General features: G+C 68.0%; 50 protein-coding genes and 2 pseudogenes (2 of these 52 only partly in view). 31 read left to right on the top strand and 21 right to left on the bottom strand.

The features are described from left to right. The 3 genes from ACYVLP_RS12975 to ACYVLP_RS12965 form a co-directional block, all read right to left on the bottom strand. Positions 1–332 carry the 5' portion of a CHAT domain-containing protein gene (locus ACYVLP_RS12975; RefSeq protein WP_460627761.1) on the bottom strand. 58 nt of this gene lie to the left of the window's left edge, so the window shows 332 of its 390 coding nt (coding positions 1–332); it begins with the start codon at positions 330–332; its stop codon lies beyond the left edge, outside the window. 1,206 nt (positions 333–1,538) lie between these two features. After that, positions 1,539–2,120, bottom strand: coding sequence for a hypothetical protein (locus ACYVLP_RS12970; RefSeq protein WP_460627760.1), 582 nt, complete (start codon positions 2,118–2,120; stop codon positions 1,539–1,541). Positions 2,121–2,479: 359 nt separating this feature from the next. Further along, the gene (locus ACYVLP_RS12965) at positions 2,480–3,199 is read right to left on the bottom strand and encodes a M12 family metallopeptidase (RefSeq protein WP_460627759.1); all 720 of its coding nucleotides are present in this window, start codon (positions 3,197–3,199) and stop codon (positions 2,480–2,482) included. A 243-nt stretch (positions 3,200–3,442) separates the two neighbouring features. Between ACYVLP_RS12965 and ACYVLP_RS12960 the strand changes: the two genes are divergently transcribed. Next, on the top strand, positions 3,443–5,293 hold the full coding sequence (locus tag ACYVLP_RS12960) for a hypothetical protein (RefSeq protein ID WP_460627758.1): 1,851 nt from the start codon (positions 3,443–3,445) through the stop codon (positions 5,291–5,293). A gap of 64 nt (positions 5,294–5,357) precedes the next feature. On the opposite strand, the gene ACYVLP_RS12955 is transcribed toward ACYVLP_RS12960, so the two are convergent. The 4 genes from ACYVLP_RS12955 to ACYVLP_RS12940 form a co-directional block, all read right to left on the bottom strand. Next, positions 5,358–8,771 carry a hypothetical protein gene (locus ACYVLP_RS12955; RefSeq protein ID WP_460627757.1) on the bottom strand — a complete coding sequence of 1,138 codons (3,414 nt, stop codon included), beginning with the start codon at positions 8,769–8,771 and terminating at the stop codon, positions 5,358–5,360. A gap of 848 nt (positions 8,772–9,619) precedes the next feature. Next, on the bottom strand, positions 9,620–9,883 hold the full coding sequence (locus ACYVLP_RS12950; protein ID WP_460627756.1) for a hypothetical protein: 264 nt from the start codon (positions 9,881–9,883) through the stop codon (positions 9,620–9,622). 842 nt (positions 9,884–10,725) lie between these two features. Further along, positions 10,726–11,109 carry a hypothetical protein gene (locus tag ACYVLP_RS12945; RefSeq protein ID WP_460627755.1) on the bottom strand — a complete coding sequence of 128 codons (384 nt, stop codon included), beginning with the start codon at positions 11,107–11,109 and terminating at the stop codon, positions 10,726–10,728. Between the two features lie 523 nt (positions 11,110–11,632). After that, on the bottom strand, positions 11,633–12,994 hold the full coding sequence (locus ACYVLP_RS12940) for a TRAP transporter substrate-binding protein (protein ID WP_460627754.1): 1,362 nt from the start codon (positions 12,992–12,994) through the stop codon (positions 11,633–11,635). 294 nt (positions 12,995–13,288) lie between these two features. Between ACYVLP_RS12940 and ACYVLP_RS12935 the strand changes: the two genes are divergently transcribed. Both ACYVLP_RS12935 and ACYVLP_RS12930 read left to right on the top strand, forming a co-directional pair. Then, positions 13,289–13,471, top strand: coding sequence for a hypothetical protein (locus ACYVLP_RS12935; protein ID WP_460627753.1), 183 nt, complete (start codon positions 13,289–13,291; stop codon positions 13,469–13,471). A 1-nt stretch (position 13,472) separates the two neighbouring features. Continuing rightward, positions 13,473–13,847, top strand: a complete 375-nt coding sequence (locus tag ACYVLP_RS12930; protein WP_460627752.1) for a hypothetical protein — start codon at positions 13,473–13,475, stop codon at positions 13,845–13,847. Between the two features lie 148 nt (positions 13,848–13,995). Here ACYVLP_RS12930 and ACYVLP_RS12925 read toward each other — a convergent pair whose 3' ends face one another. Both ACYVLP_RS12925 and ACYVLP_RS12920 read right to left on the bottom strand, forming a co-directional pair. Further along, a complete protein-coding gene (locus ACYVLP_RS12925) occupies positions 13,996–14,295 on the bottom strand; it encodes a hypothetical protein (RefSeq protein WP_460627751.1) in 300 nt (99 codons plus the stop codon). Positions 14,296–14,344: 49 nt separating this feature from the next. After that, positions 14,345–14,608 (bottom strand): annotated as a pseudogene (locus ACYVLP_RS12920) (IS110 family transposase); the annotation flags it as partial. Positions 14,609–16,552: 1,944 nt separating this feature from the next. Between ACYVLP_RS12920 and ACYVLP_RS12915 the strand changes: the two are divergent. From ACYVLP_RS12915 to ACYVLP_RS12870, 10 genes are all read left to right on the top strand, one after another. Further along, on the top strand, positions 16,553–18,967 hold the full coding sequence (locus ACYVLP_RS12915) for a LuxR C-terminal-related transcriptional regulator (RefSeq protein ID WP_460627787.1): 2,415 nt from the start codon (positions 16,553–16,555) through the stop codon (positions 18,965–18,967). A gap of 290 nt (positions 18,968–19,257) precedes the next feature. Next, positions 19,258–19,629 carry a 2Fe-2S iron-sulfur cluster-binding protein gene (locus ACYVLP_RS12910; RefSeq protein WP_452267215.1) on the top strand — a complete coding sequence of 124 codons (372 nt, stop codon included), beginning with the start codon at positions 19,258–19,260 and terminating at the stop codon, positions 19,627–19,629. A 2-nt stretch (positions 19,630–19,631) separates the two neighbouring features. Beyond that, positions 19,632–20,549 carry a catechol 2,3-dioxygenase gene (locus tag ACYVLP_RS12905; RefSeq protein WP_460627750.1) on the top strand — a complete coding sequence of 306 codons (918 nt, stop codon included), beginning with the start codon at positions 19,632–19,634 and terminating at the stop codon, positions 20,547–20,549. Beyond that, on the top strand, positions 20,546–20,992 hold the full coding sequence (locus ACYVLP_RS12900; RefSeq protein WP_460627749.1) for a GlcG/HbpS family heme-binding protein: 447 nt from the start codon (positions 20,546–20,548) through the stop codon (positions 20,990–20,992). Before ACYVLP_RS12905 ends, ACYVLP_RS12900 begins: the two co-directional genes overlap by 4 nt. A 70-nt stretch (positions 20,993–21,062) precedes the next feature. Next, positions 21,063–21,506, top strand: coding sequence for a hypothetical protein (locus ACYVLP_RS12895; RefSeq protein ID WP_460627748.1), 444 nt, complete (start codon positions 21,063–21,065; stop codon positions 21,504–21,506). Positions 21,507–21,675: 169 nt separating this feature from the next. Next, the gene (locus tag ACYVLP_RS12890; RefSeq protein WP_460627747.1) at positions 21,676–22,683 is read left to right on the top strand and encodes a ferritin family protein; all 1,008 of its coding nucleotides are present in this window, start codon (positions 21,676–21,678) and stop codon (positions 22,681–22,683) included. A gap of 1 nt (position 22,684) precedes the next feature. Next, the gene (locus tag ACYVLP_RS12885; RefSeq protein ID WP_460627746.1) at positions 22,685–23,023 is read left to right on the top strand and encodes an MmoB/DmpM family protein; all 339 of its coding nucleotides are present in this window, start codon (positions 22,685–22,687) and stop codon (positions 23,021–23,023) included. Between the two features lie 26 nt (positions 23,024–23,049). After that, on the top strand, positions 23,050–24,597 hold the full coding sequence (locus tag ACYVLP_RS12880; RefSeq protein WP_460627745.1) for a YHS domain-containing protein: 1,548 nt from the start codon (positions 23,050–23,052) through the stop codon (positions 24,595–24,597). 12 nt (positions 24,598–24,609) lie between these two features. Continuing rightward, positions 24,610–24,936, top strand: coding sequence for a phenol hydroxylase subunit P4 (locus tag ACYVLP_RS12875; RefSeq protein ID WP_460627744.1), 327 nt, complete (start codon positions 24,610–24,612; stop codon positions 24,934–24,936). A 123-nt stretch (positions 24,937–25,059) separates the two neighbouring features. Beyond that, the gene (locus ACYVLP_RS12870; RefSeq protein WP_460627743.1) at positions 25,060–26,139 is read left to right on the top strand and encodes a 2Fe-2S iron-sulfur cluster-binding protein; all 1,080 of its coding nucleotides are present in this window, start codon (positions 25,060–25,062) and stop codon (positions 26,137–26,139) included. Positions 26,140–26,289: 150 nt separating this feature from the next. On the opposite strand, the gene ACYVLP_RS12865 is transcribed toward ACYVLP_RS12870, so the two are convergent. Further along, positions 26,290–27,078, bottom strand: coding sequence for an IclR family transcriptional regulator (locus ACYVLP_RS12865; protein ID WP_460627742.1), 789 nt, complete (start codon positions 27,076–27,078; stop codon positions 26,290–26,292). Between the two features lie 64 nt (positions 27,079–27,142). Here ACYVLP_RS12865 and ACYVLP_RS12860 point away from each other — a divergent pair, with 64 nt between their 5' ends. The 9 genes from ACYVLP_RS12860 to ACYVLP_RS12820 all read left to right on the top strand — a co-directional run bounded on the left by ACYVLP_RS12860 (position 27,143) and on the right by ACYVLP_RS12820 (position 35,591). Beyond that, positions 27,143–27,952, top strand: a complete 810-nt coding sequence (locus ACYVLP_RS12860) for an IclR family transcriptional regulator (protein WP_460627741.1) — start codon at positions 27,143–27,145, stop codon at positions 27,950–27,952. 153 nt (positions 27,953–28,105) lie between these two features. After that, the gene (locus ACYVLP_RS12855; protein ID WP_460627740.1) at positions 28,106–28,909 is read left to right on the top strand and encodes a 2-keto-4-pentenoate hydratase; all 804 of its coding nucleotides are present in this window, start codon (positions 28,106–28,108) and stop codon (positions 28,907–28,909) included. Between the two features lie 4 nt (positions 28,910–28,913). Further along, entirely contained in the window at positions 28,914–29,936 is a 1,023-nt protein-coding gene (locus ACYVLP_RS12850; RefSeq protein WP_460627739.1) for an acetaldehyde dehydrogenase (acetylating), read from the top strand. 3 nt (positions 29,937–29,939) lie between these two features. Further along, the gene (dmpG, locus tag ACYVLP_RS12845; RefSeq protein WP_460627738.1) at positions 29,940–31,088 is read left to right on the top strand and encodes a 4-hydroxy-2-oxovalerate aldolase; all 1,149 of its coding nucleotides are present in this window, start codon (positions 29,940–29,942) and stop codon (positions 31,086–31,088) included. Continuing rightward, a complete protein-coding gene (locus ACYVLP_RS12840) occupies positions 31,088–31,894 on the top strand; it encodes a 2-keto-4-pentenoate hydratase (protein WP_460627737.1) in 807 nt (268 codons plus the stop codon). Before dmpG ends, ACYVLP_RS12840 begins: the two co-directional genes overlap by 1 nt. A 2-nt stretch (positions 31,895–31,896) precedes the next feature. Next, on the top strand, positions 31,897–32,112 hold the full coding sequence (locus tag ACYVLP_RS12835) for a 2-hydroxymuconate tautomerase (protein ID WP_460627736.1): 216 nt from the start codon (positions 31,897–31,899) through the stop codon (positions 32,110–32,112). Positions 32,113–32,139: 27 nt separating this feature from the next. Beyond that, positions 32,140–33,594 carry an aldehyde dehydrogenase gene (locus ACYVLP_RS12830; RefSeq protein WP_460627735.1) on the top strand — a complete coding sequence of 485 codons (1,455 nt, stop codon included), beginning with the start codon at positions 32,140–32,142 and terminating at the stop codon, positions 33,592–33,594. Further along, positions 33,591–34,412, top strand: a complete 822-nt coding sequence (locus ACYVLP_RS12825; RefSeq protein WP_460627734.1) for an alpha/beta fold hydrolase — start codon at positions 33,591–33,593, stop codon at positions 34,410–34,412. Before ACYVLP_RS12830 ends, ACYVLP_RS12825 begins: the two co-directional genes overlap by 4 nt. A gap of 327 nt (positions 34,413–34,739) precedes the next feature. After that, positions 34,740–35,591, top strand: a complete 852-nt coding sequence (locus tag ACYVLP_RS12820) for an arylamine N-acetyltransferase family protein (RefSeq protein WP_460627733.1) — start codon at positions 34,740–34,742, stop codon at positions 35,589–35,591. A 180-nt stretch (positions 35,592–35,771) separates the two neighbouring features. On the opposite strand, the gene ACYVLP_RS12815 is transcribed toward ACYVLP_RS12820, so the two are convergent. The 5 genes from ACYVLP_RS12815 to ACYVLP_RS12795 all read right to left on the bottom strand — a co-directional run bounded on the left by ACYVLP_RS12815 (position 35,772) and on the right by ACYVLP_RS12795 (position 40,991). Further along, positions 35,772–36,827, bottom strand: coding sequence for an alcohol dehydrogenase catalytic domain-containing protein (locus tag ACYVLP_RS12815; protein WP_460627732.1), 1,056 nt, complete (start codon positions 36,825–36,827; stop codon positions 35,772–35,774). Between the two features lie 503 nt (positions 36,828–37,330). Continuing rightward, on the bottom strand, positions 37,331–38,281 hold the full coding sequence (locus ACYVLP_RS12810) for an alpha/beta fold hydrolase (RefSeq protein ID WP_460627731.1): 951 nt from the start codon (positions 38,279–38,281) through the stop codon (positions 37,331–37,333). A gap of 51 nt (positions 38,282–38,332) precedes the next feature. Continuing rightward, the gene (locus tag ACYVLP_RS12805) at positions 38,333–39,400 is read right to left on the bottom strand and encodes an NADPH:quinone reductase (protein ID WP_460627730.1); all 1,068 of its coding nucleotides are present in this window, start codon (positions 39,398–39,400) and stop codon (positions 38,333–38,335) included. Positions 39,401–39,429: 29 nt separating this feature from the next. Further along, positions 39,430–40,269, bottom strand: a complete 840-nt coding sequence (locus tag ACYVLP_RS12800; RefSeq protein ID WP_460627729.1) for an alpha/beta fold hydrolase — start codon at positions 40,267–40,269, stop codon at positions 39,430–39,432. Beyond that, the gene (locus tag ACYVLP_RS12795) at positions 40,266–40,991 is read right to left on the bottom strand and encodes a hypothetical protein (RefSeq protein WP_460627728.1); all 726 of its coding nucleotides are present in this window, start codon (positions 40,989–40,991) and stop codon (positions 40,266–40,268) included. Before ACYVLP_RS12795 ends, ACYVLP_RS12800 begins: the two co-directional genes overlap by 4 nt. A 281-nt stretch (positions 40,992–41,272) precedes the next feature. On the opposite strand from ACYVLP_RS12795, the gene ACYVLP_RS12790 reads away from it, so the two are divergent. Continuing rightward, complete coding sequence (locus ACYVLP_RS12790; protein ID WP_460627727.1) at positions 41,273–41,989, top strand: alpha/beta fold hydrolase; 717 nt, start codon at positions 41,273–41,275, stop codon at positions 41,987–41,989. 216 nt (positions 41,990–42,205) lie between these two features. Here the strand turns inward: ACYVLP_RS12790 and ACYVLP_RS12785 are convergent, their stop codons facing one another. Further along, positions 42,206–44,986, bottom strand: coding sequence for an ATP-binding protein (locus ACYVLP_RS12785; RefSeq protein WP_460627726.1), 2,781 nt, complete (start codon positions 44,984–44,986; stop codon positions 42,206–42,208). 117 nt (positions 44,987–45,103) lie between these two features. Here ACYVLP_RS12785 and ACYVLP_RS12780 point away from each other — a divergent pair, with 117 nt between their 5' ends. The 7 genes from ACYVLP_RS12780 (at position 45,104) to ACYVLP_RS12750 (ending at position 52,857) form a co-directional block, all read left to right on the top strand. Beyond that, the gene (locus ACYVLP_RS12780; protein ID WP_460627725.1) at positions 45,104–46,498 is read left to right on the top strand and encodes a dihydrolipoyl dehydrogenase family protein; all 1,395 of its coding nucleotides are present in this window, start codon (positions 45,104–45,106) and stop codon (positions 46,496–46,498) included. A gap of 234 nt (positions 46,499–46,732) precedes the next feature. Beyond that, the gene (locus ACYVLP_RS12775) at positions 46,733–48,352 is read left to right on the top strand and encodes a carboxylesterase/lipase family protein (RefSeq protein ID WP_460627724.1); all 1,620 of its coding nucleotides are present in this window, start codon (positions 46,733–46,735) and stop codon (positions 48,350–48,352) included. A 289-nt stretch (positions 48,353–48,641) separates the two neighbouring features. Next, on the top strand, positions 48,642–49,523 hold the full coding sequence (locus ACYVLP_RS12770; RefSeq protein ID WP_460627723.1) for an alpha/beta fold hydrolase: 882 nt from the start codon (positions 48,642–48,644) through the stop codon (positions 49,521–49,523). A 433-nt stretch (positions 49,524–49,956) separates the two neighbouring features. Next, on the top strand, positions 49,957–50,448 hold the full coding sequence (locus ACYVLP_RS12765; RefSeq protein ID WP_460627722.1) for a sigma-70 family RNA polymerase sigma factor: 492 nt from the start codon (positions 49,957–49,959) through the stop codon (positions 50,446–50,448). Beyond that, the gene (locus ACYVLP_RS12760) at positions 50,445–51,041 is read left to right on the top strand and encodes a hypothetical protein (protein WP_460627721.1); all 597 of its coding nucleotides are present in this window, start codon (positions 50,445–50,447) and stop codon (positions 51,039–51,041) included. The genes ACYVLP_RS12765 and ACYVLP_RS12760 overlap by 4 nt, the downstream gene beginning before the upstream one ends. An 83-nt stretch (positions 51,042–51,124) precedes the next feature. Further along, the gene (locus ACYVLP_RS12755) at positions 51,125–51,373 is read left to right on the top strand and encodes a hypothetical protein (RefSeq protein ID WP_460627720.1); all 249 of its coding nucleotides are present in this window, start codon (positions 51,125–51,127) and stop codon (positions 51,371–51,373) included. Between the two features lie 92 nt (positions 51,374–51,465). Continuing rightward, positions 51,466–52,857: an IS110 family RNA-guided transposase gene (locus tag ACYVLP_RS12750; RefSeq protein WP_460627719.1), complete on the top strand. Its 1,392-nt coding sequence runs from the start codon at positions 51,466–51,468 to the stop codon at positions 52,855–52,857. A 248-nt stretch (positions 52,858–53,105) separates the two neighbouring features. Here the strand turns inward: ACYVLP_RS12750 and ACYVLP_RS12745 are convergent, their stop codons facing one another. From ACYVLP_RS12745 to ACYVLP_RS12725, 5 genes and pseudogenes are all read right to left on the bottom strand, one after another. After that, positions 53,106–53,366 carry a hypothetical protein gene (locus ACYVLP_RS12745; protein ID WP_460627718.1) on the bottom strand — a complete coding sequence of 87 codons (261 nt, stop codon included), beginning with the start codon at positions 53,364–53,366 and terminating at the stop codon, positions 53,106–53,108. Between the two features lie 247 nt (positions 53,367–53,613). After that, complete coding sequence (locus tag ACYVLP_RS12740) at positions 53,614–55,269, bottom strand: hypothetical protein (RefSeq protein ID WP_460627717.1); 1,656 nt, start codon at positions 55,267–55,269, stop codon at positions 53,614–53,616. A 128-nt stretch (positions 55,270–55,397) separates the two neighbouring features. Next, positions 55,398–55,528 (bottom strand): annotated as a pseudogene (locus ACYVLP_RS12735) (IS5/IS1182 family transposase); the annotation flags it as partial. A gap of 1 nt (position 55,529) precedes the next feature. Further along, positions 55,530–55,829 (bottom strand): hypothetical protein, encoded by a 300-nt coding sequence (locus ACYVLP_RS12730; RefSeq protein ID WP_460627716.1) that lies wholly within the window; start codon positions 55,827–55,829, stop codon positions 55,530–55,532. Positions 55,830–56,594: 765 nt separating this feature from the next. Beyond that, complete coding sequence (locus ACYVLP_RS12725; protein ID WP_460627715.1) at positions 56,595–57,146, bottom strand: hypothetical protein; 552 nt, start codon at positions 57,144–57,146, stop codon at positions 56,595–56,597. Between the two features lie 110 nt (positions 57,147–57,256). Between ACYVLP_RS12725 and ACYVLP_RS12720 the strand changes: the two genes are divergently transcribed. Beyond that, on the top strand, positions 57,257–57,671 hold the start of the coding sequence (locus ACYVLP_RS12720; RefSeq protein ID WP_460627714.1) for a M20 family metallopeptidase. The gene runs 674 nt beyond the window's last position; the window shows 415 of its 1,089 coding nt (coding positions 1–415); the start codon lies at positions 57,257–57,259; the stop codon falls past the right edge of the window.

Raw genomic sequence — 57,671 nt, 5'->3', positions numbered from 1 at the left:
TAATCCGGTCGCCTCTGCCGCACCGACTGGCGCGCTTCTTGGAGCGTGGCGTGTGAACGCTCGTCCAGGACCCGGGCCGCGTCAAGTTCATCAACGCGATCCAGCAGCCGGGCGAGATCTCGGCGCGAAGCATTGCGAAGTTCGCGCTGGGCGGCGGCCAGCGCCGAAGCCGGATCCGTCCGCCCCAGGTTCGCGTAATAGGCGGCTATGAGCAGGACGGCTGGGCGCTCGTCAACGGCCCATTGGGTGCTGAGTACCGATAAGCTGCCGGCGAAGAGGAACCCGCTCGCGATGCCGAGGTGCTCATCGACGGCGTCGCGGTAGTCGCTCATGGCCGTTTCACAGCCCGAGAGCACGATGCTCGCGCCTGGCGCAATGGCTACGGCCCGTCGAACATATCCCCCAGGGTTAGATCCCCCGCCTCCAGCTCCATCCGAGAGCCGAGAAGGTCCGCACGCTGGTAGGCGGCGTGCCCGGCGTAGTGGCAGGGTCGGCATAGGCGCCTTCCTCGACCCACTGCCGGACGGTCGCCCGGTCACCGGCAAGTATCCGCTCGGCGCGGGGCAGGTCGAATTGCAAGCGCATCGAGCCGGCTGAATGGCAGATCGGACGTGGGATCGAGGAGGGTCAGCGACCTGCGACGGTCCCTGCTGGCCCGGTTGCTAGCGTCGATCCGTTGTCGGCAGACGTCCAGGAGGGTCAGGCTCGGGGCAAACGAAACGTCGAACGTGTCGCAGACATAGTGACGCCGACGGCCAACCTTGATGAACCATGCACATTGGCAGCAGATGGAGCCCGCGGTGCGGGACGACGAGCAGGTGACGGATGCCCTGATGCTCCAGCCAGGGGGCGCACGGGGGCGAAAAGTGCTGCGTACAGCCATTGCAGAAGGTCATCCGTGACCTCCTGCCAGCTGGCGATGTCGGCGCTGCGGCGCTCGTTCCTTTCATCCAGCCGCCGCCGCCATAGATCTTCCTTTCGACGTCTCGACTTGTCAGCTCCGGGATCTGAAGGCCGTGGGACCGGACCAGTCGTCGTCGTCGATCGCCCCGGCCTTGGTCGGGGCGGCAGCAGTGAATATGGGCAACCCATACTCGGGAACAGCGACGTTGCTGATTACGGTGCCGTATCCGCGGACCGCGCGGACGGGCATTCGGCCGGAGAAGAAGGCGGCGGCCTCTTGCAGGCCTCAATCAGCGGGGTGTTGTCCTGATCCCCGTCAGTGAAGGTGCCCACCCATCGGCGCCACTCCCACAAGGCCGAGCCCGGGCTCGCCTGGTCTGATCAGCTCTTCTGCCGCATTCCAGTAGCGTGCGACCGCCGCTGGACCGATACTTGAGTCTCCTCCTTCGGCCAGCACGCGCAGGCTGGCCAAGGCGGAGTCTAATTCGAGTAGCGCGTTACGTCTGGAATTCTCGACGTCGGGCGCATAGGCCCGTCGGTGACAAGGGCCACGACGGACCAGAGGTCAAGCGCCATCGTCATGGCTCCGGCAGGGTTATGCGCAGCGGCGTCGGCCAGCCGGGCAAGGGTCGTGGTCATGACGTCTTCGCTGCCCGTCGGCGGCTAAGTGCGACGCCCGTCGGCAAGCTCAGTGCGACGTCGTCGAGTTCGAACTCAGTCTCGGAGATGCTGGCTGAGCTGCGGCTGACGATGACTGGGCGCCGTCGGCCGATTGCCCGCCAGAAGTCCTCATCCACTTGAGCGAGCCCCTCTCGAGGCTGAACGTGACGCCTGGCAATCAGGTCCACGAGAAAGCGTGTCTTGCCGCGCTCGAGTGTCTCGAGCGCGTTCGCGGGCCAGCCAAGCCGCAGCCGGCACAGCATCGCCTGATCGTACAAGTGCGCCTTGTCAGCAAAGAAGTGCCGATCGTTCGCGTCGCCGAGCAGTTCGGTCCACATCCGGTCGACAATCCGTTCGACCGCAACGCAGTGCTCCTGCGCCTCTCGCCAGCGCCGAGCCTCGGCGTGGACGTCACCGATCCGTGTCCGTGTCCGCCATTCCAGCTCCACCGCCCCGACCATTGCGGCCTGCTCGGCCGCCTGCGCGTAGAAGCTGATCGCCTTCTGACTGTCTTTGCGCTCGACCAGGCACTCGGCGGCGAGCAACGATAGTGCCATCGCGGCACCCCGGTGCCACTCGCTGTGGCCCAGATCGGTGAGTCAGTTGAGAACGCGGTCGGATGACTGGTCGCCAGCGACGAGGCCGGCCGCGATGGACCTTAGGATCCGGCCGCCCTCGGGAGCTACTGCAACGGCGAGGTCGCTGCGTCCCGCCCTGCGGACCTGGGTCGCGAACGGGCCAGTCACGCTGAGGCCGTCCGGAGACGCCAACCCACCCGTGGCGGCCGCGTGGTGGGCGCCCGAGTCCTGTTGCACGCATGGCCCACACCGACCCTATGGATGTCACCACGGACGGCGTCCCACCTATCGGCCGGGCCAGAAGGTGCTCGTGCCGGTCCGGGTCAGTGGGGTGCGACTCAAAACCGTTCACCCGGTGATCCTGGCCTGGGGTACATGGAGGGGCCTGCGACAAGGGCCCTGTCGAGTTTTGAGAGCACGTCGTTCGCGTCCGCGCCCACGCCGTTGATGGTCCACGAGGCGGGGAAGGCGTAGATCATGATCGACTCTGGGTCGAACATGGTGCCGTTGACATGGTCGAATGCGTACTTGCTGAAGAAATTGTGCCGAACTTGGGCCTCATCCCAGAAGTTCGGCGGCCCGCCCAGCGCGTGGATCACCACTGGCTCGTTCCACTGGACACTGGTCTGCGGGTTCGAATGCTCGTGCGCTAGCCCGATCGCGTGCCCGAACTGGTGCCCCGCCGTGCCCCCATCGAGAAAGCCCAGATTCATCGTCGCCTGGTCCGCCGGGATTACCCGGTTGTCGGTGCCGACGTACGACCAGGCTCCGTCGTCAGGGTCGAAAGAGACCCGGATGTCCGCGTCATGATGGTCGCCGAAGTCGAACATGATGTTGCAGGCCTCTTGCCACCAGCCCGCCTGCTCGCGTGCGGTGGCCCGTTGTGACGGTGTGCCCCCAAGAAACCTCACCCTGAGCAAGGTGCCGTTGACCCAGGTCTTCCCGATTGGCGAGATTGCGCGATCAGCGCCCGAGGGCCCGCGAGTTCGGCGGCGTGGGCGCATCAGGTCCCGCGGCAGGATCTGGTCGAAGCACAGGTGCGGTGCGGCGTCGGTCATGGCGGTCCCCTTGTCCCGGTTGCTGAGTGTTTCCTTCGTCAATCGTCCGCGATCAGTCGCCTCGGCACACGAAAAAACACCACATCGCGTCCCAACAAGGCTGCGGCCTCTGCGGCCGGTGACCGACGACAAGTGAGACGAAACCCGTTCACGGCCCGAGAACCACTCACACCGACGGATGCTCGGCTCCCACGACCCGCCAAACTACATCCGCCGGACTGCGGGCTCTGGGATGCTGGTTTCATGTCCGTTGAAGCGCTGACGAGCCTTGAGCGCGAACTCATCAAGAAGGTGGAGGAGGGCGACTGGCTCGCGGCTCCCGGAGAGCACCGCGACGACCTGGCGACGATGAGGAGCTGGGGTAGTGAACGGGAGATCCGCGCATCGGTGATTCGCGACATCCTCACTGGCCACTACGGCGTAGAGCCCGACCCGCGCGGTGTTCGGATCTATGGCGCACTCATTTCTGGTCGCCTGGATCTCGATGGGGTGACGTCCAAAGTCGGACTCACCTTGCACACGTGCTACCTGAGCAGAGGCATGCAAGCGAAGTCCGCCCAGCTCGACCGTATTACGCTGGATCACTGCGCGTTGAAAGGAGATCGGGCAAGCGCTCTTGACGCGGCCGGGCTCACCGTCCGCAGCAACCTGGAGCTGACGAACGGCTTCGTCGCCGAAAGCACCGGTGGCGATGCCGCCACGGTTGACCTCCAGTTCGCGTCTATCGGGGGCAACCTCGACATGGGTGGCGGAGCCAGGTTACGCAATACGTTGGGCTCGGCTTTGGTCGCCGAGGGACTATCGGCGCGCTCCGCCCTTCTCGACGGCATCACAGCCGAAGGCACTGGCGACCTAGGTACAGTGCGGCTCGCTCGTGCCTCCATCAGAGGCCAGCTCGAAATGAGCTGTGCGTCCTTACGCAACAACGACGGTCCCGCGCTGAACGCCGACGGCCTCACCGTCACCGGACCGGCATACTGGAAGGAGCTCTTCGCCTACGGCACGGGCGGCGACGGAGCCGCACGGCTGCTCCGCGCGTCCGTCGGCGCGGAACTCAGTATGGAAGATGCCATGCTGCTGAGCCCCGACGGGCCCGCTCTGGTCGCAGACGGCCTCACCGTGACCGGCTCGGCCGTCTTTCACGGTGTGACCGTCTGTGGCAAGTCCGAATTCGGCGCCTTGAGGCTCCAGTCCGCATCGATCGGAGACCAGCTCGACCTAGGTCAGGCAACGCTTCGCAACCCTGACGGCCCCGCCCTCAACGGAACTAGTCTCACCGTCAAGGTCGCGGCGTTCCTCGACAAAATCGACGTCAAAGGCTACGAAGGCCAAGACGATCTGGGCAATAGCGATAGCGACAAAGGTGGTAAGGGCAAAGACGAGAGGGCCAAAGACGATGGAGCCAAAGACGGTAGGGACAAGAGCGTGGTCCTGCTGCAGAATGCTTCCTGCGGCCATCTGGTTTGCGATTCTGACACACTCACCAAGGCACGCACATACCGATGGAACGTCGTGGGGCTCCGGCCCAGGGAGTATCCAACGGGCCTGAGTGATAACCTCCAGGACTGGCTGGGGTTCCTGCGCCATGGCACCACGAAGTATGCCGCCGAGCCCTATCAAGACCTCGCAGCCGCCGCTCGTGCCCAGGGCCACGACAAAGACTTCCGCACCGTCGTGACGCGCCAACGCGACCACCAGCTGGCCGATGGCCACACTCGTCTTATGACCCGCGCCTGGGGGAAATTCACCAAGCTCACCCTTGGCTACGGCTACCAGTCCTGGCGAATGCTCATCCTCCTCGCCATAGCAATCGCAACCGCTGTCGCGATCGCAATCGCATCCGGAGATACCGCCCTCGCTCATACCAAGAATGCACCCGCGCCGGGCCCCTGCTCCAGCACGGAGCGCGCCCTGGTCGGGGTTGACGCCGCCCTGCCTCTCATCAGAACGGGCGTGGCGGCCACCTGTGCACCTGCGAGCAACCTCCCGCGCGGGAACACAGCCCTTCTGGCAATTACCGGCTTCCAAGCGGTCGGATGGGTCGCCGCAACACTTTTCGTCGCCGGCTTCACCGGCGCTGTCCGCAAGACCTGACCCGGTGGCTGGGGATGTTCAGCCTGCGGACATTACCCACGTCGAGCATCCGCGCGTTTGCCTTTCATAGGTTGCGCACCAACGGACGTGCGCGCGGCGTTGACCGACGCGCTGGCGATTCGCGACTACCTGCCACCACGAAGGGCGAGGGCAGGGGATGGACAGGGAGCCGCCTACCCTTTCTGACGTCGTCAAGCTGGCGCCAAGCGACGAACGGATTCACAGTGAAGTTCTGTCGTGTTTGTGCCAGCTTGTCGAGTTCACGGCCGCCATCCTCGTCTACGAAGTCTATGAGGCGGTCGACGTCCTCGTCGCTTTCCCCACAAAACAGCTCCATAAGTGTCCGGCAGTAGTAGAGGTAGCCAACAAGTTCGGCACCAAGGCGCAGCAGCTCGCGCCGGTCGGCCGCCTGGTCCACCTGGTCACCCTGGGGGGGGCGCGCTAGAGAACTAAGTTCGCCAAGCGCCTCAAGCCAGCCGTCGTCGAGGAGGCAAGGCATCCCACGCTGTGGGCCGAGGCTGCAGGTGTCAACAGCGAGTGCCCAGCGAATGATTGCTGAAACGTCCGGCTCCACCGTGATGCTTCGCATGGCTGCAGTTACGGCCGCAACCTTAGAGGCCATGTCTGAATGGACGGCCTCTCGTACGACGTCCGGGGGGGTGCGGCCTCGACCATCGCCGATCTCGATGAGTTGCTGCGCGGCGCGTAGCAAGTCCCGTGGGAGGCCACCGGACTGGCAGAAGGCAAGGGCAAGCAGCGGCTCCGGCACGCCCGTCACACGCTGGTTCAGGAGCTGCCGAGCCTCGTCTGCCGTTAAATAGGGCACCCGGACAACCTCGTCGAACGCGCTATCAAAGACGTCGCGGAAGGGAAGGCCACGCCTCTCGAACCGGGCGATGGCGTCTTCAGACATCGAGACAAGGACACAGGTGTTCTGCGCCTCAAATATGCCTTTGATGTCATTGAGGAATCGGCGGGCCTCCTCGACCGACTCGATCTTGTCAAGCTCGTCAATGGCTAGGACGGCTGGTCCCCGGTCCGCCAATAGCGTGGTAATGCCCGACACAATTTCCGGAACGCTCAGCGGGACGTCGGCCTCCGTGATCGAGCCGGTGGCTGCCGCTTCCACCCCTAGGGGCATTAGCCGCGAACCGGCAAGCTTCACCGTGCTCGTCCAGCCCGAGCTTACGGATCGCTGGTAGCGCATCTTGTCGAGGTGCCGCCGTGCTTGATAGCTCGTTGAGTCGCCGGGTGGGGCGGCGCGGGCCTCAAGATAGCGAACAAGTGCGCGATGCCATTGGAGGCCAGGCACCAAGGCTGCGGTGGCGGCGGCCGTCACGACCGCGCCCAACACGAGCCAGCCGTCTATCGGTGCGACGCTGGCATCGCGGAGAACGAGCGCAAGACCCGCTATAAGCGCCGTGCACTGTGCCGCACCAGCCGCAAGGACAGCCGCGCCGTGGCTTGCGATATGCAGGTAGTAATCCAGGGAGTGAAGTCCGGTCACCGCCTCTGGCGCGGACGCTGGGGGCGTCACAGTCGGGGACTCCGGGAACGCAGTGGGCGTGACGTTGCGCTCTCGTGGGCGCTCGATGCGCATTACCGTGATGAGGGGAATGACTATCAGGATGAGGCCCTCAGCGTTGCGGGCCGTGATCAGGCCGCTTGACGTGCCGATGATGATGAGGCCGCCAATGCCGATGGCCACGAGCACGCGTGACGGGCTCGGCAGGCGTAATGCGGACATCGGGCGGACTAGGAGCTGAGTCGGTGGCAAGGCGGTTTCGACGACATCGGTAGCCCCCCGACGGTGGGCAGCAAACAGGTACAGCAAGGATGAGACGGCGACGGAAACGACGAGCGCGACGCCGCCAGCTCGCAGCGCCGACGGCGTTCCGGCTGTCCATACCGTCGAGGCTGCAAAGGCGGCTATCCCGGCGAGAAGCAATAGGGCCGGCGCCAGCGCGAGGCGAAGCAGGCTCGTGGAGCGGAGGCGGGCGGGTGGGACGCTCTCGGCGTTGACTCGGACGCGCAGCTCAGAGTCGGAGTTCAAAACCGCCTCGCACACCTGACTGTACAAGTGCGCGAGGAAGTCCCGGGACGCATACGATGCCGGAGCAGGCACGAAGATCCTCAGGGCATCCGAGCGCTCCGTCCGCTCAAACCACGTGAGCGTGATCTCGCGAAGGAGGGTGCTCTTGCCGCAACCACGTGGGCCGGCAACACCGATGCTGACCTTGGTATGGCGGTTGGGATCTGTAAGCACTTTGAGCCGCTCATGGGCGGCCGTTGGCACAAGTCCTCCCGGTTTCGGCTCGGCTCTCAGGGCCCTTGTGTCCACGTGTTCAAAGTCCCGCAGGAACTCTGCACGCCGCGTTTCGCGGCTCTTGTGCCGCTCGACCTCGAGCTGGTTGTTGATGGTCTGGAGGAGACGGGGGAGTAAGCTCTCCTGCTTAAGGGCCGCCCGGAGGCTGAGCTGTGCCATTTCGCGTTGCTTGGTGAGTTCACGCCAGCGGAGGTCACGCTTGAGAGCCGCTTGGATCTCATGTTCAAGGCGGTTGAGGTTCTTGCGGCTGGGAGGCCGTTGGGCTGCCGCCGCATCTTGGAGAAGAGCGTCGCGCTCTCGTTCCAGCGTCCCTGCAACGATGGCGTTGACGTCGTCCAGTTCACGGTCGATGCTCCGGAGTTGCGCCAGTTCTGTGCGGCAAGGGCGCCAGATCTCTTCCTCAGGCACGTCGAGGGCGGCGCTGAGCGCCGCCCGCGGAACCCCGGCTTTCTCAGCGCTGGCGCTCATCACGTCATCATCGAGGGCCTCCGCTCGAACTTCACTGAGCATCTCGTAATAGGCCCATACACGCTCGATCGCCCGACTAGTGCGCCGGTCGCGGCAGACAAAGGTCAAGTGGGTCAATGACACCCGCGGCACCCTTACCCGGTCGAGCCCATGCAGGGTCGCACGGACGACGGGTACGACCTCAAATGCCACGTCAACAACGGGAAACCCTATGACGCCCGTCCCTAGCAGGGGAAGCCCGAGAGAGACTGCCCGATTATCGACCGCCTCCTCGATCACGGCCACCGTGGCGCGCCGCACCGCGTCGATGCTGGCGGCAGGCTGCGATGTTGCCGCGCTCGACCGCGCTCCATCGCGCGCAGACGCAAGGATCAGGCTCCGCAGTCGCAGTTGGCCGTCGTCCTCCTCGCCTCGGACGGGAACGACAAGCGGCTTCTCTGGCGTCAGCTTCGCCAAGTCCTCCTTGGGCATGTTGATGCCCGGTACTGCCCTCAGCACAGCATAGCCAAGTTCGCCAAGACCACCCCCCGGATAGGCAGACACGGTGAGCATATCAATGGGGAGCAGCCATGGGGCTGTGTCGATCGCAACCTGGACGTCGATAGCCCCGATCGAGCCCAGATGGGTGATTCGTCCAAAGTCTACCTGTGACGTAGTGGTCGGGACTTGGCCTGGGTCAGTCATTGCGGTCGCCCCTTTCACCGCCCGGCGCGCATGGCTGCGTCGTCCATGTCATGAACAAGGATGGCACTCCGGGCACTGGTGAGCTCAAGTTCTCATGAAATTGCCTTGTGTAGCGCATCCAAGAGTTAGATCAGAAGACGAGAACTTCGGCGTCAACTTGTGGAGGAGTGCAGTTGCGATGGCGACTGGACCGGTAGGCCGTGCCATCCGTTCCAGTCCGGCGATACCTGTCGGCCCCAACGCCTGGCCGTGGTCACCGACACACCGAAACAGTCTGCGGCCCGCCGCAACGGCCCCCTGCTTCAACGACACAGCGGGCACCCCGCTGCCCGTGCCGGTGGTTCGCGCCTGGATGCGGCCATTGGGGACCGGACCGACGGGCGCATCCTCCGTCGCCGAGACGGCGAGCCGGTTTCGCGGCGCGGGCCCCCAGCACCTTCGTGGCGACGGTTGCACGACGGGCCCCGATCGAGGGAAGGACCCCTTAGCACGTCCTGCGACACAGACGTCGTCGGGCTGAACTCGACTCGGGTGTGTGATCGAAACGGGTTCGACACCGGCCGTGCGCAACTTGACGGAGCCTGCGATGCCGGGCCTCACCCGGGCCCTGGGCCAGCGCTGGGTGCCCGGGGCCTCGGGGGATCACGTCCGGGGACACCGGGCACCGACCGGGGACCGGCTGGTGGAAGCGCGCCCGTCACGTCGTGGCCCACCCGATACACGCTCGACGACCATGTTGTCACCGCCGACGTGCCTGCGCTGTCTTTGCAAGTGTTGCCCTAGCTCGCACCATTGGCGGCGCACACGCGAGGTCGCGACGACGCCGTGCCGCCGCTGCGAACCTCAGCTCACGACGACATGACTTCACTGCCTTGGCGAATTCGGCTGCTCCGATCGAGGAACGCCTTGAGCTTGGCGTCGACGTCGTCCCCGCCCAAATCGGCCTCCTGGGCGATCACGTCGAAGGCCGAGTTCACAGATTCGTCGAGCTCTCGCATGCAGGCGCGTATTTCCCGACAGGCCAGCCGAATGACAGCCTGGGAACGCGTGCGGTCGAGCGGTGAGTTCGCGTTCGGTGTGCGGATTGAGCAGCACGAGCTGGTCGAACGCATCACCCCAATCGATGTTAGCCCGAACATGCACCAGGTCGCTCACCGCGCCGAAAAGGGGCAGCAGCCGCGCCAGCCCGCCTTCTCGAGCCAACGCGACGGCTTGCGCTGGACCTCGAGCCGCGGCCCATGCTGAGGTTTGGTCCTCGAGACGCGTACTCGAGCCGCTTGCTCCAGAACCACGCGGGACTAGCCATCGACCGCGAATCATCCTCAAGCCACAGCCAGTACGCGCTGCGCAGGCTGTCGGCGACCGCACCGGCCGCGGCCCGCATCTGGCTTCCTTCAGGTAGCCAGCGCACCGCCGTCGCTGCCAGCCAGACTGAGGGGATCGGCTCGGGCGATCCTTGGCACGCCTCGTGCGGGATGTCTCAATCGACAAGACGTCAATACGACACCTGTCCACTGTCTTGCGACAGTCACGGCTGCAGACGATTGCGTGATCTAGTGCGAACCAGACTCGACTGTCGATGACGATCACCAGGGCGTATGTCTGGTGACGGACATCGGCGGCCGGGATGCCAACCCGATCACGAAAGAGGATCCTCGCGTCAGCAGCGCAGAGCGTTGGGAGACGGAACATCATCGCCAGCTCTATGTGGGCGGCCACGGCGCCGGCGGCGCTGAGAGGCGACGTCCCGTGTGTCCGCCGGACACCGGGCGGAGGCGACTGACAGCGACTATCTGTGCGAAATTCGTGGCGAAGTTGGTCCTGGAGATGCGTTTGCGCAGGTCAAACGGCCCGGGAGTGTCGGGCTGTAAATCCGTCGCGAAAGCTACGAAGGTTCGAATCCTTCACCTGCCACCATGTGCTCAGAAGGGCCTCTGACCTGCGGAAACGCCGCTCAGAGGCCCTTCTGTTCGTGTCCGGCCGTGATCGGTCCGGCCGGGCCGTCTACGGGTGTCTGCGGAGAATGCGCGGAGAAATCCGGGCTGCCGTGGACCTCCTGAGCGTGGGGTTCGCCCCATGTAGCTGAGAGCGCCCTGGAGATGCGGAGCTTCGCGGCCTCCTCCTGTCCGACCACGCATTTGGCGTAGACGCGCAGCAGCACGTTGACGCTATGTCCGGCCCACTCAGCCACTTGCGTCGCTGGGACGCCGGCATTGAGCCAGAGCGACACCGCGGCGTGACGGAGGTCGTAGGGGCGCTTCGCGAGGGGCGAGGCGTACTCCTGCTCCGTCAGTACCGACCGGCGAGCGCCGTCCCAGACCCGATACACGATGCCCATGGACTGGGCGGTGGCGAGTGGACCCGCCAAGGGGATACCGGCCCGACCGGTACGGGTGACGAAGAGCCTCCCGTCCGGCCCCGACGGGAAGCTTGCGAGGTGGCGGCGCAGGATGACCACCAGCTCGGGTGGGGCGTGCCGCACTCATGGCATACCGGGGATCGGGGCGTCGAGCAGCGGGGAGCAGTCGACGCACTGGCCGAACTCGTCGACTTCCTACTCGCAGCCCACGCACACTGGTGCTGTTGGGATCTCGTCGTCGTCGTCCACGGCCCGGGGGCATGGCGAGGTGGCTACGGTCTCGCGGTCGTCATCCCTTGCGCGCCCACGGCATCACGGGGCGGTGGGCCCCCGTGAGCACACCGAGAATAACGAAGCCCCACCAGGCAAGCACCACGATCCCAGGATCAAGAGTGCCGTGCCCGTGATCACGTGGCGGCTGCCCTTTGCGATCTTGTCGGGGATGCGCGACGGCTGAGACCTATTGAAAGACTCGGCATGCCGTCCGATGTAACACGACTCGTCATGGCAGTGCCTGGCCCGGGGGTGGGCAGCGCGTGCTGAGGTAGGAGCGGTCGGGCGTCGCCCTGACGCGCCTCAGGGGAGGGTACTGAGAGCCACCCGACAGGAGGGTCAGCATCAGTTCGTCCTTGTAGACCTTCCATGAGTAGAGGAAGTCGTCTCCCGGCTTGTTCATGGAGTTGGTGGGTGCCTCGCCACCGCCGTCGGTGAAGAACCACTCGACCCGGTTGCCCTTGACGGTGAAGGTGCCGTACTGCCAAGTGCAGGCTGGGCCGTTCTCTTGTGTGAAGGCGAAGCGCCCCCTGTCGAACACAAAGTGGTAGGTGCCGCAGTTCTCCGGGGCAGGGTCACAGCTCGCGGGAAGAAGCGTCAGATAGGTGCCATCGACGGGGGTCCGAGCCAATGGCGGGTCCGGCGGCTGCGCCGGGCCGGGGTAGCCCACGCAGCTGGGGGTCTCGTCAGTGTAGGGCGTCACCCCAGAGCGCAGTTGCTCGATGCGATCCAGGTATTGTGCAGTCTCGGCATCCTCACGCAGGGACGCCATGAGAGGGCGCACCTTCTCGTGCATGGCGGCGACCGCGTCGGGCTTCGCGTCGTCGATGCGGAACCACGCATTGCGACACAGCGCCGAGAGAGCGTCTCGGACCTCGTTGCGCAGCAGGGTGGTCGCAGGTCCGGTCGAGTCGCGGACCGCAGAGCGAAGCCATTCGCGTTGCTCGGCGGACAGCTTTTCGTCAGCCTGCTTGCTTGCGACGATGACAATCGGACGTGGGTATAGCGGCACGTTGCCGGTGATGCTGCGCACGCTGTCCGCGTACTGCGTGGTCCCGGCGACCTGGATGCTGATGCCGTCGAGCCCCTGGACTGATGTGGCGTTCCCGATGAACCTCACCGGCTTCGCCCCGAGGGACCGCAGCGTCATCTCCTCGACGAATGAGGGAGCATGGCCGATCCGGGCGTCCTTGAAGTCATCGAGGGTTGTGAAAGCCCGGGTGAGGCCTACCGGGTACCGGATGGAACCTGGCAGTATCCCGATGCCTTTCAGTCCCAGCCTCTCGACGGCCGGCAGCATGGCGTCGGGAAGGTCGCTCGACATGACCTTTTGCTCGAGCGCGAGGCTGTCGATGGTGAAGGGCGCGATCAGCGCATCGAACGCTGTGACTCCCGTTTCGTGCCAGGGTCGTGCCGAGACGACGGCGATGTCGGCCTTGCCCGCCTGGAGGGCGTGGATCGCGTCGATCTCCTGGGAGGTGTTCCGCGGTTCCCAGTAGTCCTGGACGTCGAGCCTCAGCTTGCCGCCAGAGAGCTCGGCGAGCCGGTCGATGACGGGCTGGAGCTCCTGGCCCGAGCGGGTGTTAACCACTTGGAGCGTCGTGACCGACACCGGCGTGTGGCCGCCGGCCCTGTCAACGGATGAGCATCCTGAGATCGCCAGGACGACAGCGATCGCGACAACAGCGGCCCGTATGCCGGTTGGCCTCATCTCTACCTCCTTAGGTGCGTTCGACGCTAGACGGCGCTCAGTGGGCCACGCATCGGTGGAACCCCCAGTTCGCCTGAGGGTGAGCGCGTAGAGCCGGCGAGCGACGTGTGTCATCACAGGGACTCCTCCCTCGGCCCTTCGCGACGCGGAGCCACCAGTCCCCTGCTCTCCTGGTTGCGGGACGTTCGCCTCGAGCCGCGTCCCACGCCGCGGCCGGCTCGCCACGACCAGCCGACCGCCCATCGTCTCGATGCGCTCGGCGAGGCCGCGCAGTTCGGAGCCCGACGGGTCCGCTCCACCGACCCCGTCGTCCTCGACGACTGCCGTGACCAGGCCGGCTTCGGTTGGGACTGCTGATGTGGGTCAGGGCAAGGGCCGCCTGTTTGGCGTCGAGGTGATGCAACTCGAGGTCATCCACGATCAGCGTGGCGATGCCGAGGGAGCGCGCTCCGAGGGGTTGAACCACGCCTGCTTTCTCGATCGAGGCCAGTGGCCGGACCAGGCGCCTTCCCGTGCGCAGGCTCCGTCGTTCGGCGTGGAGCGCCCCCTCGGTGACATCGCAACGCACCTGCCGACCCGCCCGAACGACGGTCGTGACCAGAAGGACGAAGGGGATAGACACAACGAGGACCACACCTACAGCGTCGAGACCGATACGCCACCCGACGGGCAGGTCACTCAGTACCAGCTGCTGGACACCGGGCACGGCCACGAGGATCCCGAGAGCCGCTAGGCCCGTGGGCCTGGCCAGGCATCGCCGCACGAACCTTCCCGTGTTCGAGGACTGCCCGCCGCTCAGCTGCCGCAGGTCTGCCAGGGCTGCCATGCATAATGCTCTCGCTCAGCCGTCCGCGACGGGCGCGATTGCGCAGGTTGCGGGTTCAGCCGTCACCAGCGGTGGGCCGCACGCGCATCTTTCCCTTGGCGAGGTCGGCCAGCACCTGCTGGTCCGCCTCGCCGGCGATCAGCGCGGCCAGCATCCAGCGCACCGACACGGTAGTCACGCTGGAGGCGACCGCGGACACCTTGATAGATGCGTCCTCGAGCATCTGCTCGAGCCGGCCGCCGTCGCGGGTCCGGTCCCCGGTCAGCTGGGTCCGGTACCGGGTCAGCAGCCGCAGCCGGCGGATCGCCGGTGGCGGCACGAACGAGGGCCGGACCAGGCCGTGCTCGACCAGCATCGCAATCCACTCGCGTCACGCACGTCGGTCTTGCGCCCGGGCAGCGCCTTGATATGCGCGGCTTGATCAGCCAGCAGTCCATCTGCTGCTCCAGCGCGTAGAACACCGGCTTCCAGTAGGTGCTGGTCGACTCCATCCCGGCCAGGGTGACGCCGGACTCGAGCAGCCAGCCGGTCAGCACCGCCAGCGAACGGGTCATCGTCGGGAACGTGCGGGTCTCGCTGTGGCGCCGGCCGCGCGGGCCCGGGGTGCGCACGCACACGGTGACCGTCTTCTTGCCGATGTCCAGTCCTTGGGCCCGTTTTTGGCCCAACGCACTGCACGCCGTGCGTGCTCAGGTGTGCGAGACGGCGTCCGGTCGCGGCGGCGCAGACATAACTGACAGATCCCGCTGACCTGGGGGTCAAGGGGATTGGTCGCGGCCCGCAACCGTGGCGACCATGCTGCGGCCCAAGGCTGCGTGGGAACAAAGTGGGCACAGGAGTTCTCAGACCAAATGTCCACGGCCGGGTCGAGTTGGCGCGGTTCGTGCGGCCGGCGCCCCAGGCACGACGGCACAAGCAGCGTGCAAACCGCTCGTAAAGAATAAGTCGAGTTGAGCCCGACAAAGCTTCGCCGTGAGATCTCGGGCCTAGGACCTGGCCCTTCTGACTGCCGATCGGCCACCGACTGAACTCCGCGGGGGCACAAAGTGGGCACACGATTGCCTCCGCGAAACGCAGCCACGACCGGGTCGAGGTGGTCCCAGGTCTCCGCCATCCCGTCGACCTCATCCTTGTCCTGCCGTACCTGCTCACCGTCATGGCGGTGTGGGTCGTCGGCCGGGGCCAGCGTGGCTTGCCTGGCATGTAACCAGACCCGAAGACAGGGCGACGGCTCCGGACACGGCGTGTCGGCTGGAGCCGTGGCCCAACACCACGCATCGATGCATGTCGTCAGCAGGGAGTACCGGCATGCCCAAACGCAGGTCCGCCGGTGGAGGTCGCCGTCGTCGGAAGCGTCAACGTTGACCTGGTCACCACAGTTCGGCCGGCAGCGGGTGAAGGCGAGTGGCTGCGAGTGTCTGCGCGGAATTCGTGGAGAAATTCGGTCTGAAGCCGTGTTTGCGCAGGTCAGCGGCCCGGGAGTGTCGGGCTGTAAATCCGTCGCGAAAGCTACGAAGGCTCGAATCCTTCACCTGCCACCATGTGCTCCCAAGGGCCTCTGACCAGCGCAAACGCCGGTCAGAGGCCCTTCTGCTCGTGTCCGGCCGTCGTCGGGCCGGCCGGGCCGGCTACGGGTGTCTGTGGCAAATACGTGGAAGAGTTTGGCCGGTGACATCGTCAGTCGGAGCTGCCGCGCAGGGCGCTGTCGATGCGTCGGCGCGCAAGCTCGTCCTGTCCAACAACGCACTTGGCGTAGACCCTAAGCAGGACATTGACGCTGTGTACGGCCCACGCGGCCACCTGGGTGGCAGGCACGCCCGCGTTGAGCCAGGTAGAGACGCACGCGTGGCGTAGGTCGTAAGGGCGCTTGGCCAGAGGGGAGGCGAGTTCGTGGGCGTGAGAACTTCGCTGCGCGCCTGGCTCCATGCTTGGTAGACGGTGCCCATCGACAATGGCTTGGAGAAGTGGCGAGGCAGTGGTCTGCCTATGAGTCGAGTCCATAGCGTTGGTGTACGACGACGTTGGTGAGCGTGTCCCTACGAACGTAGGTGCGGTCACCGCGTGATCCTTCGAGTGAACCTTCCACAGCACTCTCGAATGGAGCATCGCGATGACCGCGACCCCAAGTATCGACCCTGCCGCTGTCGGGAAGACCCCGCTGGCCGCACAGGTGGACGAGATCGGTCCCGGGTTGGTCGATGGTGCGTTCCTGGTGGCATCGCAGACTTGACGGATGCTGCGCTGGCGGGTCACACGGTTGTCGGTGCTTTGGGTCTGCCCGTGTGGCACGGAGTGGAACGCGGCGGCACTGACGGACTTCCTGCGCGATCGGCGGGTGCTGTGGCTGGACAACTGTGAGCATCTCGTCTGGTCGGTGGCGCCGTTGGTCGTGGACCTGGTTGCCCAGTGTCCTGGGCTGGTGTGCTTGCCACGAGCCGGATGCCGTTGGGGCTCGCGGGTGAGGTGGTGTACGGCCTGCCGCAGTGCCGGTGGTGCCGCTCTCGGCGCCCCCGCGTCCGAGGGAGCGAACGGATGTTTCGCCCGTTCGGGCTTGAATTCAAGCGTTTGGGGTCGAATCCGCTCATTCGCCTGTCTACGATTGTCCGGTGGGGATGGGCTCGGTCTTCGGGACCCGGTTCGTGGGCAGGGAGCGGGAGCTCGGGGTTGTTCGTGACCTGGTTTCGGTGAACCGGGTGGTGACGCTGGCCGGGTTCGGCGGTGTCGGGAAGACCCGGCTGGCGGCGCGGGTCGTGGACGAGCTGGGTCCGGGGTTCGCCGATGGGGCGTTCCTGGTGGCGTTGGCGGACCTGACGGATACGGGACTGTTGGGTCACACCGTGGCCGGCGCGTTGGGGCTGCAGGTGCCCGGGTCGGGGTGGGATCCTGCCGTGTTGACCGACTTCCTGCGTGAGCGGCAGGTGCTTCTTTGGCTGGACAACTGCGAGCATCTGGTCGATGACGTGGCGCCGCTGGTCGCGCGGCTGGTGCGGGAGTGTCCTGGGGTGGCGGTTCTCGCGACGAGCCGTATGCCGTTGGGGCTCGCGGGCGAGGCCGTGTACGAGGTTCCGCCGATGACGGTGCCGCCGATGGACCTTCCGCCGGCAGGCGTCCCCGAGGGGTCCGAACTGTCGCCCGAGGTTCTGGCGGGTTTCGATGCGGTCGAGCTGTTCGTGGACCGGGCCCGCGCGGCGTCGGCGTCGTTCCGGCTGGTCCGGGAGAATGCGGCCGCGGTGGCCGAGCTGGTCGGGGTGCTGGACGGGGTCCCGCTGGCGGTCGAGCTGGCCGCGGCCAGGGTGCGGGTGGCGGCACCGGAGGTGATGGTGCGCCGGGCGCACGAGCTGAGGCTGCTGGACGGACGGCGGGTGGATGCCCCGGCTCGGCATCGGTCGATGGTGGCGTCGGTGGAGTGGAGCTACCGGCTGTGCCCGCCGCAGGAGCAGGCGGTGTGGCGCCGGCTGAGTGTGTTCGTCGGCGGCTTCGACATCGAAGCGGCCGAGGCCGTCTGCGCGACGCCCGACCTGAGGTCCGAGGACGTGCTGGGACTGCTCATGGCGCTGTCAGACAAGTCCGTGATCGCGCCCGACCCCGACCATGCGGGTCGGTACCGAATGCTGGAGCCAGTGCGTCAGTACGGGGCTGGCCAGGCCGAGGATGCCCGCGAGCTGGCACCGGCAAGGGACGCTCACCTCGCCTGGTTCGAGGAGCTGACGACCGACATGTGGTCGCACTGGTCCGGCCCCGACCAGGCCTCCTGGCTAGCTCGGGTGCGTCGCGAACACGCCAACCTGCGTGCTGCGCTCGAGCACGCCGTGGCCGATCCGGACACCTCGCCGGCTGCGCTTCGGATCTGCCGCAACCTCGAGCCGTACTGGAACTGCGAGGGCCGCTTCAACGAGGCCCGGCACTGGATGGACCTGGGCCTGGCCCAGCCGTCCGGTAGCCCGCCAGAGCGGAGCCGGGCCGCCGCCATGGCTGCCTGGTTTGCCGCGCCCCAGCTCGACCATACGTACGCCCGTGCCCGGCTCGACGAGTCCCTGGCCCTTCTCGACACCGCGCTGGCATCCTCCGACGAGGACTCCCGCGAGCACATCCACCCCGCCGACAAGTGGAAGCCGGATTGTTACGCGCCCAGCGACGCCATGATCGCGTCTGCGCTCGTCTCTCTGTACGACGGCCGGCTGGACGACGCCGTTGAGCAGCTCACGACCGCCGCCGCCGAGCTTCAGCGGACGGGTCACGCCGGCGGACACAGCTACCTACAGACGAGATATGTCGTTGGGCTGATCCGCGCGCTGCAGGGCGACCACGTCGAAGCCACGCGACTGTGCTCGGAGTCGCTGGCACTCAGTGAGGCCCGGGGCGAGAAGTACATGCGGTGCACAAATCTTTGGGTCCTCGGGCTCATCGCCTTCCGAACCGGGCAGGCGGCCACGGCCGAGGGGCACCAGCGGCAGGCCGTACGGATCGCCTCGGAGCTGCAGGACAAGTTCCAGATGGCAATGGGTCTCGAGGCGCTCGGATGGACCGAGGCCGCGCTAGGACGCGGTATTCCCGCCGCAGCCCTACTCGGGGCCGCCAAGACTCATTGGCAGCTCATCAACATGCCCGCCGTCGCCGCCCCATTCCTCGCCATCCGGACCACCGCCACGACCCAGGCCGAGACCGCGGTCGGGCCCGAGGCCTATGGCACCGCGTTCGCGCGCGGCCAAGCTATGGACACATCCACCGCGGTTGCCTTCGCCGTCGAGCCAGCCGCGCACGTCCCACAGCAAGACCACTCGGCGTTCGCCCCGCTCACCCCCCGCGAGGCCGACATCGCCCAGCTCGTCGCCGACGGGCTGAGCAACCGCCAGATCGCCCAGAAGCTGGTCATCTCCGAACGCACCGTCCACGGCCACATCCGCAACATCCTGACCAAGCTCGACGCCACATCCCGCGCCAAGATCGCCAGCTGGTACATCCAACACACCAAACCCCACCCAGCACCACCCGCCGACCAGCCCAACGGAAGCTCACCACAGCACTGAAGCGTCCTGAGTCTCCCGGAGGCTGGGTTGTTACGCGACCTCCGGGATGGGGGCCACGGTCGTGCCGAACGCCGGAGCGTCGACCGAAGCGTCGGTATCGCGGCGGGCACGGTGACTTCTCCGTCGAGCCCAGCCGCGATCAGTGCGCTCGCGCCTCCACATCGGATGCCACAGGGGTGGTCGGGCGTTCCGGAGTGAGGAACGCCGCTGCCGTCGGGGCCTGCCGGAGGTGACTCTCGTATCCAGGCGGCATCAGCAGTGCCGCACGGACTGTCCGCAAAGGAGCGCCGGTGCCGACATTGACGATCAACCCGACGGGCGAGGTCATCCACCTCGAGCCGGGCGAGACCGTGCTCGGCGGGCTCTTCAACGCGGGATACGCGTACACCGTGGGCTGCAAGCGCGGTGGCTGTGCCATCTGCAAGGTGGACGTCCACGAGGGGTCCTTCACCTACAACCGGCCCGTCGCCGACTCCGTCATCTCGGTGTCTGAGCGCAGCGACGGCACCTGTCTGAGCTGCCGGGCGGTTCCGGAGTCAGATCTCACCATCGAGCTGCGCGCCGAGTGTGTGCGCCTCGTCAACCCGTTCCTGCGCCAGATCAACGAGAAGGCCCGGCTCCGCGCCGAGGCCCTGGCAGCCGGCACCATCACGAAGGAGTAGCAGTGGGAATCTTGAGGATGGGCTACGCCCATGTGCGGGTCACGGACCTCGCCGAGGCGAAGCACCACTACGCCAATACGCTCGGCCTCTACGAGACCCTGGAGCAGGACGGTCGGGTCTACTACAAGGGCTGGGACGAGTGGGACCACCACTCGCTCGTCATCGAGGAAGGCGGGGTCGGCCTCGTCAAGTTCGGGTTCAAGGTCGAGAGGCCGGAGGACCTCGACGCGATCGAGATGAAGGGGAAGGCCTTCGGACTGACGATGGAGCGGATGTCCGCCGGTGAGAACCCCGAGGTCAGCGACGGCATACGGTTCACGGCACCGTCCGACCACGTGTTCGAGGTCTACCACTCGCAGACCCTCATCGGCACCGAGGTCGGCACCCACAACCCGGAGGCGTTCCCGCGTCACCTCGTCGGCGTCGGTGTGCCGGGCCTCGACCACTCGCTGATCCTGGCCGACGACGTGCGCCTGATGGAGAACATGCTGCGCGAGGTCTTCGGCTTCTACGCGACCGAGCGCGTGCAGACCGACCTCGACGACAAGGACGCCCACTACATCGCGACGTGGATGACGAGCAACAACCAGATCCACCAGCTCGCCGTCCTGGAGGGCCCGAAGGGCAAGCTGCACCACGTGGCGTTCAAGCTCCAGGACTGGTCCGAGGTCGGCCACGCCGGTGACCTCTTCGCGATGGACGACGTGCCGATCGACATCGGCCCGACGCGCCACGGCATCACCCGCGGCCAGACGATCTACTTCTTCGACCCCTCGGGCAACCGCAACGAGGTCTTCGCGGGCGGCTACCTCGCCTACCCCGACCGGCCCACCGTCAAGTGGACCCCGGACCAGATCGCCAAGGGCATCTTCTACCACGCGCGCGAGCTCAACGAGCGCTTCACCACCGTCTCGACATGACCACCGTCGCGTCCGCCGCGCGAGTGCGCGTCCAGCAGACGATGACGTATGCCGGAGCGCGTGCGACTCTCGACGCCGCCCTCGACCGCGCGGCGGCGCTCGAGGTGCCGGTGAACGTCGCTGTCACCGACCCGGCGGGAGCACTGCTCGCTTTCGCCCGCATGGACGGGGCGGCCCTGCTCTCCGCCGGGATCGCGCAGGACAAGGCGTGGACGGTTGCGGCGTTCAACGGCGTGGCCACCCATGACTTCTTCACGCTCATAGAGCACGAGCCCGCGTTGCGCGAGGGCATCGTCCATCGGGACCGCCTCGTCGTCTTCGGCGGCGGCGTCCCCGTCACCGTCGACGGGGTCCTGGTCGGCGCGGTAGGCGTCTCCGGAGGCACCGCAGAGCAGGACCGCGAGATCGCCGAAGCCGGCGCAACGGCCCTCGCCTCCGACTAGCCCTGTCCCACAGGCCCATCGAACGGCCCAAGCAGATCCACACCAGAACCACACGAGACAAGGAACGCCGATGACGCCGTTCATGCTCCAGGTCGCCGAGCTCGCCGGCGCGCGCGAGGCCGACGTCGAGCCCGTCGCGCCGATGCCGGCCACCCGCATCAGCCAGCGCATCGCGACGAGCACGGGGGCCGACCGCCAGGTCGCCATCCGCTCACTCGCCGAGCAGCTGGTCTGCGAGGCCAACGCCGTACTGTCCTCGACACTCGCACCGCGCGACGACCACCTCACCTTGTTCGATGAGACGCTGCCCAGCGAGCTCGCCTTCAACGTCACCTACCGCGGCCGCGCCGTCCGGGTGTCGACGACGTTCGAGGACGGGACGGCATACGCACGGCTCGTCGGGGACGGCTTCGAGTCAGAGGTTCCCCGGGAGCTGGATGGCCCCGACGCACTGCCCGATCTGCTCGTTCGGCTCCTCGTGGAGTCGGACGTCACCCACCACCCCGCGGCCTGAGCGCCGCCCGCTCACCCGAGCGCCGCCCGCTCACCCGAGCGGTCACCACCTCAGGGGAGGTCATCGGCGGCGGCGCCGGACCTCCATGCCGGCCTGCCCCTGAACGCGGACCGGAACCAGCCGGCGCGCCCGCGCCCGACTCGTCAAACACCGAGCAAAGGAGACCGACGTGCAGTACGAGCTGCGCACGCAGGTCATCGAACCGCAGCGCAAGACCTTCGACCACCTCATCGCGCGGTACGGCGACCGACCCGCCTCGCGCTACGAGGAGGGGACGATCGACATCCAGGCGAAGGAGAACTTCCATTACCGGCCGTTGTGGAAGCCGTCCGTGGAGATCTACGACGAGGCGTTCACCGTGCTGCGCCTCATGGACCCGTACTCGTTCACCGACCCGCGCCAGTTCTACTACGCGCCCTACGTCACCTCCCGCGCGGCGATGTCCGAGGCCTTCGGCGCGACGCTCGGCTACATCGAGAGCCGGGGCCTGTTGGATCGGTTGCCCGAGGCCTGGCGGGAGCTCATGACCGAGCTCGTCATCCCGCTGCGCCACTACGAGTCGGGCGCGCAGCTCGTGTCGACGGCGGCGGCGCGCTTCGGGTTCGGCACATCGATCACGCAATGTGCGGCGTACGCCGCCTTCGACCGGATCGGGAACGCCCAGCTCATCAGCCGGCTCGGCATCGCGCTCGACGGCGGCACGGCCGGCCTTCTCGAGGACGCGAAGCGGCTGTGGCTCGACAGCGAGACCCTCCAAGAGCTGCGCCGACTGGTCGAGGAGACCATCGTCGAGCAGGACTGGGGTCTGGCACTGGTCGCTCTCGACGTCACCGACACGTTCCTGTACCGGACGCTCTTCGCCCACCTCGACGACGTGGCGATCACCGGTGGAGCGCCGGCCTTCAGCCTGGTCGCGCAGCACCTCACGGAGTGGTTCGCCGACCAGCGCCGGTGGATCGACGCGCTGTACCGGGCCTGGACGAGCGATCCCGAGCACGGTGCGGACAACGCCCGCGTGCTGGCCGCGACGGTCTCGAACGCGGTCGACCGCGCCGTGACCGCTCTGCGCCCGCTTGCTGCTCGCGCCGACCTGCTGGTCGGGGGCAGCTGCTCGAGCACGCTGGCGCGGCTCGGCGACGAGGTCCGAGCCGCCCACCCCGCACCCACGGAGGCCTGAGATGACCGAGACCAGCATCCCCACGAGCACAGGGACGTCCGCCGTTCCCCCGACGACGCCGGCCACCCGGCGCCCAGTCGGGGTGGACATCCAGGAGTCGGAGGCCAACCGCGCGGTCGTCGAGGCGATCGAGGCGGACAACCCGGACTGCGCCGTGCAGCACATGCCCGGCCTCGTTCGGATCACCGCGCCCGGGCGCCTCGTCGTCAACCGGACGACGGTCGAGGGCCGCCTCGGGCGGGACTGGGAGACGCACGAGTTCCAGATGGCGATCGTCTCCTACTTCGGCCACATCAAGGACTGGGACGACGACGAGATCGTCATCGCCTGGGACCACTGAGCAGAGCCTCGACAAAGGAGACGACCATGACCATCGCCCCCAAGGCGCCGCGCAAGCTGTCGATGAAGCAGCGGTATGAGGCGCTCACCCGTGATCTCGACTGGGAGCCGAGCTACGTCTCCAGCGAGGAGATGTTCCCGTACCTCACGTTCGAGGGGATCACCATCCACGACTGGAGCAAGTGGGAGGACCCGTTCCGGCTCACCGTCGACGCGTACTGCAAGTACCAGGCGGAGAAGGACAAGCGGCTGTATGCCGTGCTCGACGGCTTCGCCCAGGGCCAGGGCCACCTGTCCCTGACGGACGCGTCGTACCTCAACGCGATGAAGCTCTTCCTCCAGGGCGTCGCGCCGCTGGAGTACCAGGCCCACCGCAACTTCGCCTATCTGGCCCGCCACCTGGCCGGCCCCGGGCCGCGCTTCGCGGCGCTCTGCCAGTCGATCGACGAGATCCGGCACCTGCAAACCGAGGTCCACACGCTGTCGAACTACAACAAGTACTACAGCGGGTTCCACAACTACCTGCAGATGCACGACCGGGTCTGGTACCTCTCGGTGCCGAAGTCGTTCTTCGACGACGCGTTGTCGGCCGGCCCGTTCGAGTTCCTCATCGCCATCGGGTTCTCCTTCGAGTACCTGCTGACGAACCTGCTGTTCGTGCCGTTCATGTCGGGCGCGAGCTTCAACGGCGACCTGCCGACCATGACGTTCGGGTTCTCCGCCCAGTCCGACGAGTCGCGGCACATGACTCTCGGGCTCGAGGCGATCAAGTTCCTGCTCGAGCAGGACGAGAAGAACGTTCCGATCGTGCAGGCGTGGATCGACAAGTGGTTCTGGCGGGGCTACCGGGTGACCGGCCTCGTGGCGCAGATGCTCGACTACATGCTGCCGCGCAAGGTCATGTCCTGGAAGGAGGCCTTCGAGCTCTACTTCGAGCAGCAGATGATGCAGGGCCTGTTCGAGGACCTTGCCTTCTACGGCATCCGCCCGCCCAAGCACGTTGACGACGCCATCGCGGAGAAGGAGATCCTGTCGCACCAGGTCTACTGGATCCTCTACCAGTTCTCGCACGCCGCCTCGTTCACGACGAGCGTGCCGGACGACGAGCACCTGCACTGGCTCTCCAGCACCTACCCCGACACTTTCGACCGCTACTACCGGCCGTTGTGGGACAAGGAGAAGCGGAACAACGTCGCAGGCGGACGCCATTTCGTCCGCGGCCTGCCGCAGCTGTGCCAGGTCTGCCAGATCCCCATGGGCTTCACCGAACCGGGCGACCCGACGACCATCTGCCAACGCGAGAGCGAGTACCGGGGCGAGAAGTTCCAGATGTGCTCCGACGGCTGCCAGTGGATCTTCGAGCGCGAGCCGGAGAAGTACGTCCAGGCGTGGCTGCCCGTGCACCAGATCTACCAGGGCAACTGCGGAGGCCCGACGGTCCCCGACGTGCTGGCCTGGTACGGCATCGAGGAGGGCGACGGAGGCGAGCACTACGGCTCCCGCGACGACGCCAACTGGCACCGATGGCACGTGGCAGCAGACCGCGCCGAGGACCGCCTCGGCTCCGAGGCCTGAGAGGAGAAGGACATGGCAGTCAAGAGCATCGGCACGTACGACTTCCCGTCGCGGTCCCGGCAGGAGCTGTACGGCGACGACCAGCTGGTCCACGTGTGGTTTCAAGACAACCCGTGGTTCTGCGCCGCGGCGTGCTTCCGCGCGCCGACGTCGATGAGGTGGGGTGACTTCTGGTCCCAGCTCGTCGTCCCCTTCGCCGAGGAGGACCCCGACTTCGACCCGGCGGCGGCGCGCGCCTGGACCCTGCACGGCGCCGAGGTGAAGCCACGCCACGAGCAGACTCTCGCGGAGATCGGCGTCGTCCACAAGGACGTCATCGGCACGAGGGTTCTCGCCTAGCCACGTCTGCGGAGGGGGTATGCCGGGTGGCCCGCCACACGGCATACCCCTGGCCGTGCCTCGCGACCTCGGTCGCTCGCATCCACCCTGCCCACCGACCCAACCCGCTCGAGGAGCCCGGCCATGGATACCTTCACGATCACCGTGGAGCCGCTCGGTCGCGAGATCGCGTGCCGCGAGGACCAGACGATCCTCGACGCCTGTCTGCGCAACGGAGTCTGGCTCCCGCACTCGTGCACCCACGGCACGTGTGCGACCTGCAAGTGCGACATCGTCGAGGGCGACGTCGACCACGGCGACGCCAGCTCGTTCGCTCTCATGGACTTCGAGCGCGACGAGGGGCGGATGCTCGCCTGCTGCGCCAAGCCCCGATCGGACGTCACCATCGAGGCCGACATCGACGTCGACGAGGACATCGAGGTGCACCCGGTCCAGGACTTCACGGGCACCGTCGTCGCGCTCGACGAGATCGCTAAGGACACGCGCCGCCTGCTCGTCCGGCTCGACCGGCCGATGGCGTTCAATGCCGGCCAGTACCTGAAGTTCGAGGTGCCGGGCACCGGCGCCGACCGCACGTACTCGATCGCCAGCCCGCCGACGGAGCAGTGCGTGCTCGAGTTCCACATCAGACGGACCCCGGGGGGTCTCGCGTCCGACGGGTGGGTGTTCTCGACGATGAGCGTGGGCGACACGATCCGGCTGTCGGGGCCGTACGGCCGTTTCGTCCTCAAGGTCGGCGACGAGCGCGACGCGGTGCTCGTCGCCGGCGGCACGGGCCTGGCCCCGATCAAGTCGATGATCCGGCATGCCCTCGAGAACGGTGCATACGCAGGGCATATCACGCTCTACCAGGGCGGCCGGTCGCGCGAGTGGCTCTACGACGTCGAGGAGTTCCGACGCCTCGAGGCGGAGCACCCGGCGCGGTTCACGTATCGGCCCTGCCTGTCGGAGGAGACCGCGCTCGACGTCGGTGAGGACGCGGAACGCTACGGCTACGGGCTCGTCACCGACGTCATCGCCGGAGACCACGCCACCCTGAGCGGCGGAGCCGGCTACCTCTGCGGACCGCCTCCCATGGTCGAGGCCGCCCTGAAGACCCTGATGTCCAGACGACTGTTTCCGCGCGACATCTACCGTGAAGACTTCTTCGACGAGTCCGACAAGGCCTCGGGTGGGCTGCGCAGCCCCCTCATCAAGCGCTGACCCGAGCGAGCGGAGCGAGCCCATGTCATGTTCGGCGCGCGTCACGCGTGGACTGACGAGCGATGCGAGCGCCAGCGAGCGAGTCGAGGAGGGAAGGCGTGACGTCAGGGCGCGCCGAACGCGGCGAGCGGAGCGAGCCCATGTAATGGCTCACAGGCGGCTGTCGCGGAGCGCACGGGTGAGTGCGTGCGCTGCGGTGAGCACCGCTGGCCCCAGGCGGACGGGGTCGATCGAGGTCGTCCGGCCGGTGACCGACAGGGCCGCCCGTACCTTGGCGTCGCTGCCGAACACCGGCGCCGCGACGCACGAGATGCCGACGTGCGACTCCTCCCGGTCCTGGGCGAAGCCTTTGGAACGGATGTCCCTCAGCTCGCGCTGCAGGGCGCCCGGCGTCGTGATCGTGCGCGCGGTCAGCCGCGGCAGCCCGGCCTCGATCCGGGTCCGGACGACGGCGGCGGGGGAGTAGGCGAGCAGGGCCTTGCCAACTCCCGTCGCGTGCGCCGGGAACCGGCCGCCGGTGCGTGAGCCGACCGACGCGAGGTTCGCGCCGAGGATCTCGACGTAGACGACGTCGACGCCTTCGAGGACGGCCAGGTGGATGCGCTGGCGGGTCGCCTCGCGCAGGTCCTCCATGATCGGCAGCGCCGCCTGCGACAGGGACCTATGCATCGGCACCCGCTCGCCGATCTCGAACAGGCGAAGCCCGAGTCGGTAGCTGCCGTCGTCGAGGCGCTCGAGCAGGCGCTCGCGGCACAGCTGGGCCGCCATCCGGTGGACGGTCGACTTGGGCATGCCGGTCCGACGCGAGAGCTCGCCAAGCCCGAGGTTCGTCGCGCGAGCGTCGAAGGCCTCGAGGATCGCGAGCGTGCGTTCGAGCACACCGGACGGTCCGGCGACCGTGGTGATCTCGCTCACGACGTCCCGATCAGTGGAACGCATGCATTGATTGAACGGCATCGCCGCGGCACTGTCAGGTCAACCCTGTCGGATGAGAGGCCGGTCGATGACGATCGTTGATCACGCCTGGTGCGCCACCACCCCGCGCAAGCCTGCCGCCGCGCAGGACGCCCACCTCGGCTCTGGGCTGAAGTCCGTCGGCTCGGCCCTCGACGTGCTCGAGTGCTTCGCCACGGACGGCGAGCTCGGCGTCTCCGACATCGCGCGCCGGCTGGGGGTCGCCAAGTCGACCGCTCACCGACTGCTCCAGACGCTCGTCAGTCGCGGGTTCGTCGAGCAGGATCCGCACACAGGGGCCTACCGGCTCGGCATCCACCTCTACGAGCTGGGCGAGCTCGCCCTCGCCCGCAACGAGCTGCGCCACGCAGCCTTGCCAACCCTGCGCCAGGTTGCGTACAGCACCAGGCTGACGGTGAACTTCTCCGTGGCCGAGGGCGCCGACGTCGTGTTCGTCGAGCGAATCGAGAACCGCGACGGTGTCCGCATCCTCGGCCACGTCGGGCGTCGCCTGCCCTCCCACTGCACGAGCTCCGGGAAGGTCATCGCCGCGTTCGACCCGAAGGCATACGCCGCCCGGGTCACGGCGGGCTTCCCCCCACGGCTGGGCAACACGGTCCGGACCGCCCAGGACTGGGCTGCCGTCGTCGAGACCGCCCGCACCCAGTGCTACGCCGAGTCGCACGGCGAGTCCTTCGACGGAGCGTCGTCGGTCGCAGTCCCTGTCATGAACCGCGGTCGCGCCATCGCGTCGCTGTCTGTCTTCGGGCCGACGGACCAGGTCAAGCCGGCCGTCGGCCAGCTCGTCCCCCTCCTCACCGCGGCCTCGCGCCGGATCAGCAAGAGCGTCGGCCGCTGACCTTGCGCCTGCCGCGGCGCCGTTCCCGGGAGCGGAACGGGCCACGACGTATGCCGGACCTGCCACCTACGGTGGGCATCGGACAGCGGGTGTGATGCCCGCATCCCGGGCCCGGCGACCGTTGCGCCGCAAGCAGATCGAAGGGATCCACAGGTGGACGACGCTGCGCGTTCCCGGGCGGCGAGCGAACTGCTCGCGGCATACGAGACACGGGAGCCAATTGCCCCGCTGACGACGACCTATCCCGAGATGACGCTCGAGGACGCATACGCGATCCAGCTGCTGCAGATCGACGAGCTGACCTCGGCCGGCCGGGTCGTCAAGGGCCACAAGGTCGGCCTGACCTCGGCCGCCATGCAGACGCTGCTCGGCGTGACCGAGCCCGACTACGGCCACCTCCTCGACGACTTCTTCCATCTCGAGCACCAGCCGATCCCGCTCGACCGGTTCCTCCAGCCACGCATCGAGCCCGAGGTCGCCTTCGTGCTGAAGCGTGCGCTGCGGGGCCCCGGGGTGACCGTCCACGAGGCGCTCGCGGCCGTCGACTTCGTCCTGCCCGCACTCGAGGTCGTCGACTCGCGCATCCGGGACTGGAAGATCGGCCTGCTCGACACCGTCGCGGACAACGCCTCGTCCGGTGCTGTGGTCCTCGGGTCGACGCCGACCGACATCGGTGCCGTCGACCTGCGCCTGGCCGGCGCGACATTCCACCGCAACGCGCGGGTCGTAGGAACCGGAGCCGGTGGCGCCGTCCTGGGATCTCCGCTCAACGCGCTCGTCTGGCTCGCCAACACGGTGGGTGCCCGCGGCATCAGCCTCGAGGCGGGCCACGTCGTCCTGCCCGGTTCGGTGTGCGCCATGGTCCCCGTGGCGCCCGGCGACACGTTCACGGCCACCTTCGCCGGCCTCGGCTCGGTGACAGCGCGCTTCAAGACCAATCCCTCCGACAAGGAGTAACCACATGGCCAGGACCAAGGGCATGGCGGCGATCGTCGGGCCGGGCAACATCGGCACCGACCTGATGTTCAAGCTGATGAGGCGCAGCGAGCTCATCGAGCCGCGCTGGATGATCGGCGTCGACCCCGCATCGGACGGCCTGCGACGAGCCGCCTCGCTCGGGCTGGAGGCGTCGCACGAGGGGGTCGACTGGCTGCTGGCCCAGGACGAGCTGCCCGACATCGTTTTCGAGTGCACGTCGGCGAGGGCCCACGAGGTCAACGCCCCCCGCTATGCCGAGGCCGGCATCCTCGCGGTCGACCTGACGCCGGCCGCCGTCGGACCTTACATCTGCCCGCCCGTCAACCTCGAGTTCAACCTCGACGCGACGAACGTCAACCTGATCACCTGCGGCGGGCAGGCGACGGCGCCGATCGTCAAGGCGGTTTCCAGCGTGGTGCCAGTGCCGTATGCCGAGATCGTCGCCTCGATCTCGTCGAGGTCGGCCGGGCCGGGGACGCGCGCCAACATCGACGAGTTCACCGAGACCACCTCCGCAGCCCTCGAGGTGGTCGGCGGCGCCCAACGCGGCAAGGCGATCATCATCCTCAACCCCGTCGAGCCCCCGCTCATGATGCGCAACACCGTCTTCTGTGCCATCCCCGAAGAGGCTGCGGAGTCGGGGAGCCTTCAGGATGCCGTCCTGGAGTCCATCCACCGGATGGTCGAGACCGTGAGGGAGTACGTCCCCGGCTACCACCTTCGGGCGGACGTCCAGTTCGACTCGCCGCGCGAGACGTGGCGTGGCCAGGCCCGCGTGTTCGTCCCCCTAGAGGTCAAGGGCCGTGGGGACTACCTGCCCGACTATGCCGGCAACCTCGACATCATCACAGCGGCCGCGGCCAGGGTCGGTGATCTCATGGTCGCCCACCGACTCGGCGTCGCATCGACGTGGAAGTCCTCGGCCGACCTCGGCGAGCTGGCCGCCGATCGCACGTCCGCCCGCTCCACCAGTACCGCCGCCGCCGACGTCAAGGCAGGAGTCTGACCCATGGGTGACATGACCATCCGCCCGGAGGACGCGCCCGTCGTGTCCGAGCAGCTGACCGACTCGGACGTGCTCGCTCGCACCCCGGGCGCCGGCGGCGAGCGTGACGTTCGCATCACCGACTCGACCCTGCGGGATGGCTCCCACGCGATGCAGCATCAGTTCACGGAGGGCCAGGTCCGTGGCGTCGTGCACGCGCTCGACCGCGCCGGCGTGCAGGTCATCGAGGTCTCGCACGGCGACGGCCTCGGCGGCTCCAGTTTCAACTACGGCTTCTCGACGGTCGATGAGTTCGACCTCATCGCGGCGGCCGTGGACGAGGCGACGCAGGCGAAGATCGCCGTGCTGATGCTCCCCGGGCTCGGCACAGTGCACCATCTCAGGAAGGCCCACGCGGTCGGCGCTTCGGTGGCCCGGATCGCCACGCACTGCACCGAGGCCGACGTCTCGATCCAGCACTTCGGGGCAGCGCGCGCCCTCGGCATGGAGACCGTCGGATTCCTCATGCTCTCGCACAAGGCTGCGCCCCAGGAGCTCGCGAGGCAGGCCCGGATCATGGTCGACGCGGGCGCGCAGTGTGTCTACGTCGTGGACTCCGCGGGTGCCCTGGTCCTCGACACGGCGCAGGCGCGGATCGCGGCGGTCATCGAGGAGGTCGGGGGTCAGGCCCAGGTCGGATTCCACGGGCACCAGAACCTCAGCATGGGCATCGCGAACTCCGTGCTCGCGTATCAGGCGGGTGCCCGGCAGATCGACGGGGCGCTCTGCGCCCTCGGCGCCGGCGCCGGCAACAGCCCGACGGAGGTGCTCGCGGCGACGTTCGAGCGCCTGGGGATCCGGACCGGCGTCGACCTCGGCGAGGTGCTCTCGGCCGCCGAGGAGGTCGTGCGCCCCTTCATCCCGCGACTTCCGTGGATGGACCGTGCGTCCATCACCCAGGGGTATGCCGGGGTCTACTCGTCCTTCCTCCTGCACGCCGAACGCGCGTCCGACCGATACGGCGTCCCCGCGCACGCGATCCTCCAGCGGGTCGGCGAGGCCGGCTACGTCGGCGGCCAGGAGGACATGATCATCGACATCGCCCTCGAGCTGCGCGAGGAGCGAGAGCGCGAGCTCGCGATGGGCGACCTCGCCGGGCTGGGGGTGGCGTGATGTCGACCGGAACCATGCCCGAACGGGGCTGGGACATCGAGTCCGTCGCAGCAGAGCTGCTCGCCTGCGAGGACGAGCGGCGCGACCGCGAGCCCTTCACCGACGAGTGGCCCGGGCTAGACCTCGACACGGGGTACCGCATCCAGGACCGCAACCTCGAGAAGCGACTTGATCGCGGGGAGCAGCTGATCGGCGTCAAGCTCGGCCTGACGAGCCGCGCGAAGCAGCAGCGGATGGGCGTCCACGTCCCGTTCGTCGCCTGGCTCACCGACGCGATGGTGCTCCCCGTCGGGGACGACGTCCCGCAGTCACGGCTCATTCACCCGCGGGTCGAGCCGGAGATCGTCTTCGTCATGGGCGACCGGCTCGAGGGGCCCGGCGTGACCTGTGCCCGGGCCATGGCCGCGGTCGAGAGCGTCTGGGGTGGGGCCGAGCTCATCGACTCGCGCTACCGCGACTTCCGGTTCACCGCCGGAGACGTCGTGGCCGACAACGCCTCCTCGGGTGCCTTCGTCACCGGGCCGATCGGGCTGCCGCCCGCGGAGCTCGACCTCGGGCTGGAGGCCGTCCTCGTCGAGGTCGACGGTGTCGTCGTCGACTCCGCGACGGGGGCAGCGGTGCAGGGCCATCCGGGGGAGGCCCTCGCACTCGCTGCCAACGACCTTGCCCGCCGGGGCCACGCCATCGAACCGGGCTGGATCGTGCTCACCGGCGGGATGACCGATGCGGTCTACGCACCGCCGGGCACCTCGGTGGCGATGCACTTCACCCACCTCGGGTCGGTCTTCCTCAACGGAGGTGACTGACGGTGCCTATCGTCGAGATCACCCTCACGCAGGGGCGCACCCCGGAACAGCTGCGCACTCTCATCTCCGCGGTCACCCATGCGGTCGTCGAGAGCGTTGACGCCCCTGTCGAGAGCGTCCGCGTCGTCGTGCGCGAGGTGCCGACCACCCACTTCGCGGCCGGGGACGTCACGATCGCCGAGCGCGTCGCCACCCGGCATACCCAGTCCTCGTCCTGAACCGCACGTGATCCCAAGGTGACCACCATGAGCAGCTATCCCTTCTTCGGGCACATCATCGACAACGAAGAGGTCGAGAGCCTCGACGGCACACGCTTCGACACCGTCAACCCATGGACCCGCCAGAAGTGGGCCGAGGTCGCGGAGGCCTCGGCAGCCGACGCGGACCGCGCGCTCGGCAGCGCCCGCCGGGCCTATGACGAGGGGCCGTGGCCGCGAATGGGCCGCACCGAGCGGGCCCGGCTCATCCACCGGCTCGCCGACCTCATGGAGGAGCACGCCGAGGAGCTCGCGAGCGCGGACTCCACCGACATGGGCAAGCCGCTCGCCCAGGCCAGGCACGACGTCGCTCGCTCGGTGTGGAACTTCCGCTTCTTCGCCGACCACCAGCGCGACCACGTCGGCGAGGTGATGCCGATGGACAGCGGCCACCACGCCTACACCGAGTTCGGCCCGGCCGGGGTCGTCGCCGCGATCTCCCCGTGGAACTTCCCGCTCATGATGGCGACGTGGAAGATCGCTCCGGCGATCGCGTGGGGCAACACCTGCATCATCAAGCCCGCGGAGGACACCCCCGCCTCCGTCGTCATGCTCGGGCGCCTCGCGGTCGAGGCCGGGTTCCCACCGGGGGTCCTCAACGTCCTGAACGGTTTCGGAGAGCCGGCCGGCTCGTCGCTGACGGGCGACCCTCGGGTCGACCGGGTCACGTTCACGGGGGAGTCCGGCACGGGCCGCATCATCATGTCGGCGGCAGCCCAGAACCTCACGCCCGTGAGCCTCGAGCTCGGCGGCAAGGGCGCCAACGTCGTCTTCGACGACGCCGACCTCGACAACGCCGTCCACTGGGCGGTCGAGTCGATCTTCCGCAACGCCGGACAGGTCTGCCTCGCCGGCTCGCGCCTGTTCGTCCAGTCGGCGGTCTACGAGGAGTTCGTAGCTCGCTTCAAGGACGCAGCCGAGACGCTTGTCATCGGCGACCCGTTCGCGCCGGAGACGCAGTTCTCGTGCCTCGCTTCGCAGGAGCACTACCGCAAGGTGGCGTCGTACGTGGAGACCGTCGAGGAGCAGGGTGGCAAGATCCTCACCGGCGGCCTCATGGGCGACGGATCGTGGGTCGTGCGCCCGACGATCGTCACGGACCTGCCGCTGACGGCGACGCAGTACCGCCAGGAGATCTTCGGCCCGGTCGTCGTGGTCAACCGGTTCGAGACGGAGGCGGAGGTCGTACGCCTCGCGAACGACACCGCGTACGGCCTCAACGCGATGCTCTTCACCGAGAACCTCTCGCGGGCGCACCGCGTCTCCTCGAACCTCAAGGCCGGGACCGTCTGGGTGAACTGCTTCTTCATCCGTGACCTGCGCGCTCCCTTCGGCGGCGTCGGCGACTCGGGCGTCGGTCGCGAGGGCGGCACCTTCAGCCGGGAGTTCTTCACCGAGCCAAAGGCCGTCGTCATGCAGATCGACCGAGACGCGCGAGGGTGAGCGCCATCGCCATCGGCGGGCACTTCGTCGACATCGACGGCACTCCGACGTGGGTCCACGACCTGGGCTCGGGGCCCGCCGTCCTCCTGCTCCACGGCTCAGGCCCGGGCGTCAGCGCGGCCGCGAACTGGCGCCTCACGATCCCGGCCCTCGTCGAGGCGGGCCATCGTGTCGTGGCCGCGGACCAGCTCGGTTTCGGGCGCACGGTGCCCCCTGAGGGCCATGAGTACTCCATGGAGTCATGGCTGGCACACGCCGTCGCGCTCCTCGACACCCTCGGCATCGACCGTGCCAGTGTCGTCGGGAACTCGTTCGGCGGCGCGGTCGCGCTGCGGCTCGCCAGCGCACATCCCAGCAGGGTGGAGCGACTCGTGCTCATGGGTTCCGTCGGCGTGCCGTTCGCCATCACCGAAGGGCTGGAGTCGGTCTGGGGGTTCCAGCCCTCTGTCGAGGCGATGCGCGAGCTGCTCGGGGTCTTCGCCTATGACACCTCGCTTGTCAGCGATGACCTGGCGCGCGACCGTTATGCGGCGGCGGTCGCCGACGGGGCCGACGCCCGTTTCGCGGCGATGTTCCCTGCGCCCCGCCAGCGTTGGGTGGACGCCATGGCTCTTCCGGCCGAGCAGCTGAGTGCGATCAGTGCGCCGACCTTGCTCATCCACGGTCGCGACGACCTGGTCATCCCGCTGGAGACGTCGCTCGAGCTGGTGCGACTCATCGACGACGTTCAGCTGCATGTGTTCGGCCGGTGCGGCCACTGGACCCAGATCGAGAAGGCCGCCGACTTCAACGCGCTGCTGACCCGTTTCATCGCCTGACTCCTCGGCTCATCCGGTGGCTGGTGCGCTGTCCGGCCACGGGATGTCGGTTGTGCTTACCCATCGGTCACGCGGGCTGGATGTGCCTTCTCGCGAACCGATGGAGCGCGAGCCCGCCGGGTATTGCCCAGGTGGTTCACCGTGAGACGCCAGCACGTTCCGAGTCCGACAAACCAGGTTTGAGGCCTCCGTGGGGGCTGTCGTCGGTTGCGGGCGGGGAGCGTGTTCGCGTTCCTGGCTCACCGGCTCATCACCTCCGCCCACCGGCAGGTGCGGAGGTGCGGCGGCTGCTGGGGAACGGCGGGGGGCGGCGGATAGGTTGGCCCGATGAGGTTGGTGGAGGACTATCTCGCGCGGCTGGGTCTCGAGCGCGAGGAACCGTCGGTCGAGGGGCTGTTCCGGTTGCACCGCGCACACGTGGAGCGGGTGCCGTACGAAACGTTGTGGATCCATCTCGATGAGCGGCGCGGGATCGACCAGGAAACGTCGGCCAGGCTGGTGGCGGGTGGCCGCGGCGGCTACTGCTACCACCTCAACGGCGCGTTCGGCTGGCTGCTCGCGCAGCTGGGCTATCGCGTCACCCGGCACGTCGGCGGCGTGCACGGACCGGGCGGGCCGGACGCCGACTCCTTCACCAACCACCTCGCGCTGACAGTCGACGGGCTGTCGGACGAGTCGTGGTACGTCGACACAGGGCTGGGCGACGCGCTGCACGAGCCGGTGCCGCTCCGTGCCGGGACCTACCGCCAGGGACCGATCGAGTTCCGGCTCGAGGTGCTCGACGGGAGCGGCGACTGGCACCTGGTGCACGACCCGAAGGGTTCGTTCCCCGGCATGGCGTGGCATCCCGGACCCACCGCGATGGACGCCTTCGCCGAGCGTCACGCGACGCTGTCGACGGCGCCGGACTCTGGCTTCGTGAAGGTGATGGTCCTGCAGCGCCGCGACGCCGACTCGCTCGACAGCCTGCGCGACCTCACCCTCACTCACGTGGCGTCGGACGGGCCGTCGGCTACGACGATCGAGACCGAGACGGACTGGCACGCGGCGTTCGGCGACGTGTTCGGGATCGACGTGCGCAGCCTTCCCACCGAACGACTGGCATCCCTGTGGCCGAACCGGGTGGCCGCTCACGAAGCCTGGCTCGCGACCCGGGCCGCCACTGCGTCTGACGGGTGAGTCAACGCGGACGCTGATTCCGGGTTCAACGTATCCGTTGAACCCGTCGAAGGCGGACCGAGACACGACGCCGTGCAGCGCCTCGCGGAGGGCCAAGCCCTGCCGTATGCCGCCGTGCCTCCCCCCCGCGACCGGCGACAGCCCGCAACTGGGGTGGCTGACCCGGGTGCTCCGAGCTCGTCAGCTGCTGGTGATGAGGACCTTGAGCGCGTGCTCGTCCGCGGCGTTGGCGAAGGTGTCGTACGCCTCGATGAACTGCTCGAAGGTGAAGTGGTGGGTGACGAACTTCGACGGGTCGATGTCACCGCTCGTGATCTGGTCGAGCAGCTCTGGTGCCGTCGTCGCGTTGACGAGACCGGTGGTGATCGTGATGTTGTTGATCCAGTCCCGCTCGATGGGGAAGGTGACGGCTTCGCCGTGAACCCCGACGTTGGCGACCCGGCCGCCCGGGCGGATCGAGTCGAGTGCCGCACTGAAGGTCGCGGGCAGCCCGACGGCCTCGATGGCCACGTCGACTCCGAGACCGTCACTGCTGTGCTTCTTCAGCTCGGTCGGGACGTCGTCGCCGGACGTGGCGTCGATCGTGTCCGTGGCCCCGAAGCCGCGCGACTCCTCGAGGCGGAACTTGTTGCCGTCGACGGCGACGACCTTGCTCGCCCCGGCTGCGGCCGCGGTCATGATCGCGGCGAGCCCGACCGGGCCGGCGCCGATGACGGCGACGACGTCGCCCTGCTTGACGGCGCCGTTGAGGACCCCGATCTCGTAGCCGGTCGGGAGGATGTCAGAGAGCATCGTGCCCTGCTCGGCAGTGACTCCGTCGGGGAGTGGGATGAGTCCGTTGTCGGCGAATGGCACCCGGACGTACTCGGCCTGGGTGCCGTCGATGAGGTGACCGAAGATCCAGCCGATCCCGCCCAGCGTCTGGCAGTGGGAGGTCAGTCCCGCCGTGCAGAACTCGCACGTCATGCACTTGCTGATGCACGAGATGATGACTCGGTCGCCGACCTTGACCTTGGTGCACCCCGGCCCGACCTCGGTGACGACGCCGACCCCCTCGTGACCGAGGATCCGGCCTGGCGTGACGGCGGGGACGTCGCCCTTGAGGATGTGCAGGTCCGTGCCGCAGATGGTCGTGGCCTCGACCTTGACGATGGCGTCCGTGGCGTCCTGGATCGCCGGATCCGGGACGTCCTCCCAGGCCTTCTGGCCCGGACCGTGGTAGACGAGTGCCTTCATGACGAACCTCCTGTGTCCTCCGAAAGGGGCCGCCCGAAGCACACAGGCCCCGGCGCGCTGCAGCGTCAGGCTAGGCGCCCCTGATGACGATCCACGTCTCAATGTGAGAACCGGCCGGTCTGCCCGCTGCGTGCTCAGGGCCTCAGCCCGCGAGCACCTGCCCGCCCCTCGACCGGCCCGAGCGGGGCAACTGCGGCGGCCACGTCGGCGGCACACAGCTCGGGCTCCTCGAGCACCGCGAAGTGGCCTCCGCGCTCACTGGCTAGGTGGCTTACGGGAGAGCAACCGTCATCGACCTAGAGATCCCCGGGAAGCTCCGACTGGGCAAACCAACTTCCGGCATCCTCTCGGCGAGATCGAGTCACGGTTCCAAGGTGAGGAGGATGCCAGCATGCAGGTGCCGAGCTTTGGTTGAGGGCGTATCGCCGAGCCTTCAGCAGGGAAGGCGCCTGGATATCAGGACATGACTCTGAGCTATGTGCAAGAGTCCTTCCCTCGCACCGTTATCGAGACGCTTGGTCTTGGACCTCGGGTGTGCCCACGTGAATGATGCGGTCGGAGTCGAGACTGGCAACGTCGGTGACGGCCTGCACGAACTCGCTCGGGGCTTCTTGGGGCAGGTTGTGGCCCACACCGCTGATCAGACGGTGGAGGTACGGGCCGGTGAACTTGGCGGCGTACGCGCTGGCGTCGGGATGCGGTGCTCCGTTGGCATCTCCCTCCAATGTGATTGTCGGGACTGATATTGAGGGGGCGGCGGCCAGCCTCGCCTCGAGGCGGTCGTACTCCGGCTCGCCGGGTGCCATGCCGAGTCGCCAACGGTAGTTGTGGATGACGATGTCCACGTGGTCCCGGTTGTCGAAGGCCGACGCACTACGGTCGAAGGTCGCTTGGTCGAAGTTCCACGCCGGTGAGGCTGTGCGCCAGATCAGTTCGGCGAAGTCCCGACGGTTGTCCCTGTAGCCGTCGCGACCCCGTTCGGTGGCGAAGTAGAACTGGTACCACCACTGGAGCTCAGCGGCCGGAGGCAGCGGGCGCCGGTTCGCGACCGGGCTTCCGATGAGGTATCCACTGACCGATACGAGACCGTTGCAGCGCTCCGGCCAGAGGGCGGCCAGGACGTCGGCCGTGCGGGCGCCCCAGTCGCATCCGGCCACGATCGCCGACTCGACTCCCAGTGCATCCATCAGAGCGATCGCGTCCACGGCGAACGCCGACTGTTGGCCGTTGCGGATCCGCGCCTCGCTCAGGAACTGGGTGGTGCCGTATCCCCGCAGGAAGGGCACGATGACGCGATATCCGACGGCGGCCAGGGCTGGGGCTGCCTCTGCATAGGTGTGGATGTCGTAGGGCCAACCGTGGAGCAACACGACGGCCGGGGCCGCGCGGTCTCCGAGGTCGACGTAGCCCACGTCCAGCACGCCCGCTTCGATCTGCTTGAGGTCTTCGAGCATCATTCTCTCCCTTGCTCCGTGTCGCACTCGGTGTTGCGCCGAGAGCGCTGCTCAGCTGTCGGTCGTCGCCTGACCTGCCGCTGTCGCGGCTGGCGTGGGAAGTCCGACTGAGACCAGGACTTTGCCGACCGTGCCGTTTTCCACGGCGGCATGCGCCCGCGATGTCTCCTCCAGCGGGAACCGGTGGATCGGCAGACCTGCGGCGTGGCCTATTCTCAGAGCCCCGTCCTCGATGGCGAGGTTTATGTCAGTGGCTCCGTCGTTGATCCGGTCCCAGCCGACCGTGTAGAGCAGCACGAACTGGTAGCGGGCGTTGAGCGACATGGCGCGTCCAAGGTCGACCTGGAACCCGTTCCCGCGATCGTTTGCGTACACGGCTATCGTTCCTCGCCGGCGGAGCACCGCGAGATCCAGGTTGGCGTTGGCGGCGGCGGCGACTTCGACGATCAGGTCGACGCCCTCGGGTGCGAAGCGTCGGATCTGGCCGGCGGCATCATCGTGACGGCGGTCGAGGATCAGGTGTGCTCCTGCCGCTGTGGCGAGCTGTCCTTTGGAGGTGTTGCTGACGGTCGAAACCACGCGCGCGCCTGCCCACCGGGCCAGCTGGATCGCGGCATTACCTACCGCTCCGGCTCCGCCGTGCACCAGGATCGTGCGTCCTTGAAGGGCGCCGTCGCGCAGACGGGTAGGACCGTCCTCGGCGCTCGTCAGTGCCCGATACGCGGTGCCGGCCGGGATGCCGATGCTCGCGCCCAGGTCGAAGTCGGCCCCGGCCGGCAGAGGAAAGACACGTTCGACCGGGACGACTGTGTACTCCTGGGCGGTACCGCTCAGTGGACGGCCGCTGCCTGCGAGCGTGACCCACACGCGGTCGCCCACCCGAAAGCGGCTCGGCCCAGACCCGATGGCGTCGACGACGCCCGCACCGTCGTGGTTCGGAACCGTTGGCCCGGCCGCGCCTGGGCCGTACTGTCCGCGGCGCGACTTCCAGTCCGTCGGGTTGACCCCTGACACCATGACACGGACCCGGACCTCGCTCGGTCCCGGCTCGGGCCGGTCGCGCTGGACGACCTCCAGGACCGAGGGATCACCCGGCGCGGCATACATCACCGATCTCATGACCTGTTCCTCGCAGCCGGTCGTGGTTCTCAGACGTTCCGGTATCCGCCGCCCCACCAGGCGGTGACGATGTCGGCGTACCCGTCCGGGGCGTCCTCCCACGTGAAGTGGCCGGCGTCGATGAGGTCGAGCTTGCTCTTCGGCAGCCGCTGGTCCAGGAAGCGGTGGTTGCTCGGCGGCACAGCCCAGTCCCACATGCCGCCGATGATCTGCACGGGTGTCTCGATGGAAGGCAGCAGTTCGGCCAGGACCGGCAGCTCGCCCGGGTAGGCGCGCACGTACCGCATCGACTCGACGAACCGGTCACCGTCGTAGGCGCTCAGGTAGTCCTCGCGCACGTCGTCGGGAAGCTGGTACTGCTCGATACCGCTGACAGCCCCGCTGACGATCAGGCGCGGGTCGATGGAACGGAACTGCTCGACGTCCGGAGCGGTCACCCAGTCGTTGAGAATCCCGCCGAGTTCCAGCGGGTAGGAGGCCCCGCCGCTGCCCAGCACGATGCTGCGGATGCTGCCGGGGTGGTCGGCAGCGGCGAACAGCAGGGCGCCTGTGCCGATGTCGGGACCGACCGTGTGGGGGGTGTCCAGCTCGAACGCCTCGATCAGCGTGAGGACGAACTCGCCCATCGCGCGGGGAGACATCAGGGACTCACGGCCCTCCGAGTGGCCGAACCCGGGCAGGTCGACGGCGACGAGGTGCGCGCTGTCGGCCAGACGGCTCCACATCTGGTCGAATGCGTGGACGCTTTCCGGCCACGGGCACAGCAGCAGGGCGTCAACGTCGCGGGAGGCGCTCTCGGCGTAGCGGATCTTCAGCCCGTCCACGGTGCGGAACTGGGGGACGATCGTGGTGTGCGTCGTGATGCTCATTGGACGTTCTCCTTTTCGAGGGTGCGAGGCGAGGGCAGCGGTATGGCCGGTTGGGTCGTGGGCGCGCTCGTGGGGGACTGCGCGTAGAGGAAGGCGCTGACCACGGCGACCCACAGCAGGGCGACGACCGGCACCACCAGGCGCGAGTACAGGCCATCCGGCGACCACACCCCGTCGAAGGCCCAGGTGAAACCGCCGAGGAGCACCAGCACGACCGCTGCCACACCGGCGGTGAACGCTCCTGTTGACACCTGCTGCGCCTGCCAAAGTCCGAAGGTGCCGGCCATGATCAGCATCGCCATGGGGAAGGACGCTACGACCAGGGACACACGGCCCATGCCGTTCAGGGCCGACGTCAGCGCGTCGTTGCCGGCGGCTGCAACCGAGTAGGCGAGTGCCCCGTTGATCGTGATCCACAGCAGGATGACGGCGGCGGCAACGGCGCTGGAGGCTGTCGCGGCCGCAGCCCAGATGCCTTGCCCCGCGTCCCGGAGGCCCGAGGCCAGGGCGGCAGCGAACCACAGCAGGTTGAGCATCGCGAAGCCGAGCAACGCGGTGGCCACGAGGACGCGGGTGCGGTCCCCGTTGTAGAACTGCGCGAGCTCGGCGGCGGACGCATTTACGTGAGGCTGGCCGCCGTAGATGAGGTAAGAGACCACGAAGGTGATGACGAAGGCGAGGCCGCTGCCTCGCCACACGCGGTCGAAAGATGAGATCTCCATTGACGATGTCTCGTTGACCATGACGTGCTCCTGATGAGTCCGGCGTTGACGGAAGGTCCGTGCCTTGATGGGTCACTCCAGACAGTCGCGCCGGACGCGTCACACCCGCACCCGTGTCACTCCCTGGTAGCCACCCGGGTGTCACTCCCTGGTAGCCACCCGGGTGTCCCACGGGAAGGACACGTTCCAGGGACGCGACCAGGGTGTCCCCCGGGCGCGACATCGGAAGTCGCGAAGCGAGGCTGACGATGTCGTCATCCGTTGTCTTGAAGGAACTCCCCATGACCGCACCCACCGTCGTCCTCGTTCACGGCGCCTTCGCCGACGGTTCCAGCTGGTCAGGGGTCATCGACCACCTGAACTCGGCTGGGCTCGAAGCCGTGGCGATCGCCAACCCGCTGCGCGGGATCGGGCCCGACGCGGCATACCTGACCAGCTTCGTGCGCCAGCTCGACAAGCCGGCCCTGCTCGTGGGCCACTCCTACGGCGGGGCCCTGATCACGCAGACCGGGTCAGACGCCGCCAACGCCGTCGGGCTGGTCTTCGTGGCCGCCTTCGCGCCCGACACCGACGAGCAGCTCAGCGCGATCAACGCGCGCTACCCCGACGTCGCGCTCGCAGCCGCTCTGCGAACGATGACCTACCCCGTGGACCATGCAGAGCCGCACAGCGAGGCATACATCGAGGTGGCCTCGTTCCACGCAGCATTCTGTGCTGACGTCCCTGAAGCTCAGGCCCGGGTCCTGGCCGCTACGCAGCGGCCGGTCTCCTTGGACGCGTTCACCTCGGTGGTCACGAGCGCGCCGGCGTGGCGAACGCTGCCCTCGTGGGCCGTGGTCGCCACGGGCGACCAGGCGATTCACCCGGACGCCGTTCGCGACATGGCCAAGAGAGCGGGCAGCGACATTGTCGAGGTCGAGGCTTCCCACGCGGTCGCCGTCTCCAAGCCGGAGGTCGTGGCCACGGCGATCCGGCGTGCCGCAGAGGCGACGAGCTGACCCGACTCACCGCCTGTGCCTAGGAGGTTCGCGCCGCAGCAGGCTGGTTCATGACCAGCGGGTCTGCCGGGCAGGCACGGCCGGGCAGGCACGGCCGGGCAGGCACGGCCGGGCAGGCACGCGAGCCGGCGCTTCTTCTGGCACCCGGTGCGGTTGTCGCCGGGGGGCGGTACCGCGCCGGGTGCTCGAGGAGCCACGCGCGATGCACGGCCTTGCTCACGGCACAGGCGTAGTGTGCCCCCGGCTTGGCAGCACGTCCTTGAGCCCGCGTCGCGAGCTGATGCCGAGCTTGGTGAACACCTTCCCAAGATGCCATTCGACCGTACGGGCGCTGAGGAACAGCTCCGCGGCGATCTCAGGGTTCGTACGCCCGTCGCGGGCCAGCCGAGCGATGTGGTCCTCCTGGGCGGTCAGCTCGACCCGGGTGTCCATCTGACGGGCGCGGACGTGCTCCCCGGTGGCGAGCAGCTCTCGACGAGAGCGTTCTGCGAAACCCTCGGCGGACATGGCCTCGAACATCTCGAGCGCCGTCCGCAGGTGCTCTCGGGCGTCGCCACGGCGATTCTCCCGCCGCAACCATTCGCCGAACACGAGATGAGTGCGTGCAAGCTCCACCCTGACGCCGGCCCGCCCCAGCCGTTCGATCGCCTCGAGATGCAGATTCTGGGCCTGATCGCCTTCTGCGAGCAGTGCTCGACAACGGGTCGCGATCCCCAGCCCCCAGTCGCTGGACCCGCAGTTCGACGTGTCGAGGAACTGGTGCAGAGCCGCGCGTGCCACCTCTGGTTCGCGACAGTGGACCGCTGCCTCCACCCGTTCGGGCAGCATCCATGTCGCGATGAGGGACCGGATCGTCGTTGGGTCTGCTGGAGTGGAGGCCGCCATCGCCTCGGCGTAGCGCCCGACGCCGTTGTTCAGGATGGTGGTCGACAAGCGGGCAAGGTCGACTCCCAATCCTTCGCCGCGGCGGATGGAGTCCTCGGTCGCGGCCGCGATGAGCGCAGATGCCTCATCCGTGCGCCCTCGATACGCCGATAGCAGCATGGCGCCGTAGGGGACGATCTGCATACCGGTCGCCTGGGTGATTGCGTCGTGCTCCGCGGTCAGCGCGCCTGCCGTCTCGAAGTCCCCCTTCCAGGTGGCTACCACGGCGAGCCCGTTGAGCGCGGTCGGCAGCACGGACAACGCGCCCAGCTCGCGGGCCAGCTGGACCTGGCGACCGCTCATCGCCTCCCAGCTGTCCAGATCCCACAGCGCCGCCGCGGCTGCGGTCGTCGCGCGCATCGCGCCGTGGTGCAGCCAGCTCTCTGCCGGCATGTCAGCCTCTCGGAGCCGGCCGAGAGCCTCACGCAGCACCGGCTCGGCGGTCGCCAACCCTTCGGTGACCAGCAGAACCAGACCCGTCAGCACCGGGCCAAAGGGTATGGGTGTGTCTGGGGGTGGACACTCGCTGGCCTCCTTGCAGATGGTGACGACGTCACCACCGGGCGTGGCCAGGTGCCCGGCGAACATCGCCGCCGCCAAGGCGTCCAGGTAGGTACGGCTGGCCAGCGTGGAGTCAAGGCGCTCCAGGCGCTTGGCGGCGCTGAGCAGCTGCAGTGGGGCATCGCCGCCCGCATCCGAGGCCGAGGCAATCTGTCCGCACGCCTGCGCGAGGCGAGCCCTGGCGAGCTCGTCGGTGGCCTCGGACTCCGCCATGGCCGCGAGGCCGAGGGCGGTATCGAAGGCGCCGGCGCGCGTATGCGATCGCACGGCGGCGAGCCTGCGCTCGAAACGAGCGTCTGGCGCGGGCGTGAGACCGGCTGACCGTTCAAGCAGAGCTGCTGCCGCGGCGAAGCCACCGCGGGCCTGAGCGCGCTCCGCACTAGCCTCCAGCTCCGCGGCGACCTCCTCGTCGGGGCCAAGGCACGAGTGCGCACGGTGCCACGCACGCCGGTCCGGCTCGACCTCACGGTCTATGGCCTCGGCCAACGCCTCATGGGCTACGCGGCGGTCCTCAGCCGGCGCCGACCGGTACACGGCCGAACGCACCAGGGGGTGACGGAACCGCACCCGAGCACCGACTTCGAGCAAACCCTCGGCCGCCTCCGGCAGCGCCGCATCGGTGCCGATGCCCAACAGGCCCGCCGCCCGCCACAGAGTGGTGGCATCTCCCAGCCCCTCGCACGCTGCCAGAAGCAGGAACAGCTGGGTCGGCTCCGGCAGCTTGCGCACCTTGGCGATGTAGAGGCTTTCCACGCCGGCGGTCGCGCCGCCGAGCGGTAACCCGAACCCCGCGGCGAGCTCGGCTGCGCCCATCCCCCGGGAGAGCTCGAGCAAGGCAAGGGGGTTGCCCCCGGTCTCGGCCACGACCCGGGCGCACACGCGCAGGTCGAGCCTGCCTGGCACGACCGTGGCCAACAGCTTTCTCGCGTCCTCGCCGCGCAGACCTCCGAGCCGCATCTCGGGCAGGGCGGCGAAGTGCCCCCGATCCGCATGGTCTTCCCCCGTGCGGACGCCGAAGACCAGCGCCACGGACTCGACGTCCAGCCTGCGCGCGACGAAGCCGAGGACCTCGCTGGACGCTGCGTCCAGCCATTGGGCGTCATCGACAAGGCACAGCAGCGGCTTGGCCCGGGAGACCTCGGCCATCAGGCTCAAGGTCGCGAGCCCGACCAGGAAGCGGTCAGGTGCCGTGACCCTGGTGATGCCCAGGGCAGCGCGCAAGGCGGCCTGTTGCGGCTCGGGAAGCGCCTCGAGCCTGTCAAGCCATGGTGAGCACAACTGGTGAAGGGCGGCATAGGCAAGCTCGGCCTCGGCTTCCACGCCCGCGATCTCCGCGACCCGAAAGCCCGCGCGGGCGCGGGAGGCGAGCTGGCGCAGCAGTGCGGTCTTACCCATGCCCGGCTGACCACGGATCACCAGGGCCGCGCTCTCCCCGGCCTTCAGACGGTCGCAGAGCTGGTCCAGCTCGTGCAGCTCCGTGTCCCGGCCGTGCAAGCGAGGGTCGCCGGACATGGTCGGAGTATAGGTGCTCGCTGGTCTGCTCTTTCTTTACGTGTTGCACACCCTGGTTCGCTCGACCAGGGCCGTACCCGGGTGCGTCAGACGTGCCAGGGCACTCATGGTCGAACCATGACACCAAGGGGTGAGCCGAGCGACGCCTACGACGTCATCGTCATCGGTGGCGGGGCTGCCGGTGAACACTGCGCTGCAGTGCTCTGCGCAGGCGGCGCTCGGGTCGCCATCGTCGAGCGCGAGCTGTTGGGCGGCACCAGCACCTACTGGGGCTGCACGCCCTCCAAGACGTTGTTGCGCCCGGGCGAAGTTCTCGCTGCCGCCCGGCAGGTTCCCGGAGCCGCTGAGGCGCTCAACGGCTCCGCGCTGGACGCGACGGCTGCGCTCCGGTGGCGTGACTTCATGGTGTCTGGCTATGACGACCGCAGGCAGGAGAGCTGGGCTCACCGCATTGGTGTCGAGGTTCTGCGCGGGCAAGGCCGGCTCGCCGGAGCGCACACGGTCGACGTCGACGGGAGCGCCTACCGCGCCGAACATGTCGTGATCGCCACGGGATCGGACCCGGCCATTCCTGCGGTGCCGGGGCTGCGTGACCTGCCCGGAATCTGGACGGAGCGTCAGGCGACGGAGCTCACCGACGTGCCGGAGCGCGTGGTCGTCTTTGGGGCGGGGCCGATCGGTGTCGAGATGAGCCAGGCGCTGGCACGCATGGGTGCCTCGGTGGTCCTGGCTGACGTCGCCCAGCACGTGCTGCCATGTGAGCCGCGCCCCGTGGGCGAGGCGATCGGGGCGGCGCTGTCCGACGACGGCGTCGACCTGAGACTGGTCCGGGAGGTGGTACGGGCCCGCATGGACGGCGAGGACTACGTGCTTGAGCTGGCCGACAACAGCCACGCCCGTGGTAACCGGCTGCTGGTTGCGACGGGGCGCCGGCCGCGCGTCCACGACATCGGCTTGGAGTCGGTGAACGTCAGGGCTGACCCCCGCGGAATCCGGGTCGATGGGCGGATGTCTTTCGGGGAGAAGCTGTGGGCCATCGGCGACGTGACCGGCTTGTGGCCGTTCACCCATGTCGGGGAGTACCAGGGGCGCGTCGCGGCTTCCAACATCCTTGGACATTCCCGGGCGGCCAACTACGAGGCGGTGCCACGTGTGGTGTTCACCGACCCGCAGGCGGCATCAGTCGGCCAGCGGGCCGGGCCGTGTGCTGCCACCGTGCCGTTGTCCAGTCTGGCCCGCACCTCGACCTACACCCGTGCGTACGAGACGCGCCCGGGTTTCCTCACTCTGGTGTCAGATGGCGTACGCCTCATCGGCGCCTACGCAGTCGGCCCGCAGGCCGGTGAGTGGCTGCAGCAGGCGACCCTCGCCATCCGGGCCCGCACGCGCATCTCAGTGCTGCTGGACGTCATGCAGCCCTTTCCGACCTTCTCCGAGGCGCTGTTCCAGGCACTCAGCGACCTGGACGCCCAGATTCGCCGGTCGACCCCGCCCTCACCCAGGCCGGTCTGACCCGCGAGGATCTTCGGCGCCGGACCGTCGCCTGTCGGGTCCGCCGCTGTGATGGGCCCGGCTGGAGTGGCTAGGCATCCGGCCGAGCCGCCGGCCGCCCGGGGTGCCGGCCCGGGTGCCGGCAAAGTGCCCGGGGAAGGACCAGGGTCAACCCCCGGTGTGAGCGGGAGGCAGCGCAGCGATCGTGGCGATGGGCACGAGATCCGAACGTGCCCCTGAGTCGAGGAGAAAGCCATGAAGTCGATTCGCAAAGGGCGAGTTGCGTTGCTCGCTCTGCCCATTGTCCTGACCGGCCTGGTCGGGTTGGGCAGCTACAGCGCGACCGCAGTCGCTGCCGCGGCACAGGCGGCCGATGCCCCGGTGGTCGTCACCGAGACCGGTGCCATCAGAGGTGTCGCCGTCCCCGGAGGAGTCGCCTTCCGGGGCATTCCGTATGCCGCACCACCGATCGGGCAGCTGCGCTGGAAGGCACCACAGCCGGCCGCGCGCTGGACCGGCGTCAGAGACGGCTCGCAGTACGGACCCAGCAGCCCCCAGCCGCGGGTGCCGCTGACCAATGTCGGCGGGGTGCTGTCCGAGGACTCGCTGTACCTGAACGTGTCCACCCCGGCCACCAACCGCAGCACCCGGCCCGTCCTGGTCTGGTTCCACGGCGGCGGCAACGTCCTGGGTGCCGGTCGCGACTATGACCCGGCCCAGCTTGCCGCTAAAGGCATCGTCGTCGTCACGGTCAACTACCGGCTCGGCGCCCTGGGCTTCCTGGCCCACCCGGCCTTGGCGTCGTACCCCGGTGGCCCATCGGGAAACTACGGCCTCATGGACCAGCAGGCTGCCCTGCGCTGGGTTCAGCGCAATATCGCCGGCTTCGGCGGCAACAAGGACAACGTGACCATCGCCGGCCAGTCCTCAGGCGGCCTCTCCGTGCTGGCGCACCTCACATCGCCCGGTTCCCGTGGACTGTTCGCGAAGGCAATCGTGCAGAGCGGGTCGTTCGCGCTGCGGCAGCAGTCGCACGAGGCTGCCGAGTCATTCGGTGAGCAGCTCGCCCGCCAGCTCGGCATCAGCGGTGGCACACCTGCCCAGATCGCCGAGCAGCTCCGCAGCGTCCCGGTTGATGACCTGGTGAACAACTTCCCCATCGCCACCATCCCCGGATACGTCGACGGGCAAGTCCTGCAGCGCTCGATCGGCGACTCACTGGCCAGCGGAACGTTCGCGCGGGTGCCCGTCCTGCAGGGCACCGACCATGACGAGGAGGCCGTGTTCACCACCATCGGGCTCGCGGTCAGCAACGGCCAGTTCGTCGAGGCGCAGGGCATCACGGCCGACAACTACCAAGACAAGATCGCCGCTGTTTTGGGCGTGTCGAGCGACCGCGCAGCCCAGGTGGTCGGGGAATACCCGCTGTCCGACTACGCGTCGCCGACGCAGGCGCTCAGCGTCCTGACCGGAGACGCGAGCTTCGTCAAGGGGACGTTGCAGGTCAACTCCTGGCTCACGGGGCGGGTACCGACCTACACGTACGAGTTCAACGACGCCGCCGCCCCGGTGCGCTATCCGCCGCCGCTGAACCCGGCGGTCGCCACCCATGGGTCCGAGCTGACGTACCTGTTCGACCTGCCAGATGCTGTCTTCCAGACGCCGCTTACTTCCAGCCAAGAAGCTCTGGCCGACAGCATGCGAACCGCATGGAGCCGTTTCGCCGCCACGGGCAACCCGTCGACACGGACGCTGGCTTGGCCGCGCACCGGTACCGGTGACGCGACCACGGTGATGTCCCTGCAGACGCCGAGCCCGGTTCTGTCCGCGACCTACCCGCAACGCCACCACTACGCATTCTGGGCAGCAGGCTGACGGGTCGCCAGGCGGGTGCGGGTCAGGCATCCTGCCCAGCCGGGCACGAGCACGCACGCTCGTGCCCGGCCCCGGATGCGAGGGCAGTAGGCCCGTAGGTGGAGGCGGCGCAGCCGCGGCGCCCCGGGTGTCGGACCAGGGATCGGCACGGGTTCGACGGAACCCGCATTGAAGGCACTGTCAGAGGCAGTAGCAACGCACGTCGCTGAGGAGAAGGCGCCGTGCCCCCTCGCTCGAGACGGACGTGGGCGTCGTTTACAGCGGCGCCCCAAGCAAAGGAGAGACGCAGATGACCACTGTGGAAGTGACCGGGCAGTCACAGATGTCCGCCCCGATTCGCAAGATCGAGGCTGCCAACGGCATTGCGTATGCCTACCGCCGGTTCGGCCATCCAGCCGACGGCCAGCCACCGCTGGTGTTCCTGCAGCACTTCCGCGGCAACTTGGACAACTGGGATCCGATCCTGGTCGACACCCTGGCTGAGCATCGCGAGGTTCTCCTCCTCGACAACACCGGAGTAGGCCTGTCGACCGGCACGGTCCCGGTGACCGTGACCGAGATGGCGCGCGATGCCATCGCGTTCCTGGACGCGCTCGGTCTCGACGACGTCGACCTGTTGGGGTTCTCGCTCGGCGGCATGGTCGCCCAGGAGATGGCACTTCTTCGGCCTCGAGCTGTGCGACGGCTGGTGCTGGCGGGAACTGGTCCCCGAGGTGGACGCCAGATGCACGGCTGGACCTTCGACATCGAGCGCACGGCGAACCAAGCAACCAACGGGCTCGAGGATCTGCTGCATATCTTCTTCGGAGTGACCGACAGCAGCCGCGCCCTCGGCGTCGAGTACGTGCAACGCATCTTCAGCCGCACCGAGAACGGTGACCGCGCCACCGGGCCGGAGGTCGCCCGAGCCCAGTACGACGCGATCGTCGAGTGGGGAATCCCAGAGCCCCGCCGCCTGGACCGTCTCGCCGGAATCACCCAGCCCACCCTTGTAGCCAGCGGCGACAACGATCTCATGATCCCAACCGTGAACTCACAGCTACTGGTCGACCACCTGCCCAACGCACGCCTTCGGATCTTCAGCGATGCGGGACATGGTTTCCTGTTCCAGTACCCCAGCCAGTTCGCGACGCTGGTGAACGAGTTCCTCACGGGGAAGGCTTGCGGGTAGTCCGATCTGAGCCTTCATCAAGGCTCACAAGTCCGCCCAGACAACAGCGTCACCTGCCAGGAGCATCCCGTCGCCGATCTCCATGGCGATCTCGTCGACGTTCGGCCACCCAGACCGATTGACCTCAGTCATGCCTCCTGATCTGCGGCCGGTAGCGCGGCGAGCGCCACAGCGCGCATCAAGGAGCCAAGTAGGCGCGGCGTTGGCCCTTCCATGCGACCCACGGTAGCGAGCCGTCTGGAGCGTCGTACTCACAGACCTCGTCCAGGTCAACCACCGCGACCGCACGCGCCAGCAACGTCCGGAACTGCCGCTGGTCGCGTGGTCGATCTTGCCGATGTCGGTGGCTTCTCAAGTGGGCCTTGTGCGCCGGTGGCGGAAGGTCAGACTGGGGGCAGGTAAGTGGGACAGTGCCTGAAAGCGTGTTACCTACGTGAGCACCTTGACCTTCGAGTCGTTCTACGCGCGGGACCGGGACCCGTGCCTGCGGGTAGTCACGGCTTCGTGCGCGGATCGGGCTCTCGCGGAGGACCTCGTGGCCGAGGCCTTCGCTCGCGCCTGGCTGCACTGGGCGAAGGTCAGCCGGCACCCGAATCCCGCGGCGTGGGTCGTGCGAACCGCGCTCAACGAGCGGGTCTCGCAGTGGCGCAAGCGTCGCCGCGAGATCCCGCACGAGACTCCGCCGCGGGACTCACCGGCTCCGGAGGTCGCCGACGCAGACGCCGAGGTGGCGGCAGCCTGGCAGGCCCTGCCGCGGCGCCAGCGCGAGGTGATCGCGTGCCGGATCTTCCTGGATCTCGACACGGCCGAGACCGCACGCGTGATGGGGATCACACCCGGCACCGTGACCGCGCATCTGCATCGCGGGGTGACCGCGATGCGCCAGTCCCTTACCCCTGTCGACTCCCAGGATGTGCCCCGATGAACGATGACCTGCTGCTCGCGAAGATCGAGAGTGTCTCGAACCCGGTGATGCGGACCCCGGTCGAGGCCGTCGTGGCCCGCGGTCGCCAGCTGCGGCGCCGTCGCCGGCTTGCTGCGACAGGCGTGGTGGGCGTGACTGCTCTGGCGTTCGCGCTCGTGGCTCCCGTGTTCCTGCCTGCGTCCGGTCCGTTCGGTACGCCGTCGGCCTGGGCCGTCGAGAAGGCTGAGGACGGTGTCATCACCGTCACGGTCCGCGAGATGTCCGATGCCGCAGGCCTGCAGGCATCCCTGCTCGCTCACGGGCTGTCGGCTCATGTCGAGTTCGGATCCGATGCGTGCGTGTACTACGACGCGACCAGCTCTCGGATCCCGGTTTCCCGCGGCGTGACCGGCAAGATCGTGTCCGGCTCGGACGAGGCGGTCATGGTGATCCAGCCCGCGGCTCTGCCGTCGGGCACGACCCTGAACCTGTGGGTCTTCCCGCGACCTGGCGCGGGGGGCCAGGGCGCCGGGCTCACCGTCCGACCGAACCTCGTCGACGAGTCCACCACGAGCTGCATCCCTGCCGCGCAGGTACCCGTGCCGCAGAAGTGATCGGTGCACGTGATGGCGGCGCGGGCACCCCGGATGCACGGAAGCTCGCGCTCAAAGAGCGAGCCAGGTTTGTACGGCGCTACGTGACTGATGTCGGCGACGGGCTCGGCCACCACTGTCGCGAGGGCGAACTCGCTGCAGATCACGAGCGCAGCGGTCGCTTCGCCGACCTCGTGGTAGTGGACATCGACCACACACACGCGGACCTGGGCGACAAGGAGTCCATCAACCCAGTGGACGATTCGGTGCGCACCTGTGGGCCGTCTGTATTCCGGCTCGACGGACAGCGCGACCGGCGATCTAGAAAGGCGTTCGCCCGCGGTGCGGCATAGAAAGACGTTCTGCGCGGTCGGGTCTGGCGTTGGGAACGTCCTCCTGATGCGCTTGTCGGGCTTGGTGTCCCAGCGCTAGAAGGAGGACGTTCGTGAACAACGGTAGTGGCGTGTCTCGTGGGGATCGCAACCGCAACGCTCGCCTGTCCCGGCTGCGGGCAGCGGTCCCGGTGGGCAACGCGATCGTGGGGATCGACCTGGCCGACCGCAAGCAGATGCTGGTGGTGACCGACCATGACTCGAAGGTGCTGGCCCGTCGGACGTTCCGGTGCAAGGCATGGGACCTGGGGGCCGCGCTGGACTGGGCCGCCGACCGAGCCCGGGGCAAGGGTTTCTCCGGGGTGACGGTGGCGTGTGAGCCGACCGGGCACCGGTGGCGGGTGCTGGCTCAGCTGGCCGCCGAGCGGGGGATGGAGTTCGTGTGCGTGCAGCCGGTGGCCTCGTCGTGGGCGCGCAAGAGCGAGGACCTGACCAGCGACAAGACCGATGACAAGGACGCGGTGCTGATCGCGCGGCTGACCGGGCAGCTGCGCTGCTACCTGCCCGAGCCGGTCGATGAGGGCAACGCGGCGTGGGCGAGGCTGCGTCACCTCGGGGCCCGGCGGGAGGACCTGCTCGAGCAGCACGTCGCGGCCGTGCAGACGGTCCGGGACCTGCTCGAGTGCGTGTGGCCCGCGGCGCTCGAGGCCGCAAAGTCGCCGTTCCGCTCGGCCACGTGGGTCGCGGCGCTGAGCGTCGTGCTGGGCCGTGATCCAGGGCGGGGTCGAGGTCGTGACGGCGGTGACCTGGCTCGCACCCGACGGCTCGGGCTGGCCCGGTTCGAGCGGGCCGTGCGGGCCGAGGTGACCCGCCGGGGAGGGGTCCGGCCGTGCCTGCGGATCGTGCGCCGCCTGTTCGCGGCCCTGTCCGACGGCGCCGGGGTCCTGGCTCATCGGCCGGCGGTGTTCGAACGGCTCGAGTGGACGCTGTCGGACTGGGACGAAGCCCGGGCCAAACTGGCCGACACCGAGGCCCGCATGTGCGGCGTGCTGGACGAGCTCGGGCTGACCGCGCTGGTGACCAGCATCGACGGACTCTCACCGGTCGGCGCGGCGGCGATCCTGGCCCAGACCGGGGACCTGACCCGGTTCACCTCCGCCCGCGCCGTGGTCAAACACGCCGGCCTGGCCCCGCGGGAACGCAAGTCCGGCACCTTCACCGGACGGGCCCGGCTCACCGGCGCCGGACGGCCCGGGCTGCGGGTCGCCGCCTGGCGCGCCGTGTGGGGGTGCCTACAGACCAACCGGGTGTACGCCGCCCGATACCGGCACCTGACCGGTCGCGAGCACAACAAGCTGACCCCGACCCAGGCCCAGACCGCGGTCGCCGCAGCCATCCTGCGCCAGCTGTACGCCGTGGTCACTCAGCAGCGGGCGTGGGACCCGTTCATCGCTGCCCACGGCACGACGGCATGGAAGGAAACCACGAGCACCACTGCGGCATAACCAGATCCACCCTCCGATCATCCACCGAGGCCAGCATCCCCCAAGAGCTGGGACGGGGTGAGCCTTCCGCGGCATTGAGAACCCCCGCGGTATCTCGTCGCTCATCACAGGCCACCCCGTCCCGTCGTGGAGACAACCCGATCACACGCTGCCGAGCACGAGCTCGATTACCGCTATGCAGGGACCGACGACGAGGACGGAAAACCCCGACCAGACCTTGACGCTAAATGCCTCACGCTGATGAGCGGTCAGTGCTCGTGCTGATCCATGGCATTCTCAACCGCGATGAAACCTCCGAGCCGGGTCGTTCGCGGCCACGGGGGCGTCTCGGACTTCCGTGTCCAGCTGAGGTGAACGATCGCGAAGGTGCCGTCCGATGCGCGATAGACCACGGAGTCACAGCCTTCGCACTTCGCGACGGCGGTCAGCGCGAGCCCGTGCAGCTCGTGGCCCGGAGCAACCTCCGTCGCCGCTTCGTCTTCCAATGCCCGAGCGCGGTCGCCGTCCATTCGAACCCACGGCTCGCGGAAGTCGGATGATGTCATAGGCGCACAGTGTCACGTTGCGCCCAATGCGGATGATCAAAGGCTGTCCTGCTGACACCCTCGGGGACATGGACACCGTGACGCTCTGGCGCCCGACAGGCCCCAGGAATCGCGCTGGTCGAGGCCTCGGGCTGCGCAGGCTCGGAAACGCTTCAGCGAGCCAGTGAATACGCACGCCTAAACCCGCGCTCGAACCGCTGGGAGCCGGGGCTTATCTCACCCCGGGGTTCTTCGCCCGCCAGTCGGCGGAGTCCTCTGTCGCCAGCCATTCCTTGGAAGGGATCAACTGGTCGACGCCGTAGTAGACCGCGGCGCAATTGCCGGCCCAGTCGGGCGTGGTGGTGTAGCGGAACGGCTCGGTCGATTTGGCGATCGGAGTAGGCGTGAACCGCACGATACGCTTGCCCTCGAGGATCTGTTGCTCCACGGCAGCGGTGTTCGTGTCCCAGGCCCTCGCCCGGTCGGTCATCTCGTGTACGAGCGCGGTGTTCCGCGGCACGATGGACCCCAACAAAACCGTGCTGAACAGGGCCGACACCCCGAGCAGCGCCGCCATGGCCGGAATCGCCACGTTCCGCTGCCAGGCGCTGACGCGGCGGCCCAGCCAGTAACCGGCCGCGGCACCGTAGAGGGCGGCGGTCACGATGGCGGGAAACAGGAAGCTCGTCCAGGCGCGCTGGTACCCCCAGCCGCCGGGTCCGTAGCCATGCCGCAACCCGGCAATGACGCCGAACGATGCGATCACCACCAGCACGGCCGGCAGCACCACCACGAGCAGCCTGCGCGGAAGGGTCCACGAGCCGCCGGCGAACGGAAGCGACGTCCTGCGCAGAGCCGCGCTGCTGGCGAGCAGACCGAGCAGGAGCCCGGCGACGATCGCTACGTAGTAGGCGGGCTGGGAAAGGATGATCTCCCAGGAGCTGAGCCATCCGTGAACGGCCTCCGAGAGGCCGCCGACCGACAACAGCGACGGCTGTTCCTGGTCGTACGCAATTTGGGTCCGAAAGCGCTGGCCGGGCGAGAAGTACAGGACGGCGAATCCGGCGAGCATACCCATGAGCCACATGGCGAGCCACGTGATCGGGAAGCGCGCCCGCCGGTCGCGCCACGCCAGCAGGGCAAACAGCAGGGCCGCCCCCGCATAGACGCCGCTGACCACGAAGAACGCCTCGCCGAGCGATCCGATCGCGAAGCCCATCGGCAACGCGAGCACGACCGCCGTGACTCGCACCCACCGCCGCGGGCTGCGTGCCGCGACCATGAGGATGATGACGTTCCAGATGCCCAGGATCAGCGGGAGCGTGTGCGTGATGGTGGCAGCCGGCCAGAAGAGGATCTGGTACACCACGTTGCCGGCGAAGAACGTGAGCGCCGACACGACGACCGCCAGGAGCCCAGCCGCCGCCGCGGGCCATCGCCACTGCAGGTGGCGCAGCGCCAGGTACAACACGGTGAAGATCCCGACGGTCAGCGTGACGATCAGGACGAACGGCAGCACGCGAGCGCCACGGAGCCCGTCCGCGAAGACCAGAACCTGGCCCGCATGGTAGGCCAGCCGGCCGTTCACCTTGAAGTAGTAGTAGTCGATGAACCCCAGTGAGCCGTATTCGCGGACCCGTGCCGCCGCGCACCAGTCATCCGCCGCCAGGCGAACGGCCGGGCTGGCGAACGCGCCCAGCGCGAGCAAGTGCACCGCGACGATGGCGGGCAGAAGCATCAGCAGCGCCCACAGCCACGGCCGCCGCCGGCTTTGGCCGGATGACTGCTCGTCGTGGCCGACCGACGTTTCTGTGGCGCGCTCGGCCGCTGCAGAGGCAGAAGAACTCATCAGAACGGGACCCATCGACGGACCTGCGGCATCGAACACGACGTGACCGACGTGACCGACGTGAATCGGCGGACATGCTACCCCCAGAGGGAATCGGGCTCATCCGTTTTGAGGGTGTAGGGAAAGGCATCGTGAAAGGAGACACGGAACTCGGGCGCGTCTCCCAGTTCTCGTAGCCAGGAGATGATTGCGCCGAGGAACGACGCCGCCGCGGTAGGCCAGGGCGGGTTTGTCGTACCTTGTGGCTAGGCCGCGCCACTGCTTGAGGACGTTGGAATCGCTCGATGACGTTGCGGCCCCTAGCGCCTCAGCGTCGAAATGACCAGCATTCCGTCTGCGTCACCCAGCGACACAGTCTCTCCAGGCGTGGCGATCACGATGTCACGCAAGACGTGCCTGTCCGTTCCATTGCTCTGGGCCAGCGAACGCAGGTGAATCGTGGCTGTAGCCCAGTCCCAGTCGCCTTCGAACTCGTCGCCTTCGACATCCTGCACGTACCGAACGCCCAGGACGACCACGTCCTGCCCTAGCGCCACCACGCTGCCGTTGAACTCCGTGGGCACCTCGGCCGATGAGTTGCCCAGAATGGCGATGCCCACCGTCGCCGGCGGGCCAGCATCAGCTCAAACAGGAGTTGCATGGGCGCGATCGTAGTTCTCGGCTCCGACATGAATTCCGGGTTCAGCAGCCGTGTGGGACGTCCGGTCATCGGCCGAGTCGGACCCTCACGACCGTCGCGTTAAGGGCGACCAGACGCGGCCTGGCGGGGAACGTCGGTCCTGGAGCAGGTCGTCTTGGCGACTCGTCGATGAGTTCCGGGAACTGGCGCTCTTCGACGGCGGGCGCCCTGAAGGACGCACTCGGCGGCCTGGCCTCACGGTCGCCGCCGGTCAGGGGCGCCGTGAAGGTGCTGGTCGCGGCGTCGCGGACGGCAAGCGTCGATGGCTGAAGATCGGGGGCAGTGGGGGAGGGGTGGGGGCTCGGCGCATTCGCCGATGGCGCGTTGAGCCAGTGCGCTGCGTGGGGGGACGAGCGTCCCTTTGGCAGCGTGTTTCGGGTTCCGGTCTGTGCCTGCGTCTGGCGAGCGCTGGCCGACCGGCGGAGTCGACTCCTGGTTCATGGGCCCTGGAGGTGCAGCGACGTATGCCCCGGGCCTGAACGCGCGCGTCCAGTCGTGGCCGGCTGCGGGCGGCTAGCGACGAGGGTCTGTGGCGAATTCAGGTCGAAGTTGGGTCGGCAACAGAGTCTGCGCAGTGAGAGGCACCCAGATGTCGGGCTGTAAGTCCGTGGCGAAAGCTACGAAGGTTCGAATCCGTCACCTGCCACCATGTGATGTCGCAAGACATCGGCAGCTCCCCGAACCTTCACGGTTCGGGGAGTTTTGCTTTGAGGGGCTGGTGTCGGCGGGCGGGGTCGATGGTCAGTTCGCGGATCACCTGGCGGCCCTTTCGGGTGGTGACGTGCACGTTGAGGCCGTGGATGGTCATGGTTACCTCGGTTCCGGTCCAGGTGCGGCCCAGGGCGATCGACAGCAGCGTCCCGCCGCGGCGCAGAGTGACCTTGCCGACCTTGTCGACACGGTCGTGCCGAATGCGGGCGTGGGTTCGGTCCGTGGGTTCGCCTTCGGGGTGGCCTTCGGGCGTGCGGTGTAGGCGGTGGCGGGAGCGGTCAGCTCCGTGCGGATCGCCAGCACCAGCTCGACCAGCGCTGCGGGGGTCGCGGTCGGCCTGGTTTCGGCCGATGCCGGTCTGGTGCTTGGCGGCCGATGTGGCGCAGGGTGATGGTGGTCGGCAACCTCCGTGCGACGTCGCGGCCACCGGCACGGGCGCAACCACCGAACCGTCGACGTCCGCCCTCGTCGACGAATACGGCCCCTGGTCGCCAGCGGCACCGGGGCGTTCATCCGCCTCGCCCAACTCCGCATCGGAAACTTGGTCCGCCGGACAGGCCGCGCGGCCCGTCGAGTCCCGATGCTTGGGCCATGCATCAGCAGGCACAACGTCGCGTCCCTGTGAAACTCGCGGCTATGGTCGCCGACATCGAGGAGCTTGTCCGATGTGAGTCGCCGACGGAGGACACCGCCGCCGTGGCGCGCAGCGCCGAGACGCTCGCCGCGCTGGGCAGCCGGATCCTCGGTGCCCAGCCGGAACGCATTGTGCTGCAAGGCTGGACCCACCTGCTCTGGCGATTCGGCGACCGCCCGGGACGCGTCTTGGTTCTCGGGCATCACGACACCGTCTGGCCGGTCGGATCGTTGCTGGCACATCCCTTCGATGTCCATGACGGCGTGCTGCGCGGTCCCGGCTGCTTTGACATGAAGGCGGGGATTGTCATCGCACTGCACGCTCTCGCCGCGTTGGACAGTCTCGATGGGGTAACCCTGCTGTTCACCGGGGACGAGGAGCTCGGCTCGCCGTCCTCTCGCACGCTGATCGAGCAGG

The sequence above is a fragment of the Intrasporangium mesophilum genome (assembly GCF_054783095.1).
Note: the sequence above shows the minus strand (reverse complement) of the source record. Positions and strands in the feature narration are given on the sequence as shown.

Coding starts and splice junctions, on each gene's coding strand:
- ACYVLP_RS12970 (WP_460627760.1), bottom strand. CDS start 2,120: ATGGCACTATCGTTGCTCGCCGCCGAGTGCCTGGTCGAGCGCAAAGAC.
- ACYVLP_RS12965 (WP_460627759.1), bottom strand. CDS start 3,199: ATGACCGACGCCGCACCGCACCTGTGCTTCGACCAGATCCTGCCGCGG.
- ACYVLP_RS12960 (WP_460627758.1), top strand. CDS start 3,443: ATGTCCGTTGAAGCGCTGACGAGCCTTGAGCGCGAACTCATCAAGAAG.
- ACYVLP_RS12955 (WP_460627757.1), bottom strand. CDS start 8,771: ATGACTGACCCAGGCCAAGTCCCGACCACTACGTCACAGGTAGACTTT.
- ACYVLP_RS12950 (WP_460627756.1), bottom strand. CDS start 9,883: ATGCGTTCGACCAGCTCGTGCTGCTCAATCCGCACACCGAACGCGAAC.
- ACYVLP_RS12945 (WP_460627755.1), bottom strand. CDS start 11,109: ATGGGCATCGTGTATCGGGTCTGGGACGGCGCTCGCCGGTCGGTACTG.
- ACYVLP_RS12925 (WP_460627751.1), bottom strand. CDS start 14,295: ATGCTGGTCGAGCACGGCCTGGTCCGGCCCTCGTTCGTGCCGCCACCG.
- ACYVLP_RS12915 (WP_460627787.1), top strand. CDS start 16,553: ATGGGCTCGGTCTTCGGGACCCGGTTCGTGGGCAGGGAGCGGGAGCTC.
- ACYVLP_RS12900 (WP_460627749.1), top strand. CDS start 20,546: ATGACCACCGTCGCGTCCGCCGCGCGAGTGCGCGTCCAGCAGACGATG.
- ACYVLP_RS12895 (WP_460627748.1), top strand. CDS start 21,063: ATGACGCCGTTCATGCTCCAGGTCGCCGAGCTCGCCGGCGCGCGCGAG.
- ACYVLP_RS12885 (WP_460627746.1), top strand. CDS start 22,685: ATGACCGAGACCAGCATCCCCACGAGCACAGGGACGTCCGCCGTTCCC.
- ACYVLP_RS12880 (WP_460627745.1), top strand. CDS start 23,050: ATGACCATCGCCCCCAAGGCGCCGCGCAAGCTGTCGATGAAGCAGCGG.
- ACYVLP_RS12875 (WP_460627744.1), top strand. CDS start 24,610: ATGGCAGTCAAGAGCATCGGCACGTACGACTTCCCGTCGCGGTCCCGG.
- ACYVLP_RS12870 (WP_460627743.1), top strand. CDS start 25,060: ATGGATACCTTCACGATCACCGTGGAGCCGCTCGGTCGCGAGATCGCG.
- ACYVLP_RS12865 (WP_460627742.1), bottom strand. CDS start 27,078: ATGCGTTCCACTGATCGGGACGTCGTGAGCGAGATCACCACGGTCGCC.
- ACYVLP_RS12860 (WP_460627741.1), top strand. CDS start 27,143: ATGACGATCGTTGATCACGCCTGGTGCGCCACCACCCCGCGCAAGCCT.
- ACYVLP_RS12850 (WP_460627739.1), top strand. CDS start 28,914: ATGGCCAGGACCAAGGGCATGGCGGCGATCGTCGGGCCGGGCAACATC.
- dmpG (WP_460627738.1), top strand. CDS start 29,940: ATGGGTGACATGACCATCCGCCCGGAGGACGCGCCCGTCGTGTCCGAG.
- ACYVLP_RS12840 (WP_460627737.1), top strand. CDS start 31,088: ATGTCGACCGGAACCATGCCCGAACGGGGCTGGGACATCGAGTCCGTC.
- ACYVLP_RS12830 (WP_460627735.1), top strand. CDS start 32,140: ATGAGCAGCTATCCCTTCTTCGGGCACATCATCGACAACGAAGAGGTC.
- ACYVLP_RS12820 (WP_460627733.1), top strand. CDS start 34,740: ATGAGGTTGGTGGAGGACTATCTCGCGCGGCTGGGTCTCGAGCGCGAG.
- ACYVLP_RS12815 (WP_460627732.1), bottom strand. CDS start 36,827: ATGAAGGCACTCGTCTACCACGGTCCGGGCCAGAAGGCCTGGGAGGAC.
- ACYVLP_RS12810 (WP_460627731.1), bottom strand. CDS start 38,281: ATGCTCGAAGACCTCAAGCAGATCGAAGCGGGCGTGCTGGACGTGGGC.
- ACYVLP_RS12805 (WP_460627730.1), bottom strand. CDS start 39,400: ATGAGATCGGTGATGTATGCCGCGCCGGGTGATCCCTCGGTCCTGGAG.
- ACYVLP_RS12800 (WP_460627729.1), bottom strand. CDS start 40,269: ATGAGCATCACGACGCACACCACGATCGTCCCCCAGTTCCGCACCGTG.
- ACYVLP_RS12795 (WP_460627728.1), bottom strand. CDS start 40,991: ATGGAGATCTCATCTTTCGACCGCGTGTGGCGAGGCAGCGGCCTCGCC.
- ACYVLP_RS12790 (WP_460627727.1), top strand. CDS start 41,273: ATGACCGCACCCACCGTCGTCCTCGTTCACGGCGCCTTCGCCGACGGT.
- ACYVLP_RS12785 (WP_460627726.1), bottom strand. CDS start 44,986: ATGTCCGGCGACCCTCGCTTGCACGGCCGGGACACGGAGCTGCACGAG.
- ACYVLP_RS12780 (WP_460627725.1), top strand. CDS start 45,104: ATGACACCAAGGGGTGAGCCGAGCGACGCCTACGACGTCATCGTCATC.
- ACYVLP_RS12775 (WP_460627724.1), top strand. CDS start 46,733: ATGAAGTCGATTCGCAAAGGGCGAGTTGCGTTGCTCGCTCTGCCCATT.
- ACYVLP_RS12770 (WP_460627723.1), top strand. CDS start 48,642: ATGACCACTGTGGAAGTGACCGGGCAGTCACAGATGTCCGCCCCGATT.
- ACYVLP_RS12760 (WP_460627721.1), top strand. CDS start 50,445: ATGAACGATGACCTGCTGCTCGCGAAGATCGAGAGTGTCTCGAACCCG.
- ACYVLP_RS12745 (WP_460627718.1), bottom strand. CDS start 53,366: ATGGACGGCGACCGCGCTCGGGCATTGGAAGACGAAGCGGCGACGGAG.